Origin of the sequence: Streptomyces sp. NPDC015661, from assembly GCF_043077765.1 — a bacterium.
Lineage (GTDB): Bacteria > Actinomycetota > Actinomycetes > Streptomycetales > Streptomycetaceae > Streptomyces.
Genome location: NZ_JBIBST010000001.1, coordinates 1 through 55,757, shown reverse-complemented (window position 1 = coordinate 55,757; position 55,757 = coordinate 1). Strand labels below are relative to the sequence as shown.

Below are 55,757 nucleotides of genomic sequence, written 5' to 3'. Positions count from 1 at the left end.
CGCCTCGACTCCTCCTGGTGGTGAGCGCCCCGCGCCCTAGACGCCGTCCGGGACCTCGAAGCCCGGGAGCCATTCGGCGAGCTCGGCCCGGAGGCGTACCGTCGCGTTCAGCTGGCAGAGCACCCCGATGGTGCTCAAGGTCACACGGTGTATCAGCAGATACGCCGGCGGCAGGTTCAGCTGCTTGCCCAGCTGGTGGGCCGGGGAGCGGGGGTCCGCGATCCGGGCCGCCTGGGTGCGCATCCAGCCGCGGGTGAAGACGAAGGTCTCCACCTCGGCCGGCTCGATGATCGGCAGCAGGTACTCCAGGACCGCCTCCGGGTCGAGCGCCACGGACTCCTTGACGAAGCCCTCCCCGCACAGCAGCTCGTAGACCGTCTCGGCCTCCCCGGCGACCGCCATCCGCAGACAGGTTCCGATCGTCTCCGGCAGCCCGCCCGGCAGCCGGTCCACCGTGCCGAAGTCGAGGACGCCGAGCCGCCAGCCCTCCGGCCCCTCGTCCTCCCCGGCGCCGGGCAGCAGCCGGAAGTTCCCCGGGTGCGGATCGGCGTGCAGCAGCCCCGTGCGCGCAGGGCCCGAGAAGAGGAACCGGGCGAGCAGCTGGCCCGCCCGGTCCCGCTGCTCCTCCGTGCCGTCCGCGATCACCTCGGCGAGCGGGACGCCGTCCATCCACTCGGTCACGAGGATCTGCTCCGACTGGTGGACCACCGCGGGGACCACCACGTGGGGATCGTCCGCGAACTCCTCCGCGTGGATCCGCTGGGCCTCCGCCTCCAGGGCGTAGTCCAGCTCCTCGGAGACCCGGTCCCGCATCTCGGCGATCAGCGGCTTGATGTCCATGCCGGGGATGAGCGGGCCGAGCAGCCGGGCGAAGCGGCTCAACTGCGTCAGGTCCGAGAGCAGTGCCTCCCCGGCGCCCGGGTACTGCACCTTCACCGCGACCTCGCGCCCGTCGTGCCACACGGCCCGGTGCACCTGCCCGATCGAGGCAGCCGCCGCCGGCTTGTCCTCGAACTCCAGGAACAGCTCCCGCCATTCGGGGCCGAGCCGCTCCTCCAGGACCGCGTGCACCGTACGGGTCGGCATCGGCGGGGCCGCGTCCTGAAGCTTCGTCAGCGCCGCCCGGTACGGCCCGGCGACCTCCTCGGGCAGGGCCGACTCGAAGACGGACAGCGCCTGCCCGAACTTCATCGCCCCGCCCTTGAGCTCGCCGAGGACCTTGAACAGCTGCTCGGCCGTCCGCTGCTGGAGCTCGCGGGCGACGAGCTCCGCCGATCTGCCGCCGATCCGCTTGCCCAGACCCCAGGTGGCCCGGCCCGCGAAGCCCAGGGGCAACGCGGCCAACTTGGCGGTCCGGGTGACCGCCTTCCGGGGAAGATCAGACATACGCCCCTCCAAAACCCAGACTGCCGTGCCACGCAGGGCCGTTACCCCGCCATTGTGTCGTGCGCCTCCCCGGCTGCCGCGGCGCGCTCCCCTTCTGCTCCGCGCGCCGCCCCGCAGGGACAGGCCGGATGCGGTCTCAGCCGCTCCGCCCGCCACTCCAGGAGCGGCAGCGACACCTCCCAGCGGGTGCCCGTGCTCGCCGGGAGGTCCCCGTCCAGAAACGCCAGCGCGTGCGCGGCGGCCAGCCCCGCCACCGCCGTGGCGAGGCCGAGGTCGCAGGCCGGCAGCGGATGCGGGACGCCCGAGCGCCACTGGGCGAGCAGCCGGGGCGTCAGCGGGTCCCGGTCCGTCCGCTCCTCCTGGAGGCACCGCGCGCAGGCCGTGCCGCCGGGCAGCACGAGCGGCCCGACCACCCCCGTGGCCTCCAGGACACCCGCGTACAGATGAGGGGTGCCGGTGGAGATCCACGGCTCGGCGGGGAGCGGATCGGGGACGTAGGCGTCGAGACCGTCCCGCGGTGTCACCACGACGAGTGACAGTCCCGGCTCGCCCGGCCCTTCACCCGATCCACTCCGCCCGCCCCGGCCCCGTGGCCCCGGTGGCCCGTCGGGCCGTCCGGGCTCCCTGGTCCAGCGGCCCACCAGGCGTCTCGCCGCCGTCGCCCGCCGCTCGCCCACCGCCTCGGCCGGGAGGCCGCCCGGGGCCGTCTCCCAGGGCTCGACCCGGCCGGCGTCGAGGACCTCGACGGTGCCCACTCCCGCCGCCGCGAGCAGCGCCGCGACCGTCGCCCCGACCCGCCCCGCGCCCCGGACCTGGACGCGCAGGGCCCGCCGGGCCGTCAGGGTCCGCGCCGCCCGCTCCGGTTCGGGGTGGACCACGGAGAGGGAGGCCAGGTCCGCGCGGAGCGGATCGAGGGAGACGTCCACGGCGCCGGCGGCCGGCCCCGCCTTCCCGGGGCGCCCGGTCGCGGCGTCCGTGAGGAGCCCGGCCGACTCGAGACGGCCCAGGAGCGCCTCCAGGTGCCCGTCGGGGAGGCCGAGCGCCCGCGCCTCGGCCCGCAGCAGCGCGGTCCCGCGGGTGCCGTCGAGGAGCCCGAGCACCGTCCCCGTCTCCTGGTCGACCGGGCCGAGCGCCACCGCGTGCGCGGGGGCGACGCCGAACTGGACGCACCGCAGACTCCGCCACGCCCGCCGCAGCGCCGGTTTCACCATCGGATGCATTTCCCCGCCCCCGTCCGTCCTCGCCCGTGAACCGCATTTCATGATCGACAACGGCTTTTCGTGCCGCCCTCAGGTGAGAATGCCCCGCCGCCGTGACGGTCGCCGAAAGTTGTCCACAGGCCGGGGGATTAGTCATTCAAATGGTGCGGGGTCGGGTCGGATCGTTCCCGAAACCACTCCCGAGGCGGGACTTCCCCCGCCGCCAGCGGGTAACGTCGGGGCCGTGCCCGCCGACCCACAGCGCAGCGTGACCAGCGAACCGCCCCGCGGGGCGGGGACGAGTGCGGTCGAGGTCCGCAGAAGCCCACGGCGGAGCAGAACCGTCTCGGCCTACCGCGAGGGCGACCGGACGATCGTGCTCATCCCGGCCCGCATGTCGGAGGCGGAGGAGCGCCGCTGGGTGGGCGTCATGCTCGACAAGCTCGCCGCCCAGGAGAGCCGGAGCGTCCTCGGCGACCGTGAGCTCACCGAGCGGGCACTGCGCCTCTCGGAGCAGTACTTCGGCGGCCGGGCCCGCCCCGGCTCGGTCCGCTGGGTCACCAACCAGAACACCCGCTGGGGCTCCTGCACCCCCTCCGAGGGCAGCATCCGCCTCTCCCACCGGCTCCAGGGCATGCCGGAGTACGTCGTCGACTACGTCCTCCTGCACGAGCTGGCCCATCTGCTGGTCCCCGGGCACGGTCCGCGGTTCTGGCGGCTCCTGGAGGCGTACCCGCGCACCGAGCGGGCGCGCGGCTACCTGGAGGGCGTGGTCGCCGCCGCACGCCTGCCACACCTTCCGGCGGCCCACGAGGAGTGACGGCGCCGCCACGCGCGCGCGTGCGGGTTTCCCGATTCCGTACCGAAAACGACCTGGCCTGTCTCAATGTCGTGCGCAGCGGCTAGCCTGGCGCGAGCATTCGCCATTCGGGATGGGGGACGGTCGTTACGCATGGCCAGGGAATTCCAACGCGGCCACAAGGCCAAGATCAGTGATCTGACCGCGGGGACCGATCTGTACGTGGGTGTGCAGATCGCGGCGCCCGGACTGACTTTCGACATCAGCTGCTTCGGACTCGACGCGGAGGAGCGGCTCTCCGACGACCGCTACTTCGTCTTCTTCAACCAGCCGAAGTCGCCCGAGGAGTCCATTCAGCTGCTCGGAGCGCAGTCCGGTGACACCGAGTCCTTCCGCGTCACCCTCGACCGCATCCCCGCGAACATCCACAAGCTGTCGTTCACCGCGACGATCGACGGCGCCGGCCAGATGTCCCAGGTCGGCCCCGGTCACCTGCGGATCGTGGCGGGCGGCGAGGAGGTCGCGCGGTACGCGTTCACGGGCGCGGAGTTCACCACCGAACGCGCGGTGATGCTCGGCGACTTCTACCTCAAGGACGTGTGGCGGTTCGCCGCCGTCGGCCAGGGCTTCGACGGTGGCCTGGAGGCGCTCCTGCGGAACTTCGGCGGCGAGGTCGCCGAGGAGGAGCCCGCCGCCCCGCAGCAGCAGGCCCCGGCCCCCGGGTTCGCCCCGCCGCCGCAGGCGACGGCGCCCCCGGCCTTCGGCGCGCCCGCCGCTCCCGCCCCCGCGCCCGCGTTCGGCGCGCCGCCGGCCCCGCAGGCGCCGGTCCCGCCCGCGCCTCCGGTCCACACGGCGCCCACGATGGTCGCGCCCCTGGCCCCGACGGCCCCCGTGCCGCCGCCCGCGCCGGCCCCCGCCCCCTACGGGCAGCCGCCGCAGCAGCCGCAGTACGGCCAGGTCCCGGGTCAGCCGCCCGGCCAGTACCCCGGGCAGATCCCGGGCCAGGCCCCCGGCCAGTACCCCGGTCAGGGCCAGCCGCCGCAGGCCCCCTACGGCCAGCCCGCCCCCGCCCCGTACGGGCAGCAGCCGCCGGCGTACGGGCAGCAGCCCGGCGTCCCGCAGGGCGTCCCGGCGACCGGCGCGGGGCTCGCCGCCGCGCTCGCGCCGTACAAGGAGACCGCCACCGGCGCCCGCTGGACCCCGCAGAACCAGCAGCTCATGCGGGTCGACCTCGCCATGGGCGGCGTTCCCGTCCTCGCCCGGCAGGGCTCCATGGTCATGTACCAGGGCAAGGTCGACTTCGGCTACAAGGGCGCGGGCTTCGCCGGCCGGATCGTCGGAAACGCCACAGGCCAGGAGATGCAGCTCATGCGCTGCACCGGCCGCGGCCAGGTCTTCCTCGCCGAACAGGGCGCCCATCTGCACCCGATCGAGCTCCAGGGCGACGGCATCTGCGTCTCCGCCGAGAACGTCCTCGCGTTCGACGAGTCCCTGCAGTACGAGGTCCGCCGCATCGAGGGCCACGGCATTCCCGGCGGCGCCCTGTTCACCATGCAGTTCCAGGGCACCGGCACCGTCGTCGTGAAGACCCACGGCGTCCCCGTCGTCCTGCCCGTCACGCCCACGACCTTCGCCGACTGCAACGCCGTCGTCGCCTGGTCGGCCGCGTCCCAGGTCATCCTCTCCAGCCAGGTCAGGCTGCGCCGCAACGCCTACCCGGGCCACAGCGGGGAGACCGTGAACCTCCAGTTCCGGGGAGCCCCCGGCAACTTCATCGTCGTCCAGCCCTACGAGGTCTGAGGGAGCCCGTCATGAACCAGCAACTCGCGGGCTACGCCCCGACCCCCGTCGCGGCCCGGATGGAGAACCACGGCCGCACCATGCTCAAGGTCGCCATGGCCTCCGGCCAGGACCTGTACGCGCGGACCGGCTCGATGGTCGCCTACGAGGGCTTCATCAGCTACGAGCCCAACCCGCCCGCCGTCCGCCAGGTCGCCCAGCAGTGGGCCACCGGCGAGGGCGCGCCCATCATGAAGTGCTCCGGCGACGGGCTCCTCTACCTCGCCGACTACGGCGCCGACGTCGTCGTCATCAACCTCCAGAACGACTCGATCTCGGTCAACGGCACCAACGTGCTCGCCTTCGACGCCCACCTCCAGTGGGGCGTCGAGCGGGTCAAGGGACTCGCCAAGTTCGCCGGCCAGGGCCTGTTCAACGTGGAGATCGCCGGCACCGGCTGGGTCGCGCTCACCTCGCGCGGCACGCCGATCGTCGTCGACTGCGGCCGCGGCGAGGACGAGACGTACGTCGACCCCGACGCGCTCGTCGCCTGGTCGCCCGCGCTCAAGGTCAAGGGCAAGCGCAGCTTCAAGGCCTCCTCCCTCATCGGGCGGGGCAGCGGCGAGGCCTACCAGATGGCCTTCTCGGGCCAGGGCATCGTCGTCGTACAGCCGAGCGAGGACAGCACCGACCGCCTGCGGGTCCGGGGCTGAGGGGGAGCGAGAACACACCATGCAGAGCCCGCTTTTCAACCACGCCGAACAGCAGAGCCAGGAGCGGTACGTCATCCAGAACCCGCAGCTCCTGCGGGTCAGCCTCACCGGGCAGGACGACATCCTCGCCCGCAAGGGCGCCATGGTCGCGTACCAGGGACTCGTCGACTTCGACGGCGAGTACAAGACCCCGAACCAGCGCCGGGCCCAGGCCCGCACCGGTGAGGGCCTCGACCTCATGCGCTGCTCCGGCCAGGGCACGGTCTACTTCGCCAACCTCGCCCAGCACGTCCACATCGTGGAGGTCGAGCAGGACGGCCTGACCGTCGACAGCGCCTACGTCCTGGCGCTCGACTCGACCCTCCACACCGAGGTCATCGCCGTCGACAGCCAGTACGGCGTCTCCGGCACCGGCAAGTACCAGCTCAACATCTCCGGCCGCGGCAAGGTCGCCCTGATGACCTCCGGCCAGCCGCTGATGATGCAGGTCACGCCCGAGAAGTACGTGAGCGTCGACGCGGACGCCATCGTCGCCTGGTCCACCGGGCTGCGCGTCCAGATGCAGGCGCAGACGACCAACTCCAGCGTCCGCCGCCGCCGCGGCAACACGGGCGAGGGCTGGGAGCTCAGCTTCCTCGGCCAGGGCTTCGCGCTCGTCCAGCCGAGCGAGGTCATGCCCCCGCAGAACGCCGCCATCGGACAGGGCATCGCCGCCCAGTTCGGCGCCGGCCAGCACGGCTCCCACGCCCAGAACCAGAACAACGCCTGGAACTGAGCACACGTGAGGGGCCGGTCGCCGACGCGACCGGCCCCTCACCGCTGTCCGTCACGCCAGCCGCGCCAGCGTGCCCTTCAGCAGCTCCACCACCGACGTGTCGGCCACACCCGCCACGTCCTCGTACGCGAACCAGCGCAGGTCCAGCGACTCCTCGCTGATCTCCGCCACCGCGTCCGCCGGGGCGAGCGCCGCGTACTGCACGTCCAGATGCCAGTGACACGGCGCCGGGATCGGGTGCCGGTCGAGCCGCACCGGGCCGCCCGCCAGCAGGGTCAGACCCGCGATGCCGGACTCCTCGGTCGCCTCGCGCAGCGCCGCCGCCTCCACCGTCGCGTCACCCGCCTCGCAGTGACCGCCCATCTGCAGCCACATGCCCAGCTTCTTGTGCAGGGTCAGCAGCACGCGCCCGCGTGACGGGTCGATCACCAGCGCGCTGGACGTCAGATGCCCGGCCTCGCACGGCTTGTACATGCCGTCGGGGTGCTCGGCGAGATGGTCCAGATAGACATCGCGCAGCTCCGGCTGGTCCTCGTACCCCTTCAGGACGAGGACCGCGTCGTCGTACAGGCTCACTTCTCGTCGTCCCCGTCCTCGGGGTTCTCACCCTTGGCCGCCTCGCCGAGCATCTTGTCCAGCTCGGAGAAGTCCAGGTGCTCGCGGTGCACGAAGCCGTCCGGGTCGTCCAGGTCGGTCGCCGTCGGCAGCATGTCCGGGTGCTCCCACAGACCGTCCCGGCCGTCGACCCCGCGCGCGTCGGTGAGCGAGGCCCACAGGCGCGCCGCGTCCCGCAGCCGCCGCGGACGCAGCTCAAGACCGATCAGCGTCGCGAAGGTCTGCTCGGCCGGACCGCCCGAGGCCCGGCGCCGGCGCAGCGTCTCGCGCAGCGCGTCCGCCGAGGTCAGCCGCGACTTGGCGGCCTCGTGGACCACCGCGTCCACCCAGCCCTCGACCAGCGCGAGCGCCGTCTCCAGACGGGCCAGGGCCGCCTTCTGCTCCGGGGTGTCCTGCGGCTGGAACATGCCCTGCTGGAGGGCCTCCTGCAGCTGCTCCGGATGCGTCGGGTCGAGCTGGCCGACCGCCTCCTCCAGCTTCGAGGTGTCGACCTTGATCCCGCGCGCGTACCCCTCGACCGCACCGAAGAGGTGCGCCCGCAGCCACGGCACGTGCGCGAAGAGACGCTGGTGCGCGGCCTCGCGCAGGGCCAGGTAGAGCCGCACCTCGTCCGAGGGCACGCCCAGGTCCTTGCCGAAGGCCTCGATGTTCAGCGGCAGCAGCGCGGCACGCCCGGCCGGGCCCAGCGGCAGACCGACGTCCGTCGAGCCGACGACCTCACCGGCGAGCGCGCCCACGGCCTGCCCGATCTGCTGGCCGAACATGGCGCCGCCCATGGAGCGCATCATGCCGATCAGCGGGCCCGCCATGGCCTGCATCTCCTCCGGCAGGACGTCGCCCATCGCCGAGCCGACCCGCTCGGCCACCGGGTCCACGAGCTGCTGCCACGCCGGCAGCGTCGCCTCGACCCACTCCGCGCGGCTCCACGCCACGGCGACGTTCGCACCGGAAGGCAGCGAGGTGACCTGGTCCAGCCACAGGTCGGCCAGGCGCACGGCCTCCTCGACCGCGGACTTCTCGGCCGGGCCCACGCTCGCGTCCTTGACGCCGTCGGGGGTGCCCTGGGCCACCACCTGGCGGGCGATCTGCTTGGCCATGTCCCAGTTCACGGGACCGCCCTCGTAGCTCAGCATCTGCCCGAGCTGCTGGAAGGCCGCGCCCAGATCGTTGGGGTTCAGGGAGCCGAACATCGCGGCGAACGGGTTGTCCGCGCCACCGGGGCCGCCCATGCCGGGCAGCCCGCCGAAGCCGAACGGGTTCGCACCGAACGGGTTGCCACCGGACCCCTGGCCACCTCCGGCGGGGTCCTTCTTCTTGCCCTCGTCGCCGTTCTCCGGCTCCTCCGGCGGAAGGCCGAATCCGAATGGGGTGTCACTCACAGGTTTCCTCGGCTCGTAGGGCCGCCGGCCTCCTGCCGACGGCGACTGCCCGACCAGGGCCTGTCCAGACAGGCCCCGCACACCACCAGCGTAGACATCCGGGCCGGAAATGGGCTCGGTGCTCCGCCGGGCCGTGCCCTGCGGCAGGATGGACGCCACCTGGTCCGTACGCGTCATGCGCGTCCGTACTGAAGACAACCGCTGGAGACGCCCGGTGAGTTCCCCAGATCCACAGGTTCGCGGAGCGCGAAACCCCTCAACCCGGTCCGCCGTGCGCGGCCCCGTCGTCGCGGTCACCGGTGCCGCCTCCGGCATCGGTGACCTGCTGACCAGGCGCCTCGCCGCCTCCGAGGAGATCAAGCGGGTCATCGCCATCGACGAGCGCCGGGGCGACGTCGCCGAGGCGCAGTGGCACATCCTCGACGTCCGCGACCCGGCCATCGCCGAGAAGCTGCGCGGCGCGGACGTCGTCGTGCACCTCGCCGTCGACCTCGACCTGGAGACCGACCCCGCCGCCCGGACGGCCTACAACGTGCGCGGCACCCAGACCGTCCTGACCGCCGCGGCCGCGGCCGGGGTCCACCGGGTGGTGCTCTGCACCTCCGCGATGGTCTACGGCGCCCTGCCCGACAACGACATCCCGCTCTCCGAGGACGCCGAGCTCAGGGCGACGGCGGAGGCCACCGGCGTCGGCGACATGCTGGAGATCGAGCGCCTCGGCCGCCGCGCCCCCCGCGCGCACCCCGGCCTCCACGTCACCGTCGTCCGCCCCGCCGTCCTCGTGGGCGGTACGGACACGGCGCTGACCCGCTACTTCGAGTCGCCCCGGCTGCTCGTCGTCGCCGGATCCCGGCCCACCTGGCAGTTCTGCCACATCGAGGACCTGGTGAGCGCCCTGGAGTACGCGGCCCTGGAGAAGGTCGACGGGGAGTTCGCGGTCGGCTGCGAGGGCTGGCTCGAACAGGAGGAGGTCGAGGAGCTCTCCGGGATCCGTCGCATGGAGCTGCCCTCCGCGGTCGCCCTCGGCACGGCGGCCCGCCTCCACCGCATCGGGCTCACCCCGTCCCCGGCGGGCGACCTCGCCTACACCATGCATCCCTGGGTGGTGAGCGTCGGACGGCTGCACGACGCCGGCTGGCGCCCCAAGTGGACGAACGAGGAGGTCCTCGCCGCGCTCCTGGAGGAGGTCGAGGGCCGCCACACGGTCGCCGGCCGCCGCCTGGGCCGCAAGGACGCCACGGCGGCCGGTGCGGCCGGTGCGACGGTGGCGCTGCTCGGCACGGCCGCCCTGGTGCGGCAGATGCGGAAGCGGCGCGGCCTGTAGGACGGACCGGCGCGAGGCGGCTTGTAGGACCCTCCTACGGAGGGTCTTGTCCACAGGTCGAAAGGTCCCTTACGGGATGTCGGAGCCGTGCGGCACCATGGGCGCATGGCGCAGACGCACGACCACCCCGGCGAGCAGGTCGCGGACGACCCGATCAAGCTGCTCGCGATCCGTGACACCCCGCTCTCGGTCGACGAGGTCTTCCGGGCCGTCGGAGACGACGCGGCCGGCGGCACCACGCTCTTCGTCGGCACCGTCCGCAACCACGACGGCGGCGCGGACGTCGACGCGCTGGGCTACTCCTGCCATCCGACCGCGGAGGCGGAGCTGCGCCGCGTCGCCGAGAAGGTCGTGGCGAACTATCCGGTGCGCGCCCTGGCCGCCGTGCACCGCGTCGGCGACCTGCGCGTCGGCGACCTCGCGGTGGTCGTGGCCGTCTCCTGCCCGCACCGCGGCGAGGCCTTCGAGGCCTGCCGGAAGCTCATCGACGACCTCAAGCACGAGGTCCCGATCTGGAAGCACCAGACCTTCTCGGACGGCACGGAGGAGTGGGTGGGTTCCTGTTGAGCCTCCGCCCGTAGCTGGGGGTCCCCCCCCGGACGAAGTCTGGGGGAGGGTGGGGCCTGCCAGGACGGCAAGGCGGCGCGCCGACAGGGTGTAGCCGAACGCCCGATTTGCGTAACCGCCCCCCAGGCGCCAGCGTTGACCTCACAGATGAGACAGTCTGCTGATCAACTCACTGGGGATGGGAGGTCGGGATGGCAGCGCTGGCCTGGTTGCTGATTCCGCTTTTCGCAGTCGTCGGCGCGGCGATATGGGGAAGCTGGGCATCGAGGAACAAGACGATAGGTGACGTGGCGGAACTCGCCGGGTACGCCCGGTTCCGGGACGCCATGGAGCGGTCCCACGTCACCACCGCCGATTCCGTTCGTCCCGAGCGCGAACCGGCCGCGACGGCCCCCGCCGTCACCACCTCCACGTCCGGCTGACGCGGGCCGCCTCGTACGGACCGCCCCAGGGGTGCACCCACAGACGAGTCCCGTACTGTCGTTCCATGCCACGCCGCACCGCGACGATGCTCGCCTCCACCCTGGTCCTGATCTGTCTGCTCATCGCGGGCGTCCTGATCCCGGTGCCGTACGCGGAGATGAGCCCGGGTCCCACGGTCAACACCCTCGGCGAGGCCAGGGGAGAACCGGTCCTCCAGATCTCGGGACGCAAGACCTACCCGACCGACGGTCACCTCAACATGACGACGGTCCGCGTGACCAGCGCGGACTACAAGATGAACGCCGTCGAGGCCGTCTACGGATGGCTCGCCCACGACAACGTGGTGGTGCCGCACGACACCCTCTACCCGGACGGCAAGACCGAGGAGGAGTCGAGCCAGGAGAACGCCGAGGAGTTCAGCCAGTCCCAGGAGAGCGCCAAGGTGGCGGCCCTCGGGGAGCTGGGCCTCCCGGTGGTCGCCCGGGTCGTCGTCGCCACCGTCGTCAAGGGCGCCCCGGCCGAGGGCAAGCTGCACGCCGGGGACGTCATCAAGGCCGTCGACGGCGTGCCGGTCAAGGAGCAGGGTGACGTCGCCAAGCAGGTGACGAAGCGGAAGCCCGGCCAGGACGTCGAGTTCACGATCGTCCCGGCCAAGGAGGCGGCCGCCGCCGAGAAGGCCCACAAGGAGCCCACCGTCACCCGGAAGGTGGTCATCAGGACCACCACGTCCGAGGAGGGCGACCGGGCCGTCGTCGGCATCCAGGCGGGCACCGACCACGTCTTCCCGTTCACGATCGACATCAACCTGGCCGACGTCGGCGGACCCAGCGCCGGTCTGATGTTCGCCCTCGGCATCGTCGACAAGCTCACCCCGGAGAGCCTCACCGACGGCCGGTTCATCGCCGGCACCGGCACCATCGACGACAAGGGCCAGGTCGGCCCGATCGGCGGTATCGAGATGAAGCTCGTCGGCGCGCGCAACGCGGGCGCCGAGTACTTCCTCACCCCGGCCGACAACTGCGAGTCGGCCGCCGCCGACACACCCGACGGGCTCACCCTGATCAAGGTGAACACCATCGACGACGCCACGAAGTCGCTGGAGAAGCTCCGCAAGGGCGACACGAAGTCGCTGCCGAGCTGCTCGAAGAGCTGAGTACGCGCGCGTACGCACGGAAAAGGGGCTCCCGGCCGGGAGCCCCTTCTTCATTCCTACGCGCGTGTACTCAGCTCTCGAAGGTCGCCGCCAGCGCCTCGGCGAGGCCCGGCACCAGGTCGGGGCCGGTCAGCACCTCGGTCGCGGAGTCCTTCTCGCGCAGCCGGATCGCCGCCTCGCGGGCGCCGTCCCGCAGCACCGCCACGGTCATCCGGACCTCCTGGCGGTCCGGGTGCCCGGCGACCCACTTGGCGAGCTGCTTCTCGTTGAGGCCCTGCGGGACCTGGGCCTCGGCCGACGGGGGCAGCATGAGCCGCTCCACGGTCAGGGCGCAGCCGGCCACGGAGTCGGGCCAGGCGATCGTGCCGAGGAACTCGTCGAGGGCCTTGCCGCGCGGCAGCTTGTCCTGCTCGATCGGGGTGTAGGCGGTGGTGTCGTCGCCCAGGCCGAGCTGGGAGGCGAGCTTGGGTTCCTGGGCGCGCAGCCGTGCGGTGTCGACCAGGGCGAACAGGCGGGCGGGCTGGTCCCAGCCGAGGCCCGACGCGTACTCGTCGATCTCGAGCACAGCGCGGGTGAGGGGGCTCGCGGCCATCGCCGGGCCGGAGGGGGAAACGTTGGACATGACCAATATCCTGCCTCCTCTTCCCCGGAAGACGGGAACTAGGTAAAGCCTCAGTAAGTTGCATCAGTGGGCTCTACGATCGCGGGGCCTGCTTTCAGACGCATCAACATCGAGGGGCGCACGTTGGCTTTCCAGATGCCGGACCGTGGCCAAGGCCCGTCCGGGCCGAGGGTGAGAGTCGGCCGGCCGTCCCGGCGGGCCCGCACCCTGCTCATGACACTCGGGGTGCTGGCCGTCCTCGCCATGGCGTTCGTGATGTTCGCCGGGTTCTGGACGGACTGGCTCTGGTACCGCTCGGTCGAGTACTCGTCCGTGTTCACCACCACCCTGTGGACCAAGATCGGCCTCTTCGCCGTCTTCGGTCTGCTGATGGGGCTCGCCGTCGGTTTCAACATCTGGCTGGCGTACCGGCTGCGGCCGCCGCTCAGCGCGATGTCGCTGGAGCAGCAGAGCCTCGACCGGTACCGGATGGGTCTGGCCCCGTTCAAGAAGTGGGTGCTGCTCGCGGTCACGGCCCTGGTGGCCCTGATCGCCGGCGCCTCCGCGTCCGGCCAGTGGCGCACCTGGCTCATGTGGGTCAACGGGGTGAAGTTCGGACAGAAGGACCCGCAGTTCGACCTCGACGTGTCGTTCTACGCCTTCGACCTGCCCTGGTACCGCTTCCTCCTCGCGTTCGGCTTCGCCGCCGCCGTCCTGTCGCTGATCGCCGCCGCGCTCACGCACTACCTGTACGGCGGGCTCAGGATCACCAGCCCGGGCGCGCGTGCCACCGCCGCGGCCACCGGCCACCTCTCGGTGCTGCTCGGCCTCTTCGTCGCCCTCAAGGCCGTCGCGTACTGGCTCGACCGGTACGGCCTGGCGGTGAAGTCCAGTGACTTCAAGGCCACCGGCAACTGGACGGGCCTGCGGTACGTGGACGCCAACGCGTACCTGCCGGCGAAGACCATCCTGTTCTGCATCGCCGTCATCTGCGCGCTGCTGTTCTTCGCGACGCTCTGGCGCCGCACCTGGCAGCTGCCGGTGATCGGCTTCGGTCTGATGGTCCTCTCGGCGATCCTGATCGGCGGTCTCTACCCGGCGATCGTGCAGAAGTTCCAGGTCCAGCCGAACGAGCAGGCCAAGGAAGCGCCGTACATCCAGAAGAACATCGACGCGACCCGCAAGGCGTACGCGATCGACGGGACGAAGGCCGAGAACTACTCGGGCAAGTCGACGGTCAAGGCCAAGGACAAGCTGCGGGCGGACGCCGACACGGCGGCCAGCTACCGCCTCCTCGACCCGAACATCGTGTCGCCGACGTTCCAGCAGCTGGAGCAGAAGCGGAAGTACTACCAGTTCCCGACCACCCTGGACGTGGACCGCTACACCGGCAAGGACACCGTCGTCGGTCTGCGCGAGCTGAACATCCGGGGCATCCCGAAGCGGAACTGGATCAACGACCACTTCACCTACACCCACGGCTACGGCGCGATCCTGGCCTCGGGCACGCAGACGGACGCCAACGGCTCCCCGGTCTTCACCGAGTCCGGACTCCCGACGACCGGCTCCCTCGGCACGTACCAGCAGCGGATCTACTACGGCGAGAAGACCGACCAGTACTCGATCGTGGGCGGCCCGCAGAAGGAGCTGGACTACGAGGAGAACGGCGAGAAGACCACCAGCTACAAGGAGAAGAGCGGCGTCAGCCTCTCCAACACCTTCAACCGCGCCGCGTACGCGGTGGCCTTCAGCGAGCCGCAGATCCTCTACTCGGGGGCCATCGGCGACGGCTCGCGGATCCTCTACAACCGCACGCCCAAGGAGCGCGTCGAGGCCGTCGCGCCCTGGCTGACCATCGACGGCGACGCCTACCCGGCGGTCGTCGACGGGCGCATCCAGTGGATCGTCGACGCCTACACGACGACCAACGGCTACCCGTACGCCTCGCGCACCACGCTCGGCGACACGACGGCCGACTCGCTGACCGTCGGCAACCAGCAGCGCACGGTCGTCGCCCAGCAGAACCAGGTCAACTACATCCGCAACTCGGTCAAGGCCACCGTCGACGCCTACGACGGCACGGTGAAGCTCTACGAGTGGGACACCCAGGACCCGGTCCTCAAGACCTGGATGAAGGCCTTCCCGGACACGGTCAGGCCGAAGTCCGAGATCAAGGGCGACCTGCTCGCGCACCTGCGCTACCCGCAGGACATGTTCAAGGTCCAGCGCGAGCTGCTGACCCGCTATCACGTCACCGACCCCGCGCAGTTCTACAGCGGCTCGGACGCCTGGCAGGTGCCGGACGACCCGACCAACAAGGACGGCAACGCGGTCCCGCCGTACTACCTGAGCATGAAGATGCCCGGGGACACGGCACAGCGCTTCTCGCTGACGACGACGTTCACGCCGAACGGGCGGCCCAACCTGGGCGCCTTCATGGCGGTCGACGCCGACGCCACCAGCAAGGAGTACGGCCGGCTGAGACTGCTGCGGGTCACCGAGGACGTCCCGGGCCCGGCCCAGGTGCAGAGCAAGCTCAACGGTCTGCCGTCCGTGGCCACCTTCGTCCGGGACATGAAGGGCGCCGACTCGGACATCCAGTACGGCAACCTGCTGACCGTGCCGCTCGACGGCGGGTTCCTGTACGTGGAGCCGGTGTACGCCCAGGGACGCAACGCGCTCTACCCGCTCCTCAAGAAGGTCGCGGTGTCGTACGTGGACGCGGACCAGCCGAACGGTGACACGACCAAGGACACCACGGTGTTCGAGGACAACCTCACCAAGGCGCTCAACGCGGTCTTCGGGGTGGAGGCGCCCACCGAGCCGACGACCCCGCCGAGCACCACGCAGCCGCCCGGCACGACCCAGCCGCCCGCCTCGAACGACGCCGCGCTCCAGCAGGCGATCGCCGACGCCCAGAAGGCGTACGACGCGGGCCAGGCGGCTCTGCAGAAGGGCGACTGGACCGCGTACGGCAAGGCGCAGGAGGACCTCCAGCAGGCGCTCCAGCGGGCCGCGGACGCCGGGGCGAAGCTCAAGAGCCCCGGGTCGGGCGGCTGACCTGAGGTTTTCCGTCCCCGCGTCGTGATACTGTGGTTTCACCGACGCGGGGTGGAGCAGCTCGGTAGCTCGCTGGGCTCATAACCCAGAGGTCGCAGGTTCAAATCCTGTCCCCGCTACTAGAGGACAAGGGCCCGGATCCATAAGGATCCGGGCCTTTGTCGTGTGTCGGCGTGCCCGGGGGTGCCGAAGAGCGGTAGGGAAGGGGCGAGTTGGCGTGAGTCGTGTTTGACTTGTCTCTCTGTGGGCATGTCGACAAAACGCTGAGTGACCTCACTGGCTGCGGTATACCAGGTGTGCTCGGGTTGCGGGTGGTGCGACGATGGTATTTATGGGGGACAGGGCAACTCTGTTGGAGACAGGGCGGTTTGTGCAGCGGCACGCCAGAAACGCCGCAGACGAGATCATCGAGGCAGTTGGGGCCGTCGATGCGGCCGTCGACACCACCGCCGAGACCGACGCCGAGAACGAGACCGAGACCGAGACCGAAGCCCGGCACCGGCGGGCCGCCGAGCACGGCGACGTCGCCTCGATGAGCGCCCTCGGCGCCCTGCTGCTGCGCCGCGGCGACCTCGACGGCGCCGAGCCGTACCTGCGCGCGGCCACCGCCGAGGGGGACCGGGCCGCCGCCAACAACCTGGGCGTCCTGCTCCACCAGCGCGGGTACGCCGACGAGGCCGCCGGCTGGTGGCGGGTCGCCGCCGTCGCCGGCTCCGCCCCCGCCGCCCACGCCCTCGGCCGCCACCACCGCGAGCGCGGCGACGAGCCGGCCGCCGAGTACTGGCTGCGCCAGGCCGCCGAGCAGGGCCACGCCCTCGGCGCGTACGCCCTCGCCGACCTCCTGGAGCACCGCAGCGACGTCGGCGCCGAGCGCTGGCTGCGCGCCGCCGCGGAGCAGGGCCACCGCGAGGCCGCCTTCCGCCTCGCCCTCGCCCTGGAGCGCCGCGCCACCGAGACCACGCGCGGACCGCACGAGACCGGAACCCGGCTCCGGGTCCCCGGCACCCGGGCGATCGTGCCGTCCGGGGCGCCCGCGACCGGCACCGCCGTGCCCGGGCAGCCCGCCGGCGAGGGCGCCGGAGCGACCGCCGAGGCCGAGCAGTGGTTCCGGCAGGCCGCCGCGCGCGGCCACCGGCGGGCCGCGCTCCACCTGGGCGCCATCCTGGAGCACCGGGGCGAGCTCAAGGAGGCCGGCCGCTGGTACCTCAGCTCCGCCAAGGAGGGCGAGGCGAAGGCCGCCTGCGCGCTCGGCTTCCTGCTCCGCGACGCGGGCGACGAGGAGAGCGCCGCCGCCTGGTGGCTGCGGGCCGCCCAGGACGGCGACGGCAACGCCGCGAACGCCCTCGGAGCCCTGCACGCCGCCCGCGGCGAGCAGCAGACCGCCGAGCGCTGGTACCGGGCCGCCATGGACGCCGGTGACGTCAACGGCGCCTACAACCTCGGGCTGCTCTGCGCCGCCCAGGACCGCATCCCGCAGGCCGAGCAGTGGTACCGGCGCGCCGCCTACGCGGGCCACCGCGAGGCCGCCAACGCGCTCGCCGTGCTGCTCCTCCAGGCCGGCGACGCCAACGGCGCGGAGCCCTGGTTCTCCAAGGCCGCCGAGGCCGGCAGCGTGGACGCCGCCTTCAACCTGGGCATCCTGCACGCCGGCCGCGACGACGACCGCACGGCCCTCGTCTGGTACGAGCGGGCCGCGGCCGCCGGACACACCGAGGCCGCCCTCCAAGTGGGCATCGCCGCCCTGCGCGACGGCGACGAGCGGACCGCCGAGCGGCACCTGCGGTGCGCGGCCGGCGGCGGCAGCGCCGAGGCCGCCTTCCGGCTCGCCTCGGTACTTGACGCGCGTCGCCCCGAGCCCGGCCCCGCCGTGCTCGGCGCGCCCCGCGAGGAGAAGTCCGAGTGCGAGGAGTGGTACGAGCGGGCCGCCCAGCAGGGCCACCGCCGTGCCCAGGTGCGGGTCGGGATGCTCGCCGCCGGGCGCGGCGACCTGGCCGAGGCCGACCGCTGGTACCGCGAGGCCGCCGAGGCGGGCAGCCGCAACGGCGCCTTCAACCTCGGGCTGCTCCTCGCCCGCGAGGGCAGCGAGCGGGAGGCCGCCCTCTGGTGGACCCGCGCGGCCCGGGCGGGCCACGGTCGCGCCGCGCTCCGGCTCGCGCTGCTCGCGGCGCGCCGGGGCGAGCTCACCGAGGGGCGCCGTTGGTGCGACCGGGCGGTGGAGCTGGGCCCGGCGGAGGTCGCCGAGCGGGCGGCCCGGCTGAGCGAGGCGCTGCACCAGGAGCTCACGGCCTAAGGAATTTGCCCTGCTCCGGACCGTCCCGTAAGGTTGTGTTCACCGACGCGGGGTGGAGCAGCTCGGTAGCTCGCTGGGCTCATAACCCAGAGGTCGCAGGTTCAAATCCTGTCCCCGCTACTCAGTAGCAACGAAGACCCGGATCCTTCTGGATCCGGGTCTTCGTCGTTCGTGTGTCCACGGCATGAAAAAGGCCCCCGCCGGAGCGGGGGCATTTCCGTGGGTCGTCAGGCCGTCGTGGCGCAGCTCGGGCAGATGCCCCGGTACGTGACCTCGACGTTCGAGATCGTGAAGCCGAAGCGCTCGGCGTCCGGGAGGTCCGCCAGCGGGTCGCCGGCCGGGTGCACGTCGCGGATCGCGCCGCAGCGGCCGCAGACCAGGTGCTGGTGGGGCCGGTGGGCGTTGGGGTCGTACCGCTTGGCACGTCCGTCGGTCGCGACCTCGATGACCTCGCCGAGCGTGACCATCTCGCCCAGCGTGTTGTACACGGTCGCGCGGGAGATCTCCGGCAGCCTCGTCACAGCGCGCGCGTGGACCTCGTCGGCGGTCAGGTGCACATGGTCCCCGTCGAGGACCTCGGCCACGACACGCCGCTGCGCGGTCATCCGCCAGCCGCGTCCGCGCAGTCGTTCCAACAGGTCACTCATGGGGGCCAGCCTAACAGCCGGGGGACGGAGGTCCCGAACGGGTGTGACTTTGGATGTCAGCTTGACTTAGACATTGTCCATTGTAGGATCGAAACCGGTACTGGCCAAGACCCCCTGCGGGGACTCGGCCGAGGGACAGGACACGCAGGACTTCACACAGGAGGCGCACGTGACGCAGGGACCGCTCACCACGGAGGCCGGGGCTCCGGTCGCCGACAACCAGAACAGCGAGACCGCGGGCGTCGGTGGTCCGGTCCTCGTCCAGGACCAGCTCCTCCTGGAGAAGCTCGCCCACTTCAACCGTGAGCGCATCCCGGAGCGCGTGGTCCACGCGCGCGGTGCGGGCGCCTACGGCACCTTCACGGTGACCCGTGACGTCACGCAGTGGACGCGCGCCAAGTTCCTCTCCGAGGTCGGCAAGGAGACCGAGACCTTCCTGCGCTTCTCCACCGTCGCGGGCAACCTCGGTGCGGCGGACGCGGTGCGCGACCCCCGCGGCTGGGCGCTGAAGTTCTACACCGAAGAGGGCAACTACGACCTCGTCGGCAACAACACCCCGGTGTTCTTCATCAAGGACGCCATCAAGTTCCCCGACTTCATCCACACCCAGAAGCGCGACCCGTACTCGGGCTCGCAGGAGGCGGACAACGTCTGGGACTTCTGGGGCCTCTCCCCGGAGTCGACGCACCAGGTCACCTGGCTCTTCGGCGACCGCGGCATCCCCGCCTCGTACCGCCACATGAACGGCTACGGCTCGCACACGTTCCAGTGGAACAACGAGGCCGGCGAGGTCTTCTGGGTCAAGTACCACTTCAAGACGGACCAGGGCATCAAGAACCTCACCCAGGACGAGGCCAACCGCCTCGCCGGCGAGGACCCGGACTCGCACCAGCGCGACCTGCGCGAGGCCATCGAGCGCGGAGACTTCCCGAGCTGGACCGTGCAGGTCCAGATCATGCCCGCGGCCGACGCGGCGAACTACCGCTTCAACCCCTTCGACCTCACCAAGGTGTGGCCGCACGAGGACTACCCGCCGATCGAGATCGGCAAGCTGGAGCTCAACCGCAACCCGGAGAACATCTTCGCCGAGGTCGAGCAGTCGATCTTCAGCCCCGCGCACTTCGTGCCGGGCATCGGCCCGTCCCCGGACAAGATGCTCCAGGGCCGCCTCTTCGCGTACGGCGACGCCCACCGCTACCGCGTCGGCATCAACGCCGACCACCTGCCGGTGAACCGCCCGCACGCCACCGAGGCGCGCACCCACTCGCGTGACGGCTTCCTCTACGACGGCCGCCACAAGGGCGCCAAGAACTACGAGCCGAACAGCTTCGGCGGCCCGTACCAGACGGACAAGCCGCTCTGGGCCGGCTCCGCGGTCACCGGCGTGACCGGCGACCACGCCGCCCCCTCGCACGCCGAGGACGACGACTTCGTGCAGGCGGGCAACCTCTACCGCCTGATGTCCGAGGACGAGAAGGGCCGCCTCGTCGAGAACCTGGCCGGCTTCATCGCCAAGGTCTCGCGCGACGACATCGCCGAGCGGGCGATCGCCAACTTCCGCCAGGCGGACGGTGACTTCGGCAAGCGGCTGGAGGCCGCGGTCCAGGCCCTGCGCGGCTGAGGGCGCTTGCCGTAGGTGGAGAGCGGGCCGGACTTCCTTACGGAGTCCGGCCCGCTCTCGCATGCTCAGCCGGCGACGCTGTGCACCGGGATCCAGCAGCGGATGATGTCGCGTACGGAGACGATGCCGACGGGGCCCCGGTCGTCCAGGACGACGAGGTGGCGGAAGCCGCCGCGCGTCATGGCCTCGGCCGCCTCCGCCAGGGTCCAGGTGGGCGCGGCGAAGACGACGTCGCGGGTGGTGTGGGAGCCGGCGGTCTCCCGGTCGGGGTTCTGGTCCCGGGCGAGGGAGTTGAGGATGTCGCGTTCGGTGAGGATGCCGAGGCCGCCGGCGTCGGTGTCGAGGACGACGGCCGCGCCGACGCGGCGCGCCGCCATCAGCCGGGCTGCCTGTCGGAGCGTGTGGGCGGGGCCGATGGTGAGGACCACCGTGCTCATGGCGTCACGAACGAGCATGGACGGAGCCACCTCCTTGGTGAACCGTTCCCGCCTTCAACGAGAACCAGTTCACAAGTTCACAAGCGGGGGGACTCTCAGAGTGGCACCGGGGGAGTGGGTCGACAAGGGGGCGCGCGAGGCGCCCCCGAGGAGCGCCGGGGGCGCTCAGGTCTCCTGGCCGGCGGGTGCTCAGCCCTGCGCGCTCTCCTGGTTCAGATAGCTGAGCAGCTCGCCGTGGAGCAGACCGTTCGACGCCGCCGCGTTCCCGCTGTGCGGGCCGTGCCGGCCGTCCAGGCCCGTGTACGTGCCACCGGCCTCCTGGACCACGATCGCGACCGCGGCCATGTCCCACAGGGACAGCTCCGGCTCCGCGCAGATGTCCACGGAACCCTCCGCGACCATCATGTACGGCCAGAAGTCGCCGTACGCCCGGGTCCGCCAGCACGCGCGCGTGAGGTCGAGGAAGCCGTCGAGGCGACCCCGCTCCTCCCAGCCGCTCAGCGAGGAGTACGCGAAGGAGGCGTCCGAAAGGGACGCGACCTTCGAGACGCCGAGCCGGGTCGCCGAGGCCAGGCTGCGGCCCGTGTACGCGCCGAGGCCCTTCGCCGCCCACCAGCGCCGGCCGAGCGCCGGGGCGGACACCACGCCCACCACCGGCTGGAACCCGGTCTCCCCGGCCTCCATCAGCGCGATCAGCGTCGCCCAGACCGGCACCCCGCGCACATAGTTCTTCGTGCCGTCGATCGGGTCGATCACCCAGCGGCGCGGGCCCGTGCCCTCCACGCCGTACTCCTCGCCGAGGATCGCGTCGCGCGGCCTGGCGCGCTGGAGCTGTCCGCGGATCAGCTCCTCCGCCGCCTTGTCGGCCTCGCTCACCGGAGTCATGTCCGGCTTCGTCTCGACCTTGAGGTCGAGCGCCTGGAATCGGTCCATGGTGGCCGCGTCGGCGGCATCCGCGAGGACGTGGGCGAGACGCAGATCATCGTGGTAGTCGGCCATGCCCGGCACTCTATCCCCGAGCCGGAGACACGCGCGGAAGCGTCCACCGCGGGCGGCGCGGACGGTCCGCGCGCGCCCCTTGACAGGGTGTGGGCGTCTGCCGACGCTGGGCGGAGAACCGTTCCCTCCCGGAGGTGAGGATGGCGAACGCCCGCGAGGCCCTGCTCGACGCCGCGCTGGCCGCGCTCGCGCACCGCCCCTGGTCCGCCGTGCGGATGGCCGACCTCGCCACCTCCGCCCGGGTCTCCCGGCAGACCCTCTACAACGAGTTCGGCTCCAAGGAGGGGCTCGCCCGCGCCCTCGTACGGAGGGAGGCCGACGCCTACCTCCAGGGCGTCCGGCACCTGCTCGCCGCCCCCGCCCCGCCCGAGCGGAAGCTCGTCGCCCTCGCCGAGTGGATCGTCGCCCGCGCCGCCGTCCGCCCCATACTGCGCGCTCTGCTCACCGGCGCCTGGGACGAGCGGCTGCCCCGGCCCCGGCCCGTCCGCCCCGGCGCCCGGCTCGCGCCCGTCCCCGCCCAGCGGCGCGCCGACGCCGGGCCGCCCGCACCCGGCGAGCTCGTGGCGGAGGCCGCGGCCGCGGCGGGGGAGTGGGCGGCCGGCTGCGAACTCGCCGTGCGGATCGCCCTGAGTCATGTCGTCGCACCGGTGCTGCCGGTGCCCCCTCAGTGCGCCGAGCCGGAGAGCTGGAGCCCGATGACCCCCACGATCACCAGACTGATGGAGACGATCTTGAGCGTGGAGACCACGTCACCGAGGAAGACCATGCCGTAGATCGCCGTCCCGGCCGCGCCGATCCCCGTCCACACCGCGTACGCCGGACCCACGTCGAGCTTCCGCAGGGCGAGGGTGAGGAGACCGAAGCTGCCCAGGGCGAAGGCCGCGAAGGCGATGGTCGGCCAGAGCCGGGTGAAACCGTGCGAGAGCTTCAGGCAGACCGCGAAGCCCGTCTCCAGGATCCCCGCGATCACCACCAGCAGCCACGCCATCGTCAGTGCCTCCCACGCCGTCGGTGACTGCTTCGTCTCACTTGGTGCGATTATGCACTTACCGGCAGCGAGCAGGTGTAAACGCCGGGGGCTCAGTCGCCCTCGCGTCGCTCCCGGGTCGCGAGCAGCCGCCGCAGCGAGAACAGCCGCGCCGGATCGGCGTGCCCCTCCGCCACGAACGCGTCGAGCGCGCAGTCCGGCTCGTCGTGGCTGCAGGCACGCGGGCAGCTCTCCGTACCCGGTTCCAGGTCGGGGAAGGCGTGGATGACCCGGGACGGGTCGACGTGGTGCAGACCGAAGGAGCGCACGCCCGGGGTGTCGATGACCCAGCCGTCGGCCGCGTCGAGGGGCAGCGCGAGCGCCGAGGTGGTGGTGTGCCGGCCGCGGCCCGTCACCGCGTTCACGTGGCCCGTGATCCGTCGCTTCTCCTGCGGCACCAGGGCGTTGACCAGCGTCGTCTTCCCGACACCGGAGTGGCCGACGAAGGCCGTGACCCGCCCGTCCAGATACTGCCGCACCCGGTCGGCCGCCCCGCCGTCGTACAGCTCCTCGCGGTTCACCACCACGTGCGGGATGTCCAGGTCCCCGTACAGCTCCAGAAGCTTCTCCGGCGGCGCCAGGTCCGACTTCGTCATCACCAGGAAGGGTTCGAGCCCGCCGTCGTACGCCGCCACCAGACAGCGGTCGATCAGCCGCGGGCGCGGCTCCGGGTCGGCGAGCGCGGTGACGATCGCCAGCTGGTCGGCGTTGGCGACGACCACCCGCTCGTACGGGTCGTCGTCGTCGGCCGTGCGCCGGAGCACCGAGCTGCGCTCGCCGATCCGCACGATCCGGGCCAGCGTGTCCTTCTCACCGGAGAGGTCGCCGACGAGGGAGACCCGGTCGCCGACGACGGCGGCCTTGCGGCCCAGCTCGCGGGCCTTCATCGCCATCACGGCCCGGTCGTCGACCAGCACGGTCAGCCGGCCGCGGTCGACGGTGAGGACCATGCCCTCGACGGCGTCCTCGTGCTTCGGGCGGATCGTGGTGCGGGGACGGGTGCCCTTGCGGTTGGGCCGCTGGCGGATGTCGTCCTCGTCGGTGTGCTTGCCGTAGCGCCGCATGGTTCAGACCCCGAGCATTTCGGTCCACATCGTCGGGAAGTCCGGCAAGGTCTTCGCCGTCGTCGCCACGTCCTCGATCTCCACGCCCTCGACGGCGAGGCCGATGATCGCGCCCGCCGTCGCCATGCGGTGGTCGTGGTACGTGTGGAAGACGCCGCCGTGCAGCGGGCGCGGGCGGATGTGGAGACCGTCCTCGGTCTCGGTCACGTCGCCGCCGAGCTCGTTGATCTCCTTGGTGAGCGCCGCGAGCCGGTCCGTCTCGTGCAGCCGCAGATGGGCCACCCCGCGCAGGGTCGACGGGGAGTCGGCCAGGGCCGCGACCGCCGCGATGCCGGGGGTCAGCTCGCCGACCTCGCCCAGGTCCACGTCGATGCCGTGGATCCGGCCCGTACCGGTGAAGGTCAGGCCCGCGTCGGTGAGCTCGCAGGAGCCACCCATCTCGGTGAAGATCCGGCGCAGCTCGTCGCCCGGCTGGGTGGTCCGCTCCGGCCAGTCCGGGATCGTCACCCGGCCGCCGGTCACCAGGGCCGCCGCCAGGAACGGCTGCGCGTTCGACAGATCCGGCTCGACGACCAGGTCGCGGCCGCGCAGCGCGGAGGGCGCCACCCGCCACACGTTCGGCTCGCCGCCGTGCTCCGGCTCGTCCACCCGGGCGCCGACCGCGCGCAGCATGTCGACCGTCATCCGGATGTGGGGGAGCGAGGGGAGTCGGCTGCCCACGTGCCGTACCTCGACGCCCTGGTTGAAGCGGGGCGCGGAGAGCAGCAGGGCGCTGACGAACTGGGAGGACGAGGAGGCGTCGATCTCGACGGTGCCGCCGTCCAGGCCCCCGGCGCCGTGCACGGTCATCGGGAGCGCGCCCCGGCTCTCGTCGTCGATCCGGGCGCCGAGCGCGCGCAGCGCGTCGATCACGCCGTGCAGCGGGCGCTCGTGGGAGCGGGGGTCGCCGTCGAACCGCACCGGGCCGTCGGCGAGGGTCGCGACCGGGGGCAGGAAGCGCATGACCGTGCCCGCGTTGCCGACGTCGACGGTCGCGGGGCCGCGCAGCGGGGAGGGGATGATCCGCCACGCCTCGCCGGAGCCGTCGGGGCCGACCCCTTCCTCGATCTTCACGCCGAGGGTACGGAGCGCCTCGGCCATCAGGAGGGTGTCGCGCGAGCGCAGCGGGCGGCGCAGCCAGCCCGGCTCGGCGGCGAGCGCCGCGAGGACGAGCGCGCGGTTGGTGACCGACTTCGATCCGGGCACGGTGACGGTCGCGTCGACGGCGCCGCTCGCATACGGGGCGGGCCAGAGGTCGGTGGGCGGGTCGGTGTGCGCGGAAGCTGCTGCGGTCATGGACTCACTGTACGGGGGAGTCAGAAGCCCAGGAGCCAGCGACCGCCGCCGATCAGGGCGGATATCGCCACCGTGTGGAAGAAGAGGAGCCACACCCCGGCGGGCACCTGGGTGAGCCGCGAGAGCTGGTCCGCGTCCGAGTCGGGGGCGCCGCCGTGGCGCCGTTTCGCCTGGAGCTCGAAGGCCGGCCGGACACCGCCGAGCAGCAGGAACCAGACCACCGCGTACGCGAACACGGACTGGACCTCGGGGCCGGTCAGCCACGAGACGAGGACGAAGGCAGCACCCGTCAGGACGACGGTGAGGATCCCGTACGCGTTGCGGACCATCACGAGCAGCGCGAGCAGCAGCCCGGTCGCCGCCCAGAGCAGCAGGGTGACGTGGCCGGTGCCGAGCAGGGCGGCGCCGCCGAGCCCCAGCAGCGGGGCCGCGGGGTAGCCGGCGGCGAGGGTGAGGACCACGCCCAGGCCGGTCGCCCGGCCCCGGGACACCGTCAGCCCGCTGGTGTCCGAGTGCAGCCGGATCGCCTCCAGGCGGCGGCCCATGGCGAGGGCGACGATTCCGTGGCCGCCCTCGTGGGCGATGGTGATCGCGTTCCGGGCCGGCAGCCACAGCCGCCGGAACGCGACCAGGCTCAGCGCGCAGGCGGCCGTGAACCAGACGATCCACTCGGCCGGGGCGGGCTGGGTACCGAGGATCTCGGTCATTTCGCGGACGGCTCCTCGGTCGTGTGCGGGAACGTGGCAGTGTGGCACGTATGTGCGGACGGTATGCATCGAGTCGGCGGCCCGAGGACCTCGTCGCCGCCTTCGGGATCGAGATGTGGGAGCCCGAGGAGACCCTGGCCCCCGACTGGAACGTGGCCCCCACCAAGGAGGTCTGGGCCGTTCTGGAACGTCCTCTGAAAGACGCCGGATCCCGACGGCCGGTTCGCCAGCTCCGCGCACTGAAATGGGGGCTCGTCCCGTCCTGGGCGAAGTCCCCGGAGGGCGCCGCCCGGATGATCAACGCGCGCGCGGAGACCGTCGACGAGAAGCCCTCCTTCAAGCGCGCCTTCCAGTCGCGCCGGTGCATCCTGCCCGCCGACGGCTACTACGAGTGGGTGACCGGGACCGCCGAGCGCGACCTGGAGGTCGAGGGGAAGAAGAAGCGGGCCCGCAAGCAGCCGTACTTCGTGACCCCGGCGGACGGCTCGGTCTTCGCGATGGCCGGGCTCTACGAGTTCTGGCGGGACGGCACCCTTCCGCCCGAGCACCCCGCAGCGTGGTGGGTGACCTGCTCCGTGGTCACCACCGAGGCCGAGACCGGCCCGCTCGGCGTCGCCCCCGCCGAGGGCCCGCGCTCCCTCGCCGACATCCACCCCCGGATGCCGCTGATGCTGACCGAGGAACGCTGGGACGCCTGGCTCGACCCGGCGCGCACCGACCCCGAGCAGCTGCGCGGGCTGCTCGCCCCGCCGCCGGGCGGCCTGATGCGGGCCTACCCGGTCGCCACCGCCGTCAGCAACGTCCGCAACAACGGCCCCGAACTCCTGGCCGAGCTCGCCGGACCGGAAGTCGGCACGCTCTTCTGACCCCTGGGACCCGCGGCGCGGCAGGATGGGGACGTGACACAGTACGAGACCGTTTCCACCGACGCCGGCGAGGCGCGCATCACCTGGCACGCGGGCACGAAGCCGTGGGCCGTCCTCGCCCTCGGGCACGGCGCCGGAGGCGGCGTCGAGGCCCGCGACCTCCAGGCCCTCGCCGGGGCGCTGCCCGCCCGTGGTGTGACCGTCGCCCTCGTGGAGCAGCCCTGGCGGGTCGCCGGCAAGAAGGTCGCCCCCGCCCCGAAGACCCTCGACACCGGCTGGCGCGGCCTCTGGCCGGCGCTCGCGAAGCCCGGCCTCCCGGTGATCGCGGGCGGCCGCAGCGCCGGCGCCCGCGTCGCCTGCCGGACCGGGCGGGAGCTCGGCGCGCTCGCCGTCCTCGCCCTGAGCTTCCCGCTCCACCCGCCGGGCAGGCCCGAGCGGTCCCGCGCCGAGGAGCTCCTCTCCACCGGCCTGCCCACCCTCGTCGTCCAGGGCGGCAACGACCCCTTCGGGCGGCCCGGGGAGTACCCGGAAGGACCGTACGAACTCGTGGAGATCCCGTACGGGGACCACGGCTTCGCCCTCCCCAAGCGCGCGCCGCTCGGACAGGAGGAGGCCCTCGGGCTCCTGGTCGACGGGGTCGCCGAGTGGATCTCCGCACTCCGCTGATCTCCCCGCCGCCGCCGGGAATGCCGAGCCTGGGGCCACTGTTGTGGAGAGGGTCGGTGTGAGAGCAAGGAAGAGGGAGTCCGTCGTATGGGTATGACCATCTGCCCGGAGCGTGCGCAGGCCGCTGACCTCGACTGGACAGTGCTGCCCGCGCCCAAGGCCGCCCCTATTCGGGCGGCGGGCGGAGCGGTTCCTCGTCTATCCTCCGAAACGAGCGGGTCCGCCCTCGGGCTCGCCGCCGCGCTGGAGGAGGTGGGTCCGGTCACTGGGACCGACACAGGGACCGACGACGGCCCCGAGGAGACGACCGAGGAGCGCAACGCGCGCTTCGAGCGGGACGCCCTCGGCTACCTCGACCAGATGTACTCGGCCGCGCTCCGCATGACGCGGAACCCCGCGGACGCGGAGGACCTGGTGCAGGAGACCTACGCCAAGGCGTACGGATCCTTCCACCAGTTCCGCGAGGGTACGAACCTCAAGGCCTGGCTCTACCGCATCCTCACGAACACCTTCATCAACTCGTACCGCAAGAAGCAGCGTGAGCCCCAGCGCAGCGCCGCCGAGGAGATCGAGGACTGGCAGCTCGCCCGCGCCGAGTCGCACATGTCGACCGGTCTGCGCTCCGCCGAGTCGCAGGCGCTCGACCATCTTCCCGACTCCGACGTGAAGGAAGCGCTCCAGGCGATTCCCGAGGAGTTCCGCATCGCCGTCTATCTCGCCGATGTCGAGGGCTTTGCGTACAAGGAGATCGCGGACATCATGGGGACACCCATCGGTACGGTGATGTCCCGACTGCACCGGGGCCGCCGCCAGCTGCGCGGCATGCTCGAGGACTACGCCCGCGACCGCGGGCTGGTACCCGCGGGCGCCGGAGAGTCGTCGAACGATCTGAAAGGCTCGGGCTCATGAGCTGCGGAGAGCCGCACGAGACGGATTGCTCAGAGGTCCTGGATCATCTCTACGAGTTCCTCGACCATGAGATGCCCGACAGTGACTGCACCAAGTTCGAGGTGCACTTCGAGGAGTGCTCCCCGTGCCTGGAGAAGTACGGCCTGGAGCAGGCGGTGAAGAAGCTCGTCAAGCGCTGCTGCGGCAGTGACGACGTCCCCACCGACCTGCGCGCCAAGGTCATGGGCCGGATCGACCTGATCCGCGCCGGACACCTGGTGCCCGAGCAGGACATCACGGTGAGCAGCCCGACGACACCGGCCCCGCAGGAGTAGCACCCCTCCCGTACAAGCCGTATCAGGGAAGCGGACGGCCGCCGCGAAGTTCTCGCGGCGGCCTCGCGCATATATCAGCTTGTATCACCCGATGGTGCGAATCACCGGGACCGCGCCGCCCCGGGCCGCCCAACTCGCTAGCGTGACAAGCGTGATGGGCGTGAACGTCATTCCGCGAGCGGCCCGCGTGTACATCGGCTGCGCCCTGCTCGGCGCCGGGGCGTGCGCCCTGCCCGGGCTGCGCCCCGGCGCGCCCGTCCCCTGGGGCACGGTCGCACTCCTCGCCGCCCTGTACGCGCTCTGCGAGCTGCCCGCCCGCTGCCGGCTCATCGGCCGCGCCCTCGGCGGCTCCGTCCCCATGGGCACCGGCTCCTTCTTCCCCGTGCTCCTCGCCTCCGCGCTGCTCCTGCCGCCCGCCGCCGCAGCGCTCACCGCGATCCCCGGCAGCCTCCTCGCCCGCGTCGAGGAACCCCCCGCCCCACCCCGCCGCGCCTGGCGCGCCGCCGCCACCGCCCTCGCCGTCTGGGCCGCCGCCCTGACCGCCGACGCCCTCGGCGGCCCCACCGCCCTCGGCCGCGGCCCGGACGCCCCCGACCTGCCGTACGCGCTGCTCCCCGCCGGCGCCGCCGCCCTCACCTTCTGCCTCGTCCTCACCGCCCTCGACGGAGGCATCCGGGCCACCGCCGAGGGACTGCCCCTGCGGGCCGCCTGGCGCGGCCTCCTCGGCCGGGCGCTCGCCCCGCACACCGTCCACGGACTCGCCGGACTGATGATGGCCGTCCTCTGGCGCAGCACCTACGGACCGGTCGCGGCGCTCTTCGTCCTCCTGCCCATGTACATCTCCTGCTGGGTCTTCGCCCAGTACCACCGGGAGCGCGCCGCCCACCAGGCCACCATCCGCGCCCTCGTCCAGGCCGTCGACATCAAGGACCGCTACACCCGGGGCCACAGCGAACGCGTCGGCCACGCCTCCGTCCTGATCGCCCGTGAGCTCGGCATGGCCGAGGACCGCCTCGACGTCGTCCGCTTCGCCGGCATCCTGCACGACGTGGGCAAGCTCGGCGTGCCCACCCGGGTCCTCCGCAAGGACGGGCCCCTCACCCCCGAGGAACGCCGGGTCATCGAACTGCACCCCGAATACGGCCACGAGATGGTCCGCGGCATCGGCTTCCTCGGCGAAGCACGGGCCGCGATCCTCCACCACCACGAACGCATGGACGGCAGCGGCTACCCGTACGGGCTCCACGGCGAGCAGATCCCCGAATTCGCCCGCGTCGTGGCCGTCGCCGACGCCTTCGACGCGATGACCTCCACCCGCTGCTACAGCCGCGCCCGCCCCGTTCCCACCGCCCTCGCCGAACTGGAGCGCTGCGCCGGCACCCAGTTCGACCCCCGCATGGTCACCGCCCTCGCCCAGGCCCTGGACCGGCACGGCTGGCAGCCGGCCGTCACCGCCGACGAGACGACGGGGCGCGCGACCGGGCAGCCCGAGCAGATCCCCCCGCCCCGCGAAACCCTCCCCGAGCCCGCCGCCTCCGCGAAGGAGCCCGCATGAGGCCCGGGGCGCTCACCGTCGGCGCGGTGCGCGGCGCCGCACTCCTCCTCGGCCTCGCCGGCTTCGCCACCACCCTCTGGCACGGCCTCGACGAACCCGGCAACGCCCTCGCCTTCGGCACCCTCATCGCCCTCGGCGAGCTCGCCCGCCGGGGCGCCGCGCCCGACGAACGCGAACCCGCGCCGCTCGCCTCCGCGGGAGCCCTCGCGTACGCCCTCCTCGGCACCAGCGCCGGCACCGCCACCACCCACGGCGCCCTCCAGACCGTCGCCGTCGCCGTCGCCGCGGGCCTCGCCGGGATCGTCCCCCACATCGCCCGGGGCAGGGGCCCCGGCCTCGACCACCTCGCCCGCCGCGTCCTCACCGTCGGCTTCGCCGCGCTCTGCTTCCAGCCCCTCTACAACTCGGGCGCCGTCACCGAGCACCTCGGCCAGGGCCCCGCGTACGCCCTCTTCCTCGTCCTCCTGCTCGTCCTGACCGCCCTGTGCGACGCCGTCCTCGGCGCCCTCGTCCTGCGCGCCCGCACCGGATTCCCGTACGGCCCCCTCCTCCGCGACGAACTCCGCGCCCTCCTCGGCATCGGCTCCGCCGTCTGCGCCACCGGCACCGTCATGGCCCTCGGCGTCGCCGCCGCCGGACTCTGGGCCCTGCCCGTGCTCGCCGTCCCCCTCCTCCTCACCCAGGTCTCCTTCCGGCGGTACGCGGCCGTGCGGACCGTCAACCGGCAGACCATCGCCTCCCTCGCCCGCGCCACCGAGATCGCCGGCTGCACCCCGCCCGGGCACACCCGCCGGGTCGCCGCCCTCAGCGCGGCCGTCGGGCGCGAGCTGGGCCTCTCCGGGACCGAGCTCACCGTCCTGGAGCACGCGGCGCTCATGCACGACATCGGACAGCTCTCCCTCGTCGACCCGGTCGCGGGCGGCGCCACCGCCCTCCTCCCGGCCGAGGAACAGCGCAGGATCGCCCTCCTGGGCGGCGAGGTCGTCCGCAGGACCGGCGTCCCCGAGGCCGTCGCCGTCGTCGTGGAGCGGCAGGCCGACCCGTACCGCGAGCAGCCGCCGGCCGCCCGGATCGTCCGGGCCGTGAACGCCTACGACGACCTCACGGGCGCCGGCGCGGGCGACGGGGCGGCCGCCGCCCTCGACGCCCTGGAACGGCTCAGGCTCGGCACCGCCCGCGACTATCACCCGGACGTCGTCGAATGCCTGGCCAGGGTCCTGGCACGGGGCGGAGCCACTGGGGTGACCTCGGCAGTCCTTGGGTAACCCATGGGTAATGAGCGCGCGTCCGACCGGGCATGGTTGGATGCGAACAAGAGGGTGAAGCGACCGGCAGGCGGGAATCGTGAAGATCTTCGGGAAGGTACGGCATCGGCCCTCCGCCTCGTGGCGGCAGGCCACCGACCGCGCGTTCACGCTGATCGGCGACGGCCGGTACGAGGACGCGGGCGCACTTCTGACGCGCGCGGCGGACCTGGAGCCCTGGCTCTCGGAGTCCTGGTTCAACCTGGCGCTGCTGCACAAGTTCCGGCACGACTGGGAGCAGGCGCGGGCCGCCGGGCTGCGCGCCGTCGCCCTGCTCGACAAGGAGACCGGCGCCCCCGACTGGTGGAACGTGGGCATCGCCGCCACCGCCCTCCAGGACTGGCCGCTGGCCCGCCGCGCCTGGCAGGCCTACGGCCTCAAGGTGCCCGGCGCCGCCGCCGGTACCGGCGAGCCCGCCGGCATGGAGCTGGGCAGCGCCGCCGTCCGGCTCTCGCCCGAGGGCGAGGCCGAGGTCGTGTGGGGCCGCCGCCTCGACCCGGCCCGGATCGAGGTCCTCTCCATCCCGCTGCCTTCCTCCGGCCGCCGCTGGGGCGAGGTCGTCCTCCACGACGGCGTGCCGAACGGCGAGCGGACCACCACCGCAGGACCCTCCTACCCCGTCTTCGACGAGATCGAGCTGTGGGCGCCCTCGCCCGTCCCCACCTGGGTGGTCCTCCTGGAGGCCGCCACCGAGGCCGACCGGGACGCCCTGGAGCAGCTCGCCGCCGAGGCCGGATTCGCCGCCGAGGACTGGTCGTCCTCCGTGCGGCTGCTCTGTCGCGCCTGCTCCGAGTCGACCATGCCGAGCGCCGAGGGCGAGGGCGAGCACTCCGACCCGCACGACCACAGCGAGCCGGGGCACCCCGGCCCGCTCGGCCACCGCTCGCCCGGCGAGCTGTGGGTGCCGGAGCGCGAGTGCGGCATCGCGGCCCCGGCGGGCCTGGTGCGCGGGCTTCTCGACGGCTGGGTCGCGGACAGCCCGGACTCCCGCGAGTGGCGAGATCTTGAGGAAGTCTGCTGACCGCTGCCCGTAGGCTGTACTCGGCACCTACCACGGGGTGTACCGGTTCGAGGAAGAAGGCGTACGGCGGACATGTCGCAGCAGGGCACTGAGCAGGAGCAGACGGGCGTGTACGCCGTGGACGACGAGGGCTTCATCGTCGACACCGAGGACACCGAGGAGCGCGAGACCGCCCACCGCGAGCGCGGCACCTCCCGCCCCATCACCGTCGTGGGCAACCCCGTCCTGCACCGGGAGTGCAAGGACGTCACCGACTTCGACGACGAGCTGGCGCAGCTCGTCGACGACATGTTCGCCAGCCAGCGCACCGCCGAGGGCGTCGGCCTCGCCGCCAACCAGATCGGCGTCGACCTCAAGGTCTTCGTCTACGACTGCATGGACGACGAGGGCAGGCGTCACGTCGGCCACGTGATCAATCCGGTCCTCGTCGACCTGCCGGCCGACCAGCGACACCTCGACGACTCGAACGAGGGCTGCCTGTCGGTCCCGACCGCGTACGCCGAGCTGGCCCGCCCGGACTACGCCGAGGTCACCGGCCAGGACCTGAAGGGCAACCCGATCAAGGTCCGCGGCACCGGCTACTTCGCCCGCTGCCTCCAGCACGAGACGGACCACCTGTACGGCTTCCTCTACATCGACAAGCTGTCGAAGCGCGACCGCAAGGACGCCCTCCGCCAGATGGAAGAGGGCACGCCGCGCTACCCGGTCGTCCCGAACGAGTGACGTTCCCGTAGACACGGAGAAGGGCCCCACACTCGACGAGTGCGGGGCCCTTTCGCGTACCGGTTAGAAGTCCTCGTCCAGGTCCACCGAGCCCTCGACCGCCACCTGGTAGGCGGACGGGCGGCGCTCGAAGAAGTTGGTCAGTTCCTGGACGCCCTGGAGCTCCATGAACGCGAACGGGTTCTCCGAGCCGTACACCGGCGGGAAGCCGAGGCGCTGCAGGCGCTGGTCGGCGACGCACTGGAGGTACTCGCGCATCGACTCGGTGTTCATGCCCGGCAGGCCGTCACCGCACAGGTCGCGGCCGAACTGCAGCTCCGCCTCGACGGCCTCCTTCAGCATGTCCGTGACCTGCTGCTGGAGCGCGTCGTCGAAGAGCTCCGGCTCCTCCTTGCGGACGGTGTCCACGACCTCGAAGGCGAAGTTCATGTGCATCGTCTCGTCGCGGAACACCCAGTTGGTGCCCGTCGCCAGGCCGTGGAGGAGGCCGCGGGAGCGGAACCAGTAGACGTAGGCGAAGGCGCCGTAGAAGAACAGGCCCTCGATGCACGCCGCGAAGCAGATCAGGTTCAGCAGGAAGCGGCGGCGGTCGGCGGCCGTCTCCAGCTTCTCGATCTTCTCGACCGAGTCCATCCACTTGAAGCAGAACTGCGCCTTCTCGCGGATCGACGGGATGTTCTCCACCGCGTCGAAGGCCGCCGCGCGGTCGTCCGGGTCGGGCAGGTACGTGTCCAGGAGCGTCAGATAGAACTGGACGTGCACGGCCTCCTCGAAGAGCTGGCGCGAGAGGTACAGGCGCGCTTCCGGGGAGTTGATGTGCTTGTACAGCGTCAGGACCAGGTTGTTCGCCACGATCGAGTCGCCCGTCGCGAAGAACGCGACCAGACGGCCGATCATGTGCTGCTCACCGGGGGTGAGCTTGGCGAGGTCGGCGACGTCCGAGTGGAGGTCGACCTCCTCCACGGTCCAGGTGTTCTTGATCGCGTCCCGGTAGCGCTCGTAGAAGTCCGGGTAGCGCATGGGGCGGAGCGTGAGCTCGAAGCCCGGGTCCAGGAGGTTCTTCTTCTCGGTGGAGCTCATTACTGGCAGGCCTCGCAGGACTCGGGGTTTTCGAGGGAGCAGGCGACCGCGTCGGGGTCGGCGACCTGCTGGACGGGGATCGGGGCGGCGGCCTGGGCGGCGCGGGCGATCCGGGTCGCCGGGCGGGAGCGCAGGTAGTACGTCGTCTTCAGGCCCTGCTTCCAGGCGTACGCGTACATCGACGACAGCTTGCCGATCGTCGGCGTCTCCATGAACAGGTTCAGGGACTGGCTCTGGTCGAGGAACGGGGTGCGCGCCGCCGCCATGTCGATCAGGCCGCGCTGCGGGATCTCCCAGGCCGTGCGGTACAGCTCGCGGACCTCGGCCGGGACCCAGGTGAAACCGGCCACCGAGCCGTTGGCGTCGCGCAGCGCCTCGCGGGTCTGCGCGTCCCACACGCCGAGCTTCTTCAGCTCGTCGACGAGGTACGAGTTGACCTGGAGGAACTCGCCGGAGAGCGTCTCGCGCTTGAACAGGTTGGAGACCTGCGGCTCGATGCACTCGTAGACGCCGGCGATGGAGGCGATGGTCGCCGTCGGGGCGATGGCGAGGAGGAGGCTGTTGCGCATGCCGACGGCGGCGACGCGCTCGCGCAGGGCGGCCCAGCGCTCCGGCCAGTTCAGCTCCACGTCGTAGTGGTCCGGGTGCAGGACGCCCCGGGCGGTGCGGGTCTTGTCCCAGGCGGGGAGCGGGCCGCTGCGCTCGGCGAGGTCCGCGGACGCCTCGTACGCCGCCAGCATGATCCGCTCGGCGATCTTCGTCGACAGGGCGCGCGCCTCGGCCGAGTCGAACGGCAGCTTCAGCTGGAAGAAGACGTCCTGGAGGCCCATCGCGCCCAGGCCGACCGGGCGCCACTTGGCGTTGGAGCGGCCCGCCTGCTCGGTCGGGTAGAAGTTGATGTCGACGACCCGGTCGAGGAAGGTGACGGCCGTGCGGACGGTGGCGTCCAGGCGCTCCCAGTCGATGTCCGAACCGACGACGAACGCGCCGAGGTTGACCGAGCCGAGGTTGCAGACGGCCGTCTCGCCGTCGTTGGTGACCTCGATGATCTCGGTGCACAGGTTGGAGGAGTGGACGACCGTGCCCGGCTCGGCCGTCTGGTTGGCCGTGCGGTTCGAGGCGTCCTTGAACGTCATCCAGCCGTTGCCGGTCTGTGCGAGGGTCCGCATCATCCGGCCGTACAGGTCGCGGGCCGGCATCGTCTTGCGGGCCAGGCCCGCCGCCTCGGCCTTGCGGTAGGCGGCGTCGAACTCCTCGCCGTACAGGTCGACGAGCTCGGGCACGTCCGCCGGGGAGAACAGCGACCACTCGGCGTCGGCGTTGACGCGGCGCATGAACTCGTCCGGGATCCAGTGCGCCAGGTTCAGGTTGTGCGTACGGCGCTGGTCCTCGCCCGTGTTGTCGCGGAGCTCCAGGAACTCCTCGATGTCCGCGTGCCAGGTCTCCAGGTAGACCGCGGCGGCGCCCTTGCGGCGGCCGCCCTGGTTCACGGCGGCGACGGAGGCGTCGAGGGTCTTCAGGAACGGCACGATGCCGTTGGAGTGCCCGTTGGTGCCGCGGATCAGCGAACCGCGGGCGCGGATGCGGGAGTACGAGAGGCCGATGCCGCCCGCGTGCTTCGAGAGGCGCGCGACCTGGTGGTAGCGGTCGTAGATGGAGTCCAGCTCGTCCTGCGGGGAGTCCAGGAGGTAGCAGGAGGACATCTGCGGGTGGCGGGTGCCGGAGTTGAAGAGCGTGGGGGAGGACGGCAGGTAGTCCAGGCGGCTCATCAGGCCGTACAGCGCCGTCACTTCGTCCAGGGCGCGGACCGAGTCGTCCTCGGCGAGGCCGGCGGCGACGCGCAGCATGAAGTGCTGCGGGGTCTCGACGACCTTGCGGGTGATCGGGTGGCGCAGCAGGTAGCGCGAGTAGAGGGTGCGCAGACCGAAGTAGCCGAAGCGGTCGTCGCCGGCCGGGTCGATCGTGGCGTCGAGGCGCTCGGCGTGCCGGGCGACGAACTCGGCGGTGCGGTCGGCGATGAGGCCCTCGTGGTGGCCGACGGCGACGGAGGCCGAGAAGTTCACGGCGCCCTGGCCGGCCGCCTCGTCGGCGATGGTGATGGTGAGGAGCCGGGCGGCGAGCCGGGAGTACGCGGGGTCCTCGGCGATGAGGCCGGCGGCCGCCTCGGTGGCCAGCTCGCGCAGCTCCGCCTCGTCCGACGTGGCGCTGCGGCCGCGGAGGGCGGCGGCGGCGACCTTGCCGGGGTCGGTGTCCGGGAGGTCGGCGGTGAGATCGGTCAGGGTCCGCAGGAGTACGGTCCCGGGGCCGTCGGTCTCGATCGCTGCGGCCGGATCGGCGGGCGCGATGGTCACGTGGGGGCTCTCCCTCGCTCGGCTCGGGGCCTCGGGAGGGTGGGCGGGCAGGCGGGCACCCGTACGCGTGGGCGCGCCGCGTCCACCGGCCCACTCCGCGAGGCCCGGACGTCTGTGACACCCGGAACGGACGGACCGGGTGCGCTGTCGGCAGGTCCTCGGACTCACCGCGTACGAAACCGCACGAAGCACACCGTTGCGGGACAGTTCCGGATTCGCGCCGGATTCCCCTGCGTCGACAGCGAGGATGAGCATACATGTGGGGGGCGCCGCTCGTGGCACCCCCCACATGTTGTGTCGGTGCCGGCGCTACAGCTCCAGGGCGTAGGTCCGTAGCAAGTGGTCGGGGATCGGTTCCCAGTCCCGTTCGGGGGTGCGGACGAAGCCGAGGCGCTCGTAGATCCGGTGCGCGGAGACCATCAGATCGGCCGTGGAGAGCACGAGGCGCGCGCACCCCGGCAGGGCCCGCGCGCGGTCCACGCAGGCGCGTACGAGGGCTTCTCCGACGCCTCTGCCGCGGGCCGCCGGAGCGACGACGAGCATGCGGAACTCGGCCTCGCCGGGGACGGCGATGTCCGCCCAGGTGGTGCCGCCCTCCGCGAAGGTCACCCCGCCGATGATCCCGCCGTCGGTGTCGACGGCGACGAGCACCTCGCTCTCGCGCGCCCTTCGGGCCGTGTCGCGGAGCACGTCCAGGTAGAAGTCGTCCTCGCCGTGCAGCAGCAGCCCGTCGTTCAGATAGGTGAACCCGGTGAGGTCACCGAGCTCCTCGTACTCCTCGGGCCGTACCGCCCTGATCGTGAAGTCCATGGGGAGCAGTCTCCCTCCCGGGCGCGCGAAGGGGCCCGGGAATTTCCCGGGCCCCCTGTGTGACGCGTCCGTGGGTCAGTGCGCCCCGGCGCCGACCGTCGGGAGGTCCTTGACCCCGGCGTCGCCCGCGTCCGCCGTGTAGTCCTCCGGAGAGGTCTCGTCGACGCCCTCGGGGGCCTTGACGGCCTTGAGGACGAAGGTCAGGACGACGGTGACGACGACGTTGAGCACGAAGGCGGTGAGGCCGATGTAGCCGATCTCGCCGATGCCCGGGATCTCGGCGGCCGAGCCGCCGAAGTGCTTCTGGGTCGGGCTGGCGACGCCGTACGCGGCGGCCGTGCCGTACACCATGCCGACGGCCCAGCCGGCGAGCAGCGCCCAGCGGTGGAACCAGCGGGTGAAGAGACCGCCGACGAGTGCCGGGAAGGTCTGCAGGATCCAGATGCCGCCGAGCAGCTGGAAGTTGATCGCGACCGTCTTGTCCATGGTGAGGACGAAGACCAGCGCGCCGACCTTCACCAGGAGCGAGACCAGCTTGGAGACCTTGGTCTCCTGGGCCGGGGTGGCGTCCTTCCTGATGAAGTCCTTGTAGATGTTGCGGGTGAAGAGGTTGGCCGCGGCGATCGACATGATCGCGGCCGGGACGAGCGCGCCGATGCCGATCGCGGCGAACGCGACGCCCGCGAACCAGTCCGGGAACATGGTCTCGAAGAGCTGCGGGATGGCGAGCTGGCCGTTCTTGACCTTGATGCCGGCGGCGATCGCCATGAAGCCGAGCAGCGCGAGCAGGCCCAGCATCAGCGAGTACAGCGGCAGGATGGTGGTGTTGCGGCGGATGACGTTCCGGCTCCGGGACGACAGGGTCGCCGTGATGGAGTGCGGGTACATGAAGAGCGCGAGGGCCGAGCCGAGCGCGAGCGTCGCGTACGTCCACTGGCCGGCCTCGCCGGGCACGAGGGCGCCCTTCGGCTTGCCGGTGGCCGGGTTGACGGTCGCGTAGGCCTCGCCCGCCTTGGTGAAGATCTCGTCGAAGCCGCCGAGCTTGATCGGGATGTAGATGATCGCCACCGCGATGACGATGTAGATCAGGGTGTCCTTGACGAAGGCGATGAGCGCCGGGGCGCGCAGGCCGGACGAGTAGGTGTACGCGGCCAGGACGCCGAAGGCGATCAGCAGCGGCAGGTCCTTCACGAACCAGTTGGTGTCCTCGCCGCCGCCGACGCCCATCACGTCCAGGACGGCCTGGATGCCCACGAGCTGGAGCGCGATGTACGGCATGGTGGCGAGGATGCCGGTGACCGCCACCGCCAGGGACAGGCCCTTGGAGCCGAAGCGGCCGCGCACGAAGTCGGACGTGGTGACGTATCCGTGCTTGTGCGAGACCGACCAGAGGCGCGGCAGGAAGGTGAAGATCAGCGGGTACACGAGGATCGTGTACGGGACGGCGAAGAAGCCGGCCGCGCCCGCCGCGTAGATGGCCGCGGGGACGGCGACGAAGGTGTACGCCGTGTAGAGGTCGCCGCCGAGCAGGAACCAGGTCACCCAGGTGCCGAACGAGCGGCCGCCCAGGCCCCATTCGTCGAGGCTGTGCTCGTTCTCGGCCTTGCGCCAGCGCGCGGCCAGGAAGCCCATGACCGTGACGGCCAGGAAGAAGAAGACGAAGACGCCGAGCGCCACGCCGTTCACTCCGGAGACGTCCTTCATCGTGCGTCACCTCCCTTGCGGGCGCGCTGGTCCCGCTGCCACAGCTTGTACGCGATCATGGTGAGCGCCGTGGAGATCAGCACCCAGAGCATCTGGTACCAGTAGAAGAACGGGATGCCGGCGAAGAGCGGTTCGGCCTTCGCGTAGGAGCTCACCCAGAGCATCGCCACGAACGGGGCGAACAGACAGAGCGCGATCACCACCCGCACGGGGGTGATGGTCGGTTGTTTCCCTTGTGTCACATCTGACGCTTCTGACATGGCGATTGCGTCCCCTCACTGATCACCTCGGTAATGCTGGGGAAATCTAGGGGACGGCTCCGTTGCTGGGAACCCCTGTCCGCATAACGGAAGTGATTCTTCAGAGCCAGCCCTCCTTGGCCGCGCGTACGCCCGCCTCGAAACGGCTGCGGGCGCCCAGCCGGTTCATCAGCTCCGAGCTCATCCGGCGGACCGTCCGCAGCGAGACCCCGAGCCGCCGGGCCGCGATGTCGTCCGTGCAGCCGATGCCGAGGAGCATCAGCAACTCCCGCTCCTGCGGCGAGAGGTCGTGCGCGTCGCGGCGCGGGGCCTCGCCGAAGGGGGTGCCCGCGTCCCACAGCCGGTCGAAGAGCACCACGAGTGCGTGGACGAGGCCGGGGCTGCGCACTTCCAGGGCGCCGGCGCGCCCGTCCTCCGGGTCGACGGGCACGAGCGCGGCCTCGCGGTCGACGATCACCATGAGCATCGGGACGACGGGCACGGTCCGTGCCTCGCCGCCGAGGTCGCAGTACCAGCGCACGTAGTCGACGGTCGGCGGGTCGTTGCGGAAGCTCTCCTGGTAGATCGAGCGGATCTTCACCCCGCGTTCCAGGGCGAGTTGGTCGAGCGGCTGGCTCGCGTCCATCGTGTCGGGGAGCTGGGCGCCGCCGGGCAGCAGCGAGAGGCACTCGGTGCGGGCGTTCGCGGCGAGGTCCTCCAGTCGTTCGCGGACGGTGTCGAGTCCGGTGATGCGGTCCACGAGGTCGTGCCGGACGCCCGGTTCGGGGCAGTCCGCGTACGAGGCGAGGATGCCGGCCACCGCCCTGCCCGCCTGCTCGACCTGGCGCTTGCGCTTGCTCAGTTCGGCCTCGGCGCGGGAGAGCAGGAACGAGAAGCCGACGTCCGGGCTGAAGGGTTCGACCTCGCCCGAGGAGTCGTCCATGAGGACGAGCTTGAGGTCCGCGAGACAGGCGAGCGCCTCGCGGACCTCCGGCTCGGGGCGGCCCAGATGTTCCGCCATGTCCGTCACGTCGTACTCGGGCCGCTCCAGGAGCAGGCGGTAGACGGCCTCCGTCGACTCCTTTATGCCGAGCGCCTCCAGCATCAGGTATCTCCCCCTCGTCACCTTCCGTGGTGCGACCGTTCGAACTCGTGATCGCGGTCGACGATGCTAGAGGGGAGGGGGTGTCTAGGTCTAGACCAATCGTGGTGAACTCCCGGGTGAGGCCCCGCGGGTACGGCGCCCAGCGCGTCCACCACCGCACCCGCCGCGAACCCCGACACCAGCAGGGCGAGTTCGACCTGCGGGCCGATCCCCACCGCAAGGACCGCGAGCGCGCCCGCGCCCGCCGCCACCGGACCGGCCCACCCCGGCCCGCCCGCCGCCGAGGCCGCCGACCGCTCCAGGGACACGCAGAACGCGAAGGCGCCCACCACCAGCGGTACCCAGCCCGTCACCGCGCCGGTCCCCGCCGGACCCCACTGCCACAGCACCACGAGCGCCCCCGCCGACGCGCCCGCCGCGAGCAGCCCGGCAAGCACCGCCCGCGCCGCCGGGCCCCGCCCCAGCCGCCGGGCCAGCACCCCGAGAGCCGCCAGGGCCGCCGTCGGGACCGCGTACGGCAGCAGCCCGTACACCCCGTCCACCAGATCGCGGTCCACCACACCCGAACCGCCCACCTCGGCGCCCGAGTCCGCGAGCGCCGACCGCAGCGCCGTCACCGTCCCGGCCCCGGCCGCCGTCATCGGCTCCCCCTCCGGGACGACCACCACCAGGGCGGACCCGGAGCGCTGCCACGCGGCGGGCGCCGCCGCGAGCAGCACCCCCGGGACCCGCGCCGCCCGGGCGGCCACCGCCCGCGCGTCCGCGCGCTCGGGGACGAGCACCTCCAGCGGGTTCAGCACCCCCGACGGCACCCCGGCCGCCGTCAGCCGGTCCAGACCGTCCCGGGCCGGCCCGCCCGCCACCAGGGCACGGGCCTCCGGATTGCCGACCCGCAGCTGCGTGGCCGCGCCGGTGAGGAGCACGAGGAGGACGAGACCGACGGCGGTGAGCGGAGCCGGGAGCGCACGGGCCTTCCGTACGGGACCCGGAACGGCCGCCACCGACCGCAGCACCGGCGCCAGGGTCAGGGCCGCCGCCGTGCCCACCGCGCAGACCGCGAGCCCCGCCACCCCGACCGACCGCAGGAACGCCGCCGGGAACAGCGCCAGAACCGCGCAGGCCGCCGCGCCCGCCGCCCCGCCCGTCACCGCCGACCGGGCGGCGGACGGCCCCGGCGGCTGCGCCCAGCGGTGCACCGCGACCACGAGCGCCGTCACCGGCACCAGGTACACCACGACGAAGCCGATCTCGGTGAAGCCCGCCACCGCCTCCACCAGGACGAGCGCCCCCACCGAGGTCACGGCCGCGAGCAGCAGCGGCGCCAGGACCCCGAGCGGCGAGCGGAACGCCAGGACGAGCACAAGGAGCAGCCCGAGCGCGCAGGCCGCCTTCGCCCCGAGGGCCACCGGGCCCGGCCCCGCCAGCGCGCTGTCGTGCTGGAGCGGCAGCACCCCCGTCACCTCGACCCGGGCCTCGGGGAGCGCCGAGCGCAGCCCCGCGCGGAGCTGGACCGCCGCCTCCTCGACGGCCGTCAGACCCGCCAGGTCCGGCTTCCCGGCCGCCGGGTACACCAGCGCGTACGCGGTCCGGCCGTCCGCGCCGAGGAACCCCTCCTCGCCGGTCCCGGCGTACGAGACCGTCCGGGCGCCCGGCCCCGCCGAGCGCTCCAGAGCATCCGCGAAGGCCCGTGGGTTTCTCGCCGCCGGCCAGGTCACGACCGCCACCAGCGGGGCGACCGCGGCCCCGTTCCCGTACCGCTCCTGGATCTTCTGGTTCGCCCGGTGGCCCGGCCCGCCCGAGGCCGTGAACGACTGGTCGAGGCGCCCCAGACCGAGCACCGCCACCGCCCCGCCGAGCAGCAGCACGAGCAGCCACACCGCCCCGACCGCCGCCCGGTGCCGCAGCGCCGCGGTCCGTACCCGCTCAGTCCACATCGTCGAGCCGCTTCCTGAGCTCCTCGTCCAGCCCCAGCCCCACCGCGCCGAGCGCCTCGTCCAGCTGCCCCGGCGCACTCGCCCCGACGACCGGCAGGACGGGCAGCTCGCCGCCCAGGGCCCAGGCCAGGACCACCTGGTTCGCGGTCACCCCGAGCTCCGCCGCGACCTCGGCGAGCACCTTCAGGCGCCGCTCCGAACCCGCGTGCCGGTACTGCTCCGGGATCTCCTTGCCCGGATCCGTGTACGCCCCCGTCAGCTGGGTCGTGTACGCCGTGAACGTCAGCTCGGGCCGCGTCCCCAGGTAGTCGAGCAGCTCCTCCGAGGCGTGCGGGTTCACCCCGAACTCCGCGCCGGGGCGCGGCCGGAGGTACGTGTACCGCTGCTGCACGGCCGCGTAGTCCGGCACATCGGCGGCGGCCGCGGCACCCCGCGACTCCTCGATCCGCCAGGCCGCGAAGTTCGAGCAGCCGGCCCGGCCGATCTTCCCGACGTCCACCAGCTCGCCGAAGGCGCCCATCGTCTCGGCGACCGGCGTCCTCCGGTCGTCGATGTGCGCGTAGTACAGGTCGATCCGGTCCGTGCCCAGGTTCCGCAGGCTCTCCTCCACCTGGCGGCGGATCACCGGCGCCGACAGGCCCTCCGCGCACTCCGGCCAGGCCGAGCCCGGCGGATCCGGCAGCGCGCCGACCTTGGTGGCGAGGACCATCTCGTCCCGGACGCCCCGGCTGCGCAGCCAGCGGCCGATGAGCAGCTCGGACTCGGCGCCGGTCGCGCCCGGCTCCCAGAAGGCGTACGTGTTCGCGGTGTCGATGAAGGTGCCGCCGGCCTCGTGGAAGCGGTCCAGGACGGCGAAGGCCGCGGCCTCGTCGATCCGGGTGCCGAACGGCAGGGTGCCGAGGCACAGCGTGGACACGCGGGGACCCTCGGGGCCGCCCAGGTTCGTGTACTCCATGGGTTCTTCCCTCTCTCAAACGGTGACGGTCAGTTCCTGGACCCGGTGGTCGGAGAGCCCCTCCGCGTCGCGGAAGCGGTACGAGCCGACCCGGGCGCCGCCGCCGGTGAACGCCCAGTCGATCCGCCAGAGCCGCAGCCGCGCGCGGGCGTTCCAGCTGGCCGGCAGGACCGAGCGGCAGACGCCGATCGCGTCGCGCAGCGCCCGGGGCATCCGGCGGATGTCGCCGATGGCGGCGCTGGTGTTGAAGTCCCCGGTCACCAGGACCGGGTGCGGGTTGGACCGCAGGTCGGCGACGAGCGCCGCGTACTCCCGGTCGCGGGCCGCCGCCCGGCGCCGCATGTCCCGGAGGAAGGCCGGCCGCAGCGGGTTCATCACCGTGAGCTGGACCGGGATGTGCACGTTGTACGTCGACAGGACGCCGTGCCCGACCCGCAGGTCCACCCGGAGCGAGCAGGCGCCGACGGGCACGGGCGGCCCGGCGGGCGGGAACCGGGACAGCGTCACGGAGTTGTTGTCGACGGCCAGGTGGTGGCGCGGGAACGCGGCCCGCAGCCGCTCCTCGTCGTCGATGTCCCAGACCTCGCCGCCCTCGAAGCCGTTCAGGTACTCCTGGAGGACGTACACGTCGGCGTCGAGCGAGCGCAGGAAGGCGTAGAAGCGGTCGGGGTCGCCGCCCTGGTTCCAGTGCTGGGTGTTCCAGGACACGAGCCGCAGCCCCTCCTCCCCGGCGGCCCGGCGGCGCAGCCCCCGCAGGTTGATCCCGTTCTGCGGCCAGGCCGCGAGCAGGCAGCCCGTGGCGAGCGCCGCCGCGAGCCGGCCGCCGGTGACCGCGGCGGCGGCGAGCAGCGCGAGCGGGACGAGGGCGAGCGTGACCGGCGGAAGGAGCGAGACCGCGAGCCACGGCCACCAGCGGCCGTTGAGCGCGAGGTGCAGGGCGAGGAACACCGCCCAGCCGAGGGCGCAGGACAGGACCATCGCCGTCATCCACTCCCCGGCAGCGACACCCACAGGTCCTGCACGGCGTGGTCGGACAGCTTCTCGGGAGTGCCGAACTCGTAGCGCTCGGCCCGTGCCCCGTTCCCCGTGAACGCCCAGTCCGTCCGCCAGAAGGGCTTCCAGCCGCCCTCCTCCCAGCTCGTCGGGTACGGGTCGGTGCTCACCTCCGCCGCGTCGGCGAGGCGCTCCCGGAGCGGGTCGAGGTCCGACATCGCGGCCGTCGCGTTGAAGTCGCCGGCCACCACCACCGGGTTCCGGTTGGCCGCGAGGTCGGCCTCCAGGCCCTCGTACTGGGCCCGGCGCGGGGCGAACCGCTCCCGCATGTGGCGGTAGAAGGCGGTGGAGAGGAGGCCGTCCGGCATGCTGTTCCACACCGGCATGTGCACGTTGTAGAAGGACACCGCGCGGCCCCTGACCAGCACGTCCGTCCGCAGCACCTTGTTCGCGCGGTACTCGGTCGGCCAGTCCGCGCCGGGCGGCACCTCCCGCGCCGGGCCCACGGCCGGCTGCCGCAGGATCGGGAAGCGGGAGAGCGTCACCAGCTCGCCCCGGACCGCGACCTGGTAGCCGGGGAACTCCCGGTGCAGCCGCGCCAGGTCGTCGACCGGCAGCTTCTCCTTCCGGTCGGCGGTGACGTGCTGGTACTCGTGCAGCAGGTACACGTCCGCGTCCTTCGCCTTCAGGAAGGCGTAGAAGTGGTCCTGGGTGCCGAGGAGCTGGTTCCACGAGTTGGTGTTCCAGGCGAAGACCCGTACGGCGTCCGGGCCGGGCCGGGGCTCCGCCCGCCACAGCGCCGCCGGGTCGAGCCCCGACTGCCCGAAGCCCAGGAGCAGGGCCGACGCGGCCGCGGCGAGGGTCCCCCACCGGGCGGTGCCCCGGGCGAGCGGGGCGAGGGCCGCGAGGCCGAGCGGCACCAGGGCGAAGACGGCCGGCGGGACGATGCCGACGAGGTGGCCGAGCCAGATCCGGCCGTCCGCGGCCCACTCCACGAGGAGGAGCACGAGCCAGGCCAGGGCGATGCCGAGGACGAGCCGGTGCCGCCGGGACCGCACGGTCGCGGCCTTCTCCGGCGCGAGCGTGTCAGCCATGGTCGGCACCCACGGGCCTGCGGCGCAGGTCCGGCCGCGGTTGCGGGTCGTACAGGTGCCGGAACCGCTTCGAGCACAGCCACTGCACGCCCGCGACCCCGATCGCCGCGAACACCGTCAGGTTCACCAGGAAGTTGACCGCCACGAAGTAGCCGAGGAACAGCCGCCCCCGGTGCCGCCGCACCTCCCGGTACATGTCCAGGTCGCCGCCGACGCCGAGCAGGAACAGGGCGAGCGGAAGCAGCGCCCACGCCGCCCCCCACAGCAGGGGCGCGGCCAGCGCGGCGACCGTCAGGGGCGCGGCGAGGCTGGCGCCCGCGCGCGGTCCGGTGACGAAGCCGCCCTGGAGGTGGCGCCGGCCGAGGATGAGGGGCACGGCGAGCCGGGCGCGGGCGAAGACCTTGTCGAGGACGATCCGTACGGTGTCGTCGTGGTCGTGCCGGCCGCGCACCTCCAGGGAGCTGAGGACCGTGTACCGCTCGGAGATCCGGCGGCCGTAGTCCTGGTCCTCGGTGTGCCGCAGGATCGGGTTGAACGGCCCCACCTCGTCGAAGACCCGCCGGGGCATGGCGAGGATCGCGGTGTGGACGGTGTCGATGACTCCCTCGGACTTCAGCAGCAGGTAGTACTGCTGGAGCGAGCGGTACTCCTCGATCAGGCTGTCCCGGATGAGCGGCTCCGGCTCGTAGGTGCCGCAGATCGCCCCGTACCCCTGCCCGGAGGCGAGGAGTTCGACGGACCTGGCGACCGCGTCGGGGTGCATGGCCACGTCGGAGTCGAGGAAGACGAGGATCTCGCCGGAGGAGAGCTCCGCGCCGAGGTTGCGGGCGACCGCGACCCCGCTGTTGACGCCGGTGGAGACCACCCGGGCGCCGGCCGTGGCGGCGATCGCCGCGGAGTCGTCGGTGGAGCAGTCGTCGACGACGAGGACCTCGATGTTCGGGTACGTCTGGGCGAGGGCGGCCTCGACGCACAGGCCGATGGAGCGGCCGTAGTTGTAGTTGGGGACGATGACGGAGACCAGGGGGAGGGTCATGCGGGTTCTCCTAGAAGAGGACCTTGGCGAGGGAGAGGGCTCCCTGCCGCCACGGTTCGACGCTGGTGACGCCCTCGCTCTTCTTCGCGGGGCGGGCGCCGGCGGTGCGCTGCTGCTCGCGCCACCAGGCGAAGGTGCGCAGGATCGCGTCCTGGTTGGAGTGCTTCGGCCGGAAGCCGAGGACGTCCCTCGCCTTGTCCGTGGAGACGAAGCTGTCGTCGAGGAGCTTGTGGAGCAGGCGTCCGTAGACGGGGGAGAGCCCGGAGCGCTGGAGCAGGCTGAGCGCGGCGAGGGCGGGCCTCGCGGGCAGCGAGCGGACCCGCTTGCCGTGCCCGGCCGCGTCCAGGACGGCCTGGAAGTCCTCGCGTATCGTGCCGAATTCGGTGGCGCCGAGGTTGAAGGTGTCGTCGGCCCGCTCGGCGGGCGCCGCCATCGCGGTGACGACCGCGTCGACCAGGTCGGCCACGTCGAACATCTGGATGCGGACGTCGCCCCGGCCGAGGACGGGGAAGTTCCGGCCCTCCTCGGCCCACTCGAAGAGCATCGCGAAGAGCCCCATCCGGCCGGGCCCGAGGAAGGTCTTGGGCCGCAGGACCGGCACGCACATCTCCCGGCCCCGGAAGCGCTCCGCGACCTCCTCGGCCTCCGCCTTCGCGGCGCTGTACGTGTCGACGGGCTCGCGCGGGTACTCCTCCGGGGTCGGCACCGCCTTCGGCAGTCCGTACACGGCGGTCGAGGAGATGTGCACGACCCTGGGCACGGCGTTCGCCTCGGCGGCCGTCAGGACGGCCTCCGTCCCGCCGACGATCACCGAGCGGATGGTGTCCGCCGGGTAGCTGGGCAGGGCGGCGGCGCAGTGCACCACCACGTCGGCGTCCGCCGTGACCCGCTTCATCGCCACGGTGTCCCGGACGTCCGAGACCGTGTGCGTGAGGTGCGGGTGCTCCGTGCGCGGGGCCCGCAGGTCCACGCAGTGCACCTGCCGGCCCTCGTCGAGCAGCCGCTCGATCAGGGTCGAACCGAGCATTCCGGCACCGCCGGTGACCACGACGCGCTCTACCACAGCGACGACACCTTCTCCTTGACGAAACGGGTGAGCAGACGGGGCAGACCCTGGGCCAGGGTCTTGTCGAGGCAGTCCAGGAAGAACTCGACCTCGTGCTCCTCGGCGACCAGCGAGGGGGCGACCATCAGCGGGTTGTCGCCGTTGAGCGTGTAGTACGTGTAGATGCCGTGGTCCCGGTACAGGGCGTTGACCACCGACGAGGTGATGAGCTTCGTGCGGAAGCGCGGGTCCTTCGTCATCGCGCCCGGCACCAGCTTCGTCACCAGCTCCAGGATCTTCGGGCCCTTGTGCAGGAAGACGCCGTGCAGCGCGCCGTGGCCGCGGACCTCGGCCACCACGTCCGGGTACTCCTTCGCGATCCGCTCCAGACCGGGGGCGAGGATCCGCTCGATGGCCCGGGCGCGGGCCGGATAGTCGTCCTCGACGGCCACGTTGACCGCCTCGATGGCGGTGACCGCCTCCTCGCCGAAGCCGTAGTAGGTGGTGGACGTCGACTGCAGCAGGGCGTCCGTGAGGTTGTCGTAGGCCTTGCGGAAGACCGGCTCGCGGGCGACGAACGCGGAGATGGAGGACTTGCCGCCGCCGAAGGACTTCGAGGTGGTGAGGATGTCGGGGACCAGACCCTCGTACCGCATGAAGTGGAAGAGGGTGCCGGTCTTGCCCCAGCCGGTGTAGATCTCGTCGAAGAGCAGCACGATGTTCTCGGCCGTGCACAGCTCCCGCAGGCCCCGCAGGAACTCCTCCGAGCACTCGTTCATCGTGGACGCCGACAGCGGCTCGATGAGGATCGCGTACACGTCGGACTCGCCCTTGGCAGTACGGAGTTCGGCCACCAGCTTCCGTACGGAGTCCAGGTCCCCGTACCGGAAGATCTCCACCCCGGGGATGCCGGGGAACTGGAACGTCGACGCGTTCTGGCCGGTCAGGCTGCCCGAGCCGAGCAGCTTGCCGTGGAAGGAGATGTCGGCCCGCAGCACCCGGGAGCGCCGGCCGCCGTGGTACTTGTACGCCAGCTTGACCGCGCCCTCGACCGCCTCCGCACCGGAGTTGGGGAAGAACGACATGTTCAGGTCGCCGGGCAGCAGCTCCGCCAGGTTGTGGCCGAGGGCCGCGATGTACGGCGAGAAGTAGGTCTTGTGGACCTCCATGCTCCTGCGCTCCTGGAAGCGCTGCCGGGCGGCGAGGATCCGCGGGTGGTTGTGGCCGTGGTTGAGGACGCCGACGCCGCCGGTGAAGTCGAGGACGCGACGGCCGTCGCGCTGGGTGATCCAGACGCCCTCGGCGCTCTCGACGAGCTCCTGGCCGAAGCCGAAGGAGGTCATCAGGGAGACCTGGCTCTTGTTGACGTGGTCCTTGTACAGGCCGTGGACCTGCTTGGTCGTCAGCGACTCGCAGTCGTCGACGGTGTAGAGCTGACCGGACACGGGATTCCTTCGCGTGAGTGGGGGACGTGGGGGACGTGGGGGGAGCGGCGGGGCAGGGTGAGGAGCAGGGCGGCGCCGCCGACCAGGACCTCGCTGAGCGTGCAGACCACCCGGCTGGCCACGGCGGCCGCGGTCGCCTCCTGCCAGGGCAGGACGGCGGTCAGCGAGAGCAGCAGCAGGGCCTCGCGGGCGCCCCAGCCGTCCGGCAGGACGACCACGAGGCTCGCGGCGGCGGTGGCCAGGGCGAATCCGCCCACGCAGACCGGCAGCGCGGTCCACGGCGGGGCGCCGAGCATCACGGCGAGCGCCCACAGATGCAGTCCGGACACCGCCCAGGAGGCGGTGGCGGCGGCGAGCGCCCGGCGCACCCCCCGGGCGCTCGCCCGGGCCTGCGGCGCGGGCCGCCGGGCCAGCCGGGCGGCTCCGGCGGCCAGGCTGTTGAGCAGTCGCGGTTGCACGACGAGCAGCAGGGTGACCGTGCCGGGCAGCACCAGCCACCAGGCCCCGGCACCGAGCGTCCAGGGCGCGGAGAGCGGTCCGACGGCGAGGCCGGTGAGGACGGCGACGATCAGGTTGAGCAGGAAGACGGCGAGCACGACCGGTGCGGGCACCCCGGCGGCGCCGGCCATCCGCAGCTGGGCGAGCACGCCCCAGACCGCTCCCGGCACGTACTTGCCGAGGTAGGAGGTGAAGTAGATCCGGGTGGTGGTCCGGCCGGGCAGCCGCGGCCCGAGGTCGGTGAGCAGGCCGCGCCAGGTGGCCATGGTGAACAGGACGGCGACGGCGTTGGCGGCGAGGGCGAGCAGGAGGTACGGGACGGAGCCGGGCCGCAGGACGAGTGCGGCGAGCTCGCCGGCCCGGCCGTACAGGGCGAAGCCGATGCCCGTGACGACGGCGAGCGGGAACAGGATCCGCAGCAGGCGCGGGAGTCGTGCGCCGCCGGGCCGGGGAGCGGTGGCCGTGGTCATCGGCCGAGCCGGTCGAGCAGCCACGCGGCGGCGAGGATCCCCGACCAGAGCAGCGCGTTGGTCACGGTCATCCGGTCGGCGAACAGGGCCCGCGAGGGGTTGCCGCCGCCCGCGTCGACCACGATCAGCTGGAGGTAGCGGGCGAGGCCGAAGAGCGCGAAGGGCGCGGTGAGCACGGCGACGAGCGGCGCGTGCGTGCCGAAGACCGGACTGGCCTGCACGTGCAGCACGTAACTCACCGCAGCGAGGACGGCGGTGAAGCCGAGCAGCTGGTCGAGGAAGCCGACCGTGTAGCCGCGCAGCGCGGGCCGGTGCAGCACCCCGCCGACGGCCATCTCGTGCCGCCGCTTCCCGAGGATCAGCAGCAGGCAGAGCGTGAACACCCCGAGTGCGAGCCAGCTGGGCACCGGGTTCCCGGAGGCCAGACAGCCCTGGGCGAGCCGCAGCACGAACCCGAGCGCGACGATGAACACGTCGAGCAGCGGCACGTGCTTGAGTCCCCTGCTGTACGCGGCGTTCAGCGCGACGTACGCGGCGACCGGCCACCAGTCGGCGGGCGCGGTGGCGCCGGTGGCGACGGTCAGTCCGACCGTCGCCGCGAGGAGCAGCGCGAGGCCGGCGGCGAACGCCACGGCCGTGCCGACCCCGATCCGGCCGGCGGCGATCGGCCGGTGCCGCTTCTCCGGATGGCGCCGGTCGCGGTCCCGGTCGCCGATGTCGTTGACCAGGTAGATCAGCGCGGACGCGAGGGTGAAGACGGCGATCGCGGCGAGGGTGCCGCCGAGCGCGCCGCCGTCGAGGTGGGGGGCGCCGAGCAGGCCGAGGGGGACGACGACCAGGTTCTTCGTCCACTGTCCTGGGCGGACGAGGGCGGTGAGGTCGGCGAGGCGACCGGGCGGACGGGAGACCGGCGGACGGACCGCCGGCGCCTCTCGGCCGGTGAGCGTGGGCGTGGCCATGGACGTACTCCTGTGGGGAGGGTCGTACGGGTGGTCATACGGAGGTGGTGGGGGCGGCGGGGACGGCCCGGCGGCGCACGCTCGGGCCGAAGTCCGGCTCGGTGAGCCAGCGGACGGCGCCGCGGGCCGCGCCGAGGACGATCGCCTGGTGCAGCACGAAGTGGACGGCGGTGAAGTACAGGAGGAAACCCGGCCCCCGGGTCCGCAGCGCGAAGCGGCTCAGGCCCGGATCGGCGCAGGCGAAGAGCAGCGCGCAGAGGGCGGGGACGAGCAGCAGCCAGGGGGAGAGCAGGCCGAGCGGCAGGGTGGGGAGGGTCAGCGCGGCGGCGAGGACGCCGAGCGGCCGGTTGGCGGTGAGGCCGCCCTCCCGCATCTGCCCGAGCGCCGCGATCAGCAGCTGGGAGCGCCGGTACTGCTCCGAGAGCATCGCCCCGAGCCGGTCCACGTCGTCGTGGCGGCCGCGGATCGCCTCGCTCATCAGGATGCGGTGCGTCCGCACGAGCCGGCCGCTGTACTCCACGTCCTCGGAGTCCCGGAGGTTCTCGTCGAAGGGACCGGTCTCCTCGAAGACCTTCCTGCGGATCGCGCCGAGGGCGAAGAAGGCGGTGCGGACCTCGCCGGCGGCACGCCGGCGCCAGAAGTGGGCGTGCAGGGCGTGGTAGCGCTCCACGGGCCCGTCGTCGAAGAGCGGTTCGGGGTCGAGGACGCCGTGGGCACAGCCGAGGCCGGGGTCGTCCGCGAGCAGGTCGGCGGCGTTCGCCAGGGCCTCGGGGTGCAGGGCGGTGTCGGAGTCGAGGAAGAAGAGGACCTCGCCGCGTGCGGCGGCGGCCCCCATGTTCCGGGCGGCGGACACCCCGCGGTTGTGGGGGTTGGCGATGAGGACGACGTCGAACTCGCGGGCGATGTCCCGGGACCGGTCGGTGCTGGCGTCGTCCACGACGATGACGTCGAGCGGGGCGTGGGTCTGGGCGAAGACCGAGGTGAGACAGGCGCGCAGGGTCTTCTCGTAGTTGTAGTTGGGGATGATGACGGACACGCTGGGACGGGCCCTGGGCATGGGGGTTCCTTGAAGGGCTTCGGAGGTGGGGGGCTCCTGCGCGGTGGGGGCGTCAGAGGAGCCGGAAGTCCGCGATGCGGTGGCGGGCGAGCTCGGGGGAGTGGCCGAGGAGGAGCCGGCAGAGCAGCAGCGCGTGGCCGACGGCCTCGATCTCGTCGGGGCCCCGGATGTACAGGGCCAGGCGGACCGTCCGGTCGAGGACCAGGGCCCGGGCGGACTCGAAGCGGTCCTGCGGCCGGGCGACGCGGTGCAGCGTCTCGACGAGTCGTGCGGCGGACGGGGCCGGTGGGGGGTCGGTGTCCGGTGCGGGGTCGTCGTCCGGTGCCCTCATCGAGACGCCGATGAGGTAGATGGGGATCAGCCCCAGGAGAAGCCGTCGTTGCCGTCGCCGGGCTGGACGGTGCCGGTCGTGTCGGAGGCGGTGACGGCGACGGTCCCGGCGGGCGCCGGCTGGGTCGCCAGGACCAGCGTCAGCGCGGCCGCGGCGGGGACGGCCAGGGCGACGACGGCACGGAGCTGAACGCGGGCGAACGTGGCGAAACGGGCGCTGCTGGGCATGGCGGGGCTGCCTTCCTGGACGGTGCGGAGTGGGGGTCGCGGGGGTGGTTCCCCGGGGCCGCTCCCGGGCTCTGCCGGGCGGCTTCGACAGGTCCAAGACTGGCCTGCCGGGGGTGCCCTGTCACCGGAAAACGGCTGGCGCCAACCGCGTGGCCGCTAGGGGCCAGTGCGTGCCACGGGCCTTCGCGCGCCGCCGACCAGGGGGTTTCCGGGAGGCGTCACGTTCCTGCCAGGCGGAAGGTGCCGGGAGCCCGTCACGTCCCCGTACGGCCTCTGCGCGGGCCCCGTTCGGTCTCTGCGCGGGCCCCGTTCGGTCTCTGCTCGGGCCCCGTTCGGTCTCTGCGTGGGCTCCGTTCGGCCTCGGCGCGGGCCCCGTTCGGCCTCGGCGCGGGCCCCGTTCGGTCTCTGCTCGGCGCCCGGGTGGCCTCCGCTCGGCCCCCGTTCGGTCTCTGTCGGCCCCCGGGAGGCCTCCGCTCGGCCTCTGCTCGGGCCCCGTTCGGTCTCTGCTCGGGCCCCGTTCGGTCTCTGCTCGGCGCCCGGGTGGCCTCCGCTCGGCCCCCGTTCGGTATCTGTCGGCCCCCGGGAGGCGTCCGCCCGGCCTCCGCCCGGCCTCCGTGGCGGCCCCCGGAAACGCCGGAGGCCGCACCCCCCGCCGGGGTGCGGCCGTCCGTGCCGTACGAGAGGTGTGGACCTCAGCCGTTGGGGCGCTTCAGGCGCGCCACGAACTTGTACCGGTCGCCGCGGTAGACGGACCGTACCCACTCCACCGGCTCGCCCTGGGCGTCCAGGGAGTGGCGGGAGAGCATCAGCATCGGCAGGCCCACGTCGGTGCCGAGCAGTCCGGCCTCGCGCGGGGTGGCGAGGGAGGTCTCGATGGTCTCCTCGGCCTCGGCGAGGTGCACGTCGTAGACCTCGGCCAGCGCCGTGTACAGAGAGGTGTACTTCACCAGCGAGCGGCGCAGCGCGGGGAAGCGCTTCGCCGACAGGTGGGTGGTCTCGATCGCCATCGGCTCGCCGCTCGCGAGACGCAGGCGCTCGATGCGGAGCACCCGGCCGCCGGCCGAGATGTCGAGCAGTCCGGCGAGGGTGTCGTCGGCCGTGACGTACCCGATGTCGAGGAGCTGTGACGTGGGCTCCAGGCCCTGGGCCCGCATGTCCTCCGTGTACGAGGTGAGCTGCAGGGCCTGGGAGACCTTGGGCTTGGCCACGAACGTGCCCTTGCCCTGGATCCGCTCCAGGCGGCCCTCGACGACCAGCTCCTGGAGGGCCTGGCGCACGGTGGTGCGCGAGGTGTCGAACTCTGCGGCGAGCGTGCGCTCCGGCGGGACCGGGGTGCCGGGCGGCAAGGTCTCCGTCATGTCGAGCAAGTGTCGCTTGAGCCGGTAGTACTTGGGCACGCGCGCGGTGCGGGTGGGTGTCCCGCTCTCTGTCTCCGTACTGCCCGCGTCCGTGGCCATGGCCTGCCTTCCCGACTCCTGTGCTGCTGCCGTCACCGGCTCCTCCGTCTGTCGCGGCTCACATGGTGGCACGGACCGGTCACGGGTCGTCGCCCTCCCTCAGGTGTCGGTCCGATAACGGACGCGACTGCCCTTCTTATACACCCTTGACACCCCTAAAGGTCTAGGCCAAGCTCCGGGTACTGGTCTAAACCATTAAAGACCAGGTCCCAGCCCCACGAGCACTACCTGACGTATGTCTTCGCGCGGTGGGCAGGGGTTGCAGGCATCCCTGAGGAGGGTGGCGTGAAGCGCAAGCTCATCGCGGCGATCGGCGTCGCGGGCATGATGGTCTCCATCGCTGCGTGTGGTTCGGACACGGACAACGGCAAGGACGGCAGCAAGGCGACGGCCGGGGGCAACAAGACCCTGACCGTCTGGGTCATGGACGGTTCCGCGCCGGACGCCTGGATGGCCGAGGTGAACAAGGCCTTCGAGGCCAAGCACCCGGGCGTCAAGGTCAAGGTCGAGAAGCAGATCTGGAACGGCATCCAGGAGAAGGTCACCACCGCCCTCTCCGAGGACACCCCGCCGGACGTCCTGGAGCTCGGCAACACGCAGACCGCCGGCTACGCGGTCACCGGCGGTCTCGCCGACCTGTCCGGCGACAAGGCCAAGCTCGGCTACGACGCCTGGAACAAGGGCATGGTCGCCTCCAACGAGCTGGACGGCAAGCTCTACTCCGCCCCGTGGTACGCCGCCAACCGCGTCGTCGTCTACGACAAGGCCGCCTTCAAGAAGGCCGGTGTCACCCCGCCGAAGACCCGCGCCGAGTGGATCGAGGGCCTGAAGAAGCTCAAGGCCTCCGACCCGAAGTCGCAGGCGATCTACCTGCCGGGCCAGTCCTGGTACGTCCTCGCCGGCCTCATCTGGGACGAGGGCAGCGACCTCGCGGTCAAGGACGGCGACAAGTGGAAGGGCAACCTGTCCTCCCCCGAGGCCGCCAGCGCCATGAACTTCTACAAGGAGCTGGCGTCCTACTCCACCGCTCCGAAGGACAAGGACGAGGCGACCCCGCAGCAGTCCACCGACGTCATCCCCAAGGGTGGCGTGTCGTCCTGGATCGGTCTCGGCTGGGAGGCCGGCGGCGCCATCGACGCCATGAAGAAGGCCGGCAAGACCGCCGACTTCGGCTACTTCCCGATCCCGGGCAAGACCGCCGACAAGCCGGGCTCCGTCTTCCTCGGCGGCTCCAACCTCGCCATCGCCGAGCGCTCCCAGAACAAGGACCTCGCGAAGGAGTGGCTGGCCCTCGCCGCCGGCAAGGAGTTCATGACGAAGTACGCCGCCGCCACCGAGGGCGCGCTGCTTCCGAACACCGACTCCGCGCAGTTCAAGCCCGCCGCCGGCTCCTTCGCCGAGGCCATGGCCGCCTCCTCCGCCTCCGGCAAGGTCACCCCGGTCACCCCGGGCTGGGCGAACGTCGAGACCGCCCCGAACCCGATCAAGGACTACATGACCAAGGTCCTGAAGGGTGAGGACGCCAAGAAGGCCGGCGAGGCGGCCGACAAGGTCATCAACGAGCGCATCAACCAGCAGTAATCCGTAGCCCCGGTGGTGGGGGCGGGGGGGGCGCCGCCGCCCCCCCCCCCCCCCGTGGAGGGCAGGAATGATGCACGGGCCCCGCCCCCCCGCCCGGGCCCCCGGGGGGCCGGGGCGCCCCCAACCCC

General features: G+C 72.3%; 52 protein-coding genes, 2 tRNA genes, 1 pseudogene and 1 riboswitch (1 of these 56 running past the window's edge). Of the genes and pseudogenes, 24 read left to right on the top strand and 31 right to left on the bottom strand.

The window, feature by feature from the left end; genetic code table 11:
* Positions 1-24 carry the final stretch of a hypothetical protein gene (locus ACF07V_RS00275; RefSeq protein ID WP_392150657.1) on the top strand. It extends 159 nt beyond the left edge of the window, so the window shows 24 of its 183 coding nt (coding positions 160-183); the start codon falls outside the window, past its left edge; the stop codon is at positions 22-24.
* Between the two features lie 12 nt (positions 25-36).
* Here ACF07V_RS00275 and ACF07V_RS00270 read toward each other — a convergent pair whose 3' ends face one another.
* Positions 37-1,386, bottom strand: a complete 1,350-nt coding sequence (locus ACF07V_RS00270; protein WP_392150656.1) for an ABC1 kinase family protein — start codon at positions 1,384-1,386, stop codon at positions 37-39.
* Between the two features lie 41 nt (positions 1,387-1,427).
* Complete coding sequence (locus ACF07V_RS00265) at positions 1,428-2,606, bottom strand: TOMM precursor leader peptide-binding protein (RefSeq protein ID WP_392150655.1); 1,179 nt, start codon at positions 2,604-2,606, stop codon at positions 1,428-1,430.
* A gap of 223 nt (positions 2,607-2,829) precedes the next feature.
* Here ACF07V_RS00265 and ACF07V_RS00260 point away from each other — a divergent pair, with 223 nt between their 5' ends.
* The 4 genes from ACF07V_RS00260 to ACF07V_RS00245 all read left to right on the top strand — a co-directional run bounded on the left by ACF07V_RS00260 (position 2,830) and on the right by ACF07V_RS00245 (position 6,651).
* Entirely contained in the window at positions 2,830-3,405 is a 576-nt protein-coding gene (locus tag ACF07V_RS00260) for a SprT-like domain-containing protein (RefSeq protein ID WP_392150654.1), read from the top strand.
* Between the two features lie 132 nt (positions 3,406-3,537).
* Positions 3,538-5,184: a TerD family protein gene (locus ACF07V_RS00255; protein WP_392150653.1), complete on the top strand. Its 1,647-nt coding sequence runs from the start codon at positions 3,538-3,540 to the stop codon at positions 5,182-5,184.
* Between the two features lie 11 nt (positions 5,185-5,195).
* A complete protein-coding gene (locus ACF07V_RS00250; protein ID WP_041131144.1) occupies positions 5,196-5,876 on the top strand; it encodes an AIM24 family protein in 681 nt (226 codons plus the stop codon).
* Positions 5,877-5,895: 19 nt separating this feature from the next.
* Positions 5,896-6,651 carry an AIM24 family protein gene (locus tag ACF07V_RS00245; RefSeq protein ID WP_392150652.1) on the top strand — a complete coding sequence of 252 codons (756 nt, stop codon included), beginning with the start codon at positions 5,896-5,898 and terminating at the stop codon, positions 6,649-6,651.
* A gap of 51 nt (positions 6,652-6,702) precedes the next feature.
* Here the strand turns inward: ACF07V_RS00245 and ACF07V_RS00240 are convergent, their stop codons facing one another.
* Positions 6,703-7,227, bottom strand: coding sequence for an NUDIX hydrolase (locus ACF07V_RS00240; protein WP_392150650.1), 525 nt, complete (start codon positions 7,225-7,227; stop codon positions 6,703-6,705).
* Positions 7,224-8,645 carry a zinc-dependent metalloprotease gene (locus ACF07V_RS00235; protein WP_392150649.1) on the bottom strand — a complete coding sequence of 474 codons (1,422 nt, stop codon included), beginning with the start codon at positions 8,643-8,645 and terminating at the stop codon, positions 7,224-7,226. Before ACF07V_RS00235 ends, ACF07V_RS00240 begins: the two co-directional genes overlap by 4 nt.
* Before the next feature lie 214 nt (positions 8,646-8,859).
* On the opposite strand from ACF07V_RS00235, the gene ACF07V_RS00230 reads away from it, so the two are divergent.
* The 4 genes from ACF07V_RS00230 (at position 8,860) to ACF07V_RS00215 (ending at position 12,112) form a co-directional block, all read left to right on the top strand.
* On the top strand, positions 8,860-9,969 hold the full coding sequence (locus ACF07V_RS00230) for an SDR family oxidoreductase (protein WP_392150648.1): 1,110 nt from the start codon (positions 8,860-8,862) through the stop codon (positions 9,967-9,969).
* A 105-nt stretch (positions 9,970-10,074) separates the two neighbouring features.
* A complete protein-coding gene (locus ACF07V_RS00225; protein WP_392150647.1) occupies positions 10,075-10,536 on the top strand; it encodes a molybdenum cofactor biosynthesis protein MoaE in 462 nt (153 codons plus the stop codon).
* A gap of 287 nt (positions 10,537-10,823) precedes the next feature.
* The gene (locus tag ACF07V_RS00220) at positions 10,824-10,958 is read left to right on the top strand and encodes a hypothetical protein (protein ID WP_392151378.1); all 135 of its coding nucleotides are present in this window, start codon (positions 10,824-10,826) and stop codon (positions 10,956-10,958) included.
* A 65-nt stretch (positions 10,959-11,023) separates the two neighbouring features.
* Positions 11,024-12,112 carry a PDZ domain-containing protein gene (locus tag ACF07V_RS00215; RefSeq protein WP_392150646.1) on the top strand — a complete coding sequence of 363 codons (1,089 nt, stop codon included), beginning with the start codon at positions 11,024-11,026 and terminating at the stop codon, positions 12,110-12,112.
* Positions 12,113-12,182: 70 nt separating this feature from the next.
* On the opposite strand, the gene ACF07V_RS00210 is transcribed toward ACF07V_RS00215, so the two are convergent.
* Positions 12,183-12,734 carry a PPA1309 family protein gene (locus ACF07V_RS00210; protein ID WP_392150645.1) on the bottom strand — a complete coding sequence of 184 codons (552 nt, stop codon included), beginning with the start codon at positions 12,732-12,734 and terminating at the stop codon, positions 12,183-12,185.
* 135 nt (positions 12,735-12,869) lie between these two features.
* Here ACF07V_RS00210 and ACF07V_RS00205 point away from each other — a divergent pair, with 135 nt between their 5' ends.
* The 4 genes from ACF07V_RS00205 (at position 12,870) to ACF07V_RS00190 (ending at position 18,183) form a co-directional block, all read left to right on the top strand.
* Positions 12,870-15,773, top strand: a complete 2,904-nt coding sequence (locus ACF07V_RS00205) for a UPF0182 family protein (RefSeq protein ID WP_392150644.1) — start codon at positions 12,870-12,872, stop codon at positions 15,771-15,773.
* A gap of 45 nt (positions 15,774-15,818) precedes the next feature.
* Positions 15,819-15,892, top strand: a tRNA-Met gene (locus ACF07V_RS00200).
* 203 nt (positions 15,893-16,095) lie between these two features.
* Positions 16,096-18,063, top strand: coding sequence for a tetratricopeptide repeat protein (locus ACF07V_RS00195; protein ID WP_392150643.1), 1,968 nt, complete (start codon positions 16,096-16,098; stop codon positions 18,061-18,063).
* A 46-nt stretch (positions 18,064-18,109) separates the two neighbouring features.
* A tRNA-Met gene (locus tag ACF07V_RS00190) sits at positions 18,110-18,183 on the top strand.
* 107 nt (positions 18,184-18,290) lie between these two features.
* Here ACF07V_RS00190 and ACF07V_RS00185 read toward each other — a convergent pair.
* Positions 18,291-18,710 carry a Fur family transcriptional regulator gene (locus ACF07V_RS00185; RefSeq protein ID WP_382867180.1) on the bottom strand — a complete coding sequence of 140 codons (420 nt, stop codon included), beginning with the start codon at positions 18,708-18,710 and terminating at the stop codon, positions 18,291-18,293.
* A 169-nt stretch (positions 18,711-18,879) separates the two neighbouring features.
* On the opposite strand from ACF07V_RS00185, the gene ACF07V_RS00180 reads away from it, so the two are divergent.
* A complete protein-coding gene (locus ACF07V_RS00180) occupies positions 18,880-20,331 on the top strand; it encodes a catalase (protein ID WP_392150642.1) in 1,452 nt (483 codons plus the stop codon).
* Between the two features lie 65 nt (positions 20,332-20,396).
* On the opposite strand, the gene ACF07V_RS00175 is transcribed toward ACF07V_RS00180, so the two are convergent.
* Positions 20,397-20,786, bottom strand: coding sequence for a cyclic nucleotide-binding/CBS domain-containing protein (locus ACF07V_RS00175; protein ID WP_392150641.1), 390 nt, complete (start codon positions 20,784-20,786; stop codon positions 20,397-20,399).
* Positions 20,787-20,957: 171 nt separating this feature from the next.
* A complete protein-coding gene (hisN, locus tag ACF07V_RS00170) occupies positions 20,958-21,767 on the bottom strand; it encodes a histidinol-phosphatase (protein ID WP_392150640.1) in 810 nt (269 codons plus the stop codon).
* A 140-nt stretch (positions 21,768-21,907) separates the two neighbouring features.
* Between hisN and ACF07V_RS00165 the strand changes: the two genes are divergently transcribed.
* Positions 21,908-22,540 (top strand): TetR/AcrR family transcriptional regulator, encoded by a 633-nt coding sequence (locus ACF07V_RS00165; protein WP_392150639.1) that lies wholly within the window; start codon positions 21,908-21,910, stop codon positions 22,538-22,540.
* On the opposite strand, the gene ACF07V_RS00160 is transcribed toward ACF07V_RS00165, so the two are convergent.
* The 4 genes from ACF07V_RS00160 to ACF07V_RS00145 form a co-directional block, all read right to left on the bottom strand.
* Positions 22,432-22,755 carry a DMT family transporter gene (locus ACF07V_RS00160; protein WP_392150638.1) on the bottom strand — a complete coding sequence of 108 codons (324 nt, stop codon included), beginning with the start codon at positions 22,753-22,755 and terminating at the stop codon, positions 22,432-22,434. The two genes, ACF07V_RS00165 and ACF07V_RS00160, sit on opposite strands and share 109 nt — an antisense overlap.
* A 92-nt stretch (positions 22,756-22,847) precedes the next feature.
* On the bottom strand, positions 22,848-23,858 hold the full coding sequence (rsgA, locus tag ACF07V_RS00155) for a ribosome small subunit-dependent GTPase A (protein ID WP_392150637.1): 1,011 nt from the start codon (positions 23,856-23,858) through the stop codon (positions 22,848-22,850).
* Positions 23,859-23,861: 3 nt separating this feature from the next.
* On the bottom strand, positions 23,862-25,193 hold the full coding sequence (gene aroA, locus ACF07V_RS00150) for a 3-phosphoshikimate 1-carboxyvinyltransferase (RefSeq protein WP_392150636.1): 1,332 nt from the start codon (positions 25,191-25,193) through the stop codon (positions 23,862-23,864).
* Positions 25,194-25,213: 20 nt separating this feature from the next.
* A complete protein-coding gene (locus ACF07V_RS00145; RefSeq protein WP_392150635.1) occupies positions 25,214-25,900 on the bottom strand; it encodes a M50 family metallopeptidase in 687 nt (228 codons plus the stop codon).
* 50 nt (positions 25,901-25,950) lie between these two features.
* On the opposite strand from ACF07V_RS00145, the gene ACF07V_RS00140 reads away from it, so the two are divergent.
* From ACF07V_RS00140 to def, 8 genes are all read left to right on the top strand, one after another.
* Positions 25,951-26,766, top strand: coding sequence for an SOS response-associated peptidase (locus ACF07V_RS00140; RefSeq protein WP_392150634.1), 816 nt, complete (start codon positions 25,951-25,953; stop codon positions 26,764-26,766).
* Between the two features lie 33 nt (positions 26,767-26,799).
* Entirely contained in the window at positions 26,800-27,432 is a 633-nt protein-coding gene (locus ACF07V_RS00135; protein ID WP_392150633.1) for an alpha/beta family hydrolase, read from the top strand.
* Between the two features lie 252 nt (positions 27,433-27,684).
* Positions 27,685-28,341, top strand: a complete 657-nt coding sequence (locus ACF07V_RS00130; RefSeq protein ID WP_030207302.1) for a sigma-70 family RNA polymerase sigma factor — start codon at positions 27,685-27,687, stop codon at positions 28,339-28,341.
* Entirely contained in the window at positions 28,338-28,655 is a 318-nt protein-coding gene (rsrA, locus tag ACF07V_RS00125; RefSeq protein ID WP_351184074.1) for a mycothiol system anti-sigma-R factor, read from the top strand. The genes ACF07V_RS00130 and rsrA overlap by 4 nt, the downstream gene beginning before the upstream one ends.
* A 160-nt stretch (positions 28,656-28,815) precedes the next feature.
* Positions 28,816-30,210 carry an HD-GYP domain-containing protein gene (locus ACF07V_RS00120; protein ID WP_392150632.1) on the top strand — a complete coding sequence of 465 codons (1,395 nt, stop codon included), beginning with the start codon at positions 28,816-28,818 and terminating at the stop codon, positions 30,208-30,210.
* The gene (locus ACF07V_RS00115) at positions 30,207-31,475 is read left to right on the top strand and encodes an HD-GYP domain-containing protein (RefSeq protein WP_392150631.1); all 1,269 of its coding nucleotides are present in this window, start codon (positions 30,207-30,209) and stop codon (positions 31,473-31,475) included. The genes ACF07V_RS00120 and ACF07V_RS00115 overlap by 4 nt, the downstream gene beginning before the upstream one ends.
* Positions 31,476-31,554: 79 nt before the next feature.
* Positions 31,555-32,535: a hypothetical protein gene (locus ACF07V_RS00110; RefSeq protein WP_017236276.1), complete on the top strand. Its 981-nt coding sequence runs from the start codon at positions 31,555-31,557 to the stop codon at positions 32,533-32,535.
* A 72-nt stretch (positions 32,536-32,607) separates the two neighbouring features.
* Positions 32,608-33,258 carry a peptide deformylase gene (gene def / locus ACF07V_RS00105; protein WP_392150630.1) on the top strand — a complete coding sequence of 217 codons (651 nt, stop codon included), beginning with the start codon at positions 32,608-32,610 and terminating at the stop codon, positions 33,256-33,258.
* Positions 33,259-33,321: 63 nt separating this feature from the next.
* On the opposite strand, the gene ACF07V_RS00100 is transcribed toward def, so the two are convergent.
* The 19 genes and pseudogenes from ACF07V_RS00100 to ACF07V_RS00010 all read right to left on the bottom strand — a co-directional run bounded on the left by ACF07V_RS00100 (position 33,322) and on the right by ACF07V_RS00010 (position 54,048).
* Positions 33,322-34,338: a ribonucleotide-diphosphate reductase subunit beta gene (locus ACF07V_RS00100; RefSeq protein ID WP_190154866.1), complete on the bottom strand. Its 1,017-nt coding sequence runs from the start codon at positions 34,336-34,338 to the stop codon at positions 33,322-33,324.
* A complete protein-coding gene (locus ACF07V_RS00095) occupies positions 34,338-36,689 on the bottom strand; it encodes a ribonucleoside-diphosphate reductase subunit alpha (protein WP_392150629.1) in 2,352 nt (783 codons plus the stop codon). Before ACF07V_RS00095 ends, ACF07V_RS00100 begins: the two co-directional genes overlap by 1 nt.
* Positions 36,690-36,842: 153 nt before the next feature.
* A riboswitch (cobalamin riboswitch) is annotated at positions 36,843-36,919 on the bottom strand.
* A 79-nt stretch (positions 36,920-36,998) separates the two neighbouring features.
* A complete protein-coding gene (locus ACF07V_RS00090) occupies positions 36,999-37,499 on the bottom strand; it encodes a GNAT family N-acetyltransferase (RefSeq protein ID WP_392150627.1) in 501 nt (166 codons plus the stop codon).
* A 75-nt stretch (positions 37,500-37,574) separates the two neighbouring features.
* A complete protein-coding gene (gene mctP / locus ACF07V_RS00085) occupies positions 37,575-39,203 on the bottom strand; it encodes a monocarboxylate uptake permease MctP (protein WP_392150625.1) in 1,629 nt (542 codons plus the stop codon).
* Positions 39,200-39,463: a DUF3311 domain-containing protein gene (locus tag ACF07V_RS00080; RefSeq protein ID WP_392150624.1), complete on the bottom strand. Its 264-nt coding sequence runs from the start codon at positions 39,461-39,463 to the stop codon at positions 39,200-39,202. Before ACF07V_RS00080 ends, mctP begins: the two co-directional genes overlap by 4 nt.
* A 100-nt stretch (positions 39,464-39,563) precedes the next feature.
* Positions 39,564-40,547 (bottom strand): LuxR C-terminal-related transcriptional regulator, encoded by a 984-nt coding sequence (locus tag ACF07V_RS00075; protein WP_392150623.1) that lies wholly within the window; start codon positions 40,545-40,547, stop codon positions 39,564-39,566.
* Positions 40,548-40,880: 333 nt separating this feature from the next.
* A pseudogene (locus ACF07V_RS00070) lies at positions 40,881-41,003 on the bottom strand (serine/threonine protein kinase); the annotation flags it as partial.
* Positions 41,004-42,470: 1,467 nt separating this feature from the next.
* Positions 42,471-43,436 (bottom strand): aldo/keto reductase, encoded by a 966-nt coding sequence (locus ACF07V_RS00065; protein ID WP_392150622.1) that lies wholly within the window; start codon positions 43,434-43,436, stop codon positions 42,471-42,473.
* A 15-nt stretch (positions 43,437-43,451) separates the two neighbouring features.
* Complete coding sequence (locus ACF07V_RS00060) at positions 43,452-44,423, bottom strand: endonuclease/exonuclease/phosphatase family protein (protein WP_392150621.1); 972 nt, start codon at positions 44,421-44,423, stop codon at positions 43,452-43,454.
* Positions 44,420-45,523: an endonuclease/exonuclease/phosphatase family protein gene (locus ACF07V_RS00055; protein WP_392150620.1), complete on the bottom strand. Its 1,104-nt coding sequence runs from the start codon at positions 45,521-45,523 to the stop codon at positions 44,420-44,422. Before ACF07V_RS00055 ends, ACF07V_RS00060 begins: the two co-directional genes overlap by 4 nt.
* Positions 45,516-46,559, bottom strand: a complete 1,044-nt coding sequence (locus tag ACF07V_RS00050; protein WP_392150619.1) for a glycosyltransferase family 2 protein — start codon at positions 46,557-46,559, stop codon at positions 45,516-45,518. Before ACF07V_RS00050 ends, ACF07V_RS00055 begins: the two co-directional genes overlap by 8 nt.
* A gap of 10 nt (positions 46,560-46,569) precedes the next feature.
* Positions 46,570-47,622, bottom strand: a complete 1,053-nt coding sequence (locus tag ACF07V_RS00045) for an NAD-dependent epimerase/dehydratase family protein (protein WP_392150618.1) — start codon at positions 47,620-47,622, stop codon at positions 46,570-46,572.
* Positions 47,616-49,049, bottom strand: a complete 1,434-nt coding sequence (locus ACF07V_RS00040) for an aspartate aminotransferase family protein (protein ID WP_392150617.1) — start codon at positions 49,047-49,049, stop codon at positions 47,616-47,618. The genes ACF07V_RS00045 and ACF07V_RS00040 overlap by 7 nt, the downstream gene beginning before the upstream one ends.
* Complete coding sequence (locus tag ACF07V_RS00035) at positions 49,007-50,017, bottom strand: lysylphosphatidylglycerol synthase domain-containing protein (RefSeq protein WP_392150616.1); 1,011 nt, start codon at positions 50,015-50,017, stop codon at positions 49,007-49,009. The genes ACF07V_RS00040 and ACF07V_RS00035 overlap by 43 nt, the downstream gene beginning before the upstream one ends.
* Positions 50,014-50,976, bottom strand: coding sequence for a UbiA prenyltransferase family protein (locus ACF07V_RS00030; protein ID WP_392150615.1), 963 nt, complete (start codon positions 50,974-50,976; stop codon positions 50,014-50,016). Before ACF07V_RS00030 ends, ACF07V_RS00035 begins: the two co-directional genes overlap by 4 nt.
* Before the next feature lie 34 nt (positions 50,977-51,010).
* The gene (locus ACF07V_RS00025; RefSeq protein WP_392150614.1) at positions 51,011-52,033 is read right to left on the bottom strand and encodes a glycosyltransferase family 2 protein; all 1,023 of its coding nucleotides are present in this window, start codon (positions 52,031-52,033) and stop codon (positions 51,011-51,013) included.
* 52 nt (positions 52,034-52,085) lie between these two features.
* Positions 52,086-52,364, bottom strand: coding sequence for a hypothetical protein (locus ACF07V_RS00020; RefSeq protein ID WP_392150613.1), 279 nt, complete (start codon positions 52,362-52,364; stop codon positions 52,086-52,088).
* A gap of 26 nt (positions 52,365-52,390) precedes the next feature.
* Positions 52,391-52,591, bottom strand: a complete 201-nt coding sequence (locus tag ACF07V_RS00015) for a hypothetical protein (RefSeq protein ID WP_392150612.1) — start codon at positions 52,589-52,591, stop codon at positions 52,391-52,393.
* A 692-nt stretch (positions 52,592-53,283) separates the two neighbouring features.
* Complete coding sequence (locus ACF07V_RS00010; RefSeq protein ID WP_053649500.1) at positions 53,284-54,048, bottom strand: GntR family transcriptional regulator; 765 nt, start codon at positions 54,046-54,048, stop codon at positions 53,284-53,286.
* 285 nt (positions 54,049-54,333) lie between these two features.
* Between ACF07V_RS00010 and ACF07V_RS00005 the strand changes: the two genes are divergently transcribed.
* Entirely contained in the window at positions 54,334-55,629 is a 1,296-nt protein-coding gene (locus tag ACF07V_RS00005) for an extracellular solute-binding protein (protein ID WP_392150611.1), read from the top strand.
* The last annotated feature ends 128 nt before the right edge of the window (positions 55,630-55,757 follow it).

Coding starts and splice junctions, on each gene's coding strand:
- ACF07V_RS00270 (WP_392150656.1), bottom strand. CDS start 1,386: ATGTCTGATCTTCCCCGGAAGGCGGTCACCCGGACCGCCAAGTTGGCC.
- ACF07V_RS00265 (WP_392150655.1), bottom strand. CDS start 2,606: ATGCATCCGATGGTGAAACCGGCGCTGCGGCGGGCGTGGCGGAGTCTG.
- ACF07V_RS00255 (WP_392150653.1), top strand. CDS start 3,538: ATGGCCAGGGAATTCCAACGCGGCCACAAGGCCAAGATCAGTGATCTG.
- ACF07V_RS00250 (WP_041131144.1), top strand. CDS start 5,196: ATGAACCAGCAACTCGCGGGCTACGCCCCGACCCCCGTCGCGGCCCGG.
- ACF07V_RS00245 (WP_392150652.1), top strand. CDS start 5,896: ATGCAGAGCCCGCTTTTCAACCACGCCGAACAGCAGAGCCAGGAGCGG.
- ACF07V_RS00225 (WP_392150647.1), top strand. CDS start 10,075: ATGGCGCAGACGCACGACCACCCCGGCGAGCAGGTCGCGGACGACCCG.
- ACF07V_RS00215 (WP_392150646.1), top strand. CDS start 11,024: ATGCCACGCCGCACCGCGACGATGCTCGCCTCCACCCTGGTCCTGATC.
- ACF07V_RS00210 (WP_392150645.1), bottom strand. CDS start 12,734: ATGTCCAACGTTTCCCCCTCCGGCCCGGCGATGGCCGCGAGCCCCCTC.
- ACF07V_RS00205 (WP_392150644.1), top strand. CDS start 12,870: ATGCCGGACCGTGGCCAAGGCCCGTCCGGGCCGAGGGTGAGAGTCGGC.
- ACF07V_RS00195 (WP_392150643.1), top strand. CDS start 16,096: ATGGTATTTATGGGGGACAGGGCAACTCTGTTGGAGACAGGGCGGTTT.
- ACF07V_RS00185 (WP_382867180.1), bottom strand. CDS start 18,710: ATGAGTGACCTGTTGGAACGACTGCGCGGACGCGGCTGGCGGATGACC.
- ACF07V_RS00175 (WP_392150641.1), bottom strand. CDS start 20,786: ATGCTCGTTCGTGACGCCATGAGCACGGTGGTCCTCACCATCGGCCCC.
- hisN (WP_392150640.1), bottom strand. CDS start 21,767: ATGGCCGACTACCACGATGATCTGCGTCTCGCCCACGTCCTCGCGGAT.
- ACF07V_RS00165 (WP_392150639.1), top strand. CDS start 21,908: ATGGCGAACGCCCGCGAGGCCCTGCTCGACGCCGCGCTGGCCGCGCTC.
- ACF07V_RS00160 (WP_392150638.1), bottom strand. CDS start 22,755: ATGGCGTGGCTGCTGGTGGTGATCGCGGGGATCCTGGAGACGGGCTTC.
- rsgA (WP_392150637.1), bottom strand. CDS start 23,858: ATGCGGCGCTACGGCAAGCACACCGACGAGGACGACATCCGCCAGCGG.
- aroA (WP_392150636.1), bottom strand. CDS start 25,193: ATGACCGCAGCAGCTTCCGCGCACACCGACCCGCCCACCGACCTCTGG.
- ACF07V_RS00145 (WP_392150635.1), bottom strand. CDS start 25,900: ATGACCGAGATCCTCGGTACCCAGCCCGCCCCGGCCGAGTGGATCGTC.
- ACF07V_RS00140 (WP_392150634.1), top strand. CDS start 25,951: ATGTGCGGACGGTATGCATCGAGTCGGCGGCCCGAGGACCTCGTCGCC.
- rsrA (WP_351184074.1), top strand. CDS start 28,338: ATGAGCTGCGGAGAGCCGCACGAGACGGATTGCTCAGAGGTCCTGGAT.
- ACF07V_RS00115 (WP_392150631.1), top strand. CDS start 30,207: ATGAGGCCCGGGGCGCTCACCGTCGGCGCGGTGCGCGGCGCCGCACTC.
- def (WP_392150630.1), top strand. CDS start 32,608: ATGTCGCAGCAGGGCACTGAGCAGGAGCAGACGGGCGTGTACGCCGTG.
- ACF07V_RS00100 (WP_190154866.1), bottom strand. CDS start 34,338: ATGAGCTCCACCGAGAAGAAGAACCTCCTGGACCCGGGCTTCGAGCTC.
- ACF07V_RS00090 (WP_392150627.1), bottom strand. CDS start 37,499: ATGGACTTCACGATCAGGGCGGTACGGCCCGAGGAGTACGAGGAGCTC.
- mctP (WP_392150625.1), bottom strand. CDS start 39,203: ATGAAGGACGTCTCCGGAGTGAACGGCGTGGCGCTCGGCGTCTTCGTC.
- ACF07V_RS00080 (WP_392150624.1), bottom strand. CDS start 39,463: ATGTCAGAAGCGTCAGATGTGACACAAGGGAAACAACCGACCATCACC.
- ACF07V_RS00075 (WP_392150623.1), bottom strand. CDS start 40,547: ATGCTGGAGGCGCTCGGCATAAAGGAGTCGACGGAGGCCGTCTACCGC.
- ACF07V_RS00065 (WP_392150622.1), bottom strand. CDS start 43,436: ATGGAGTACACGAACCTGGGCGGCCCCGAGGGTCCCCGCGTGTCCACG.
- ACF07V_RS00060 (WP_392150621.1), bottom strand. CDS start 44,423: ATGACGGCGATGGTCCTGTCCTGCGCCCTCGGCTGGGCGGTGTTCCTC.
- ACF07V_RS00055 (WP_392150620.1), bottom strand. CDS start 45,523: ATGGCTGACACGCTCGCGCCGGAGAAGGCCGCGACCGTGCGGTCCCGG.
- ACF07V_RS00050 (WP_392150619.1), bottom strand. CDS start 46,559: ATGACCCTCCCCCTGGTCTCCGTCATCGTCCCCAACTACAACTACGGC.
- ACF07V_RS00035 (WP_392150616.1), bottom strand. CDS start 50,017: ATGACCACGGCCACCGCTCCCCGGCCCGGCGGCGCACGACTCCCGCGC.
- ACF07V_RS00030 (WP_392150615.1), bottom strand. CDS start 50,976: ATGGCCACGCCCACGCTCACCGGCCGAGAGGCGCCGGCGGTCCGTCCG.
- ACF07V_RS00025 (WP_392150614.1), bottom strand. CDS start 52,033: ATGCCCAGGGCCCGTCCCAGCGTGTCCGTCATCATCCCCAACTACAAC.
- ACF07V_RS00020 (WP_392150613.1), bottom strand. CDS start 52,364: ATGAGGGCACCGGACGACGACCCCGCACCGGACACCGACCCCCCACCG.
- ACF07V_RS00015 (WP_392150612.1), bottom strand. CDS start 52,591: ATGCCCAGCAGCGCCCGTTTCGCCACGTTCGCCCGCGTTCAGCTCCGT.
- ACF07V_RS00010 (WP_053649500.1), bottom strand. CDS start 54,048: ATGGCCACGGACGCGGGCAGTACGGAGACAGAGAGCGGGACACCCACC.